49 protein-coding genes, 2 tRNA genes and 1 pseudogene (1 of these 52 running past the window's edge) are annotated in these 57,671 nt (G+C 71.1%); 33 read left to right on the top strand and 19 right to left on the bottom strand.

Annotation, left to right across the window (positions count from 1 at the left end; all coding sequences use genetic code 11):
• From IE99_RS0102740 to IE99_RS0102730, 3 genes are all read left to right on the top strand, one after another.
• A protein-coding gene (locus IE99_RS0102740) for a hypothetical protein (protein WP_051711880.1) crosses the window boundary here: on the top strand, positions 1-32 show its 3' portion. It extends 277 nt beyond the left edge of the window; only the last 32 of its 309 coding nucleotides appear in the window; its start codon lies off the left edge, out of view; it ends in the stop codon at positions 30-32.
• Between the two features lie 37 nt (positions 33-69).
• Positions 70-840, top strand: coding sequence for a deoxyribonuclease IV (locus IE99_RS0102735; RefSeq protein WP_030163330.1), 771 nt, complete (start codon positions 70-72; stop codon positions 838-840).
• Between the two features lie 175 nt (positions 841-1,015).
• Positions 1,016-1,399, top strand: coding sequence for a DUF4190 domain-containing protein (locus tag IE99_RS0102730; protein WP_030163329.1), 384 nt, complete (start codon positions 1,016-1,018; stop codon positions 1,397-1,399).
• Positions 1,400-1,460: 61 nt separating this feature from the next.
• Here IE99_RS0102730 and IE99_RS0102725 read toward each other — a convergent pair whose 3' ends face one another.
• From IE99_RS0102725 to IE99_RS0102710, 4 genes are all read right to left on the bottom strand, one after another.
• The gene (locus IE99_RS0102725; RefSeq protein WP_245623031.1) at positions 1,461-2,909 is read right to left on the bottom strand and encodes a glycosyltransferase family 87 protein; all 1,449 of its coding nucleotides are present in this window, start codon (positions 2,907-2,909) and stop codon (positions 1,461-1,463) included.
• A 92-nt stretch (positions 2,910-3,001) separates the two neighbouring features.
• Positions 3,002-5,422: a transglycosylase domain-containing protein gene (locus IE99_RS28750; protein ID WP_084219241.1), complete on the bottom strand. Its 2,421-nt coding sequence runs from the start codon at positions 5,420-5,422 to the stop codon at positions 3,002-3,004.
• 368 nt (positions 5,423-5,790) lie between these two features.
• Positions 5,791-8,214 (bottom strand): transglycosylase domain-containing protein, encoded by a 2,424-nt coding sequence (locus tag IE99_RS0102715; RefSeq protein ID WP_084219240.1) that lies wholly within the window; start codon positions 8,212-8,214, stop codon positions 5,791-5,793.
• Positions 8,215-9,422: 1,208 nt separating this feature from the next.
• Positions 9,423-9,815, bottom strand: a complete 393-nt coding sequence (locus tag IE99_RS0102710; RefSeq protein WP_030163320.1) for a DUF5318 family protein — start codon at positions 9,813-9,815, stop codon at positions 9,423-9,425.
• A 157-nt stretch (positions 9,816-9,972) separates the two neighbouring features.
• Here IE99_RS0102710 and IE99_RS0102705 point away from each other — a divergent pair, with 157 nt between their 5' ends.
• The 4 genes from IE99_RS0102705 (at position 9,973) to IE99_RS0102690 (ending at position 15,037) form a co-directional block, all read left to right on the top strand.
• Positions 9,973-10,593, top strand: a complete 621-nt coding sequence (locus IE99_RS0102705; RefSeq protein WP_030163317.1) for a PadR family transcriptional regulator — start codon at positions 9,973-9,975, stop codon at positions 10,591-10,593.
• A gap of 72 nt (positions 10,594-10,665) precedes the next feature.
• Entirely contained in the window at positions 10,666-11,745 is a 1,080-nt protein-coding gene (locus IE99_RS0102700) for an inositol-3-phosphate synthase (RefSeq protein ID WP_030163315.1), read from the top strand.
• A 207-nt stretch (positions 11,746-11,952) separates the two neighbouring features.
• Positions 11,953-13,728 (top strand): ABC transporter substrate-binding protein, encoded by a 1,776-nt coding sequence (locus tag IE99_RS0102695; RefSeq protein ID WP_051711981.1) that lies wholly within the window; start codon positions 11,953-11,955, stop codon positions 13,726-13,728.
• A gap of 28 nt (positions 13,729-13,756) precedes the next feature.
• The gene (locus IE99_RS0102690) at positions 13,757-15,037 is read left to right on the top strand and encodes an MFS transporter (protein WP_030163310.1); all 1,281 of its coding nucleotides are present in this window, start codon (positions 13,757-13,759) and stop codon (positions 15,035-15,037) included.
• On the opposite strand, the gene IE99_RS0102685 is transcribed toward IE99_RS0102690, so the two are convergent.
• Together IE99_RS0102685 and IE99_RS0102680 are read right to left on the bottom strand one after the other, a co-directional pair.
• The gene (locus tag IE99_RS0102685; RefSeq protein ID WP_245623030.1) at positions 15,000-16,313 is read right to left on the bottom strand and encodes an adenosylmethionine--8-amino-7-oxononanoate transaminase; all 1,314 of its coding nucleotides are present in this window, start codon (positions 16,311-16,313) and stop codon (positions 15,000-15,002) included. The two genes, IE99_RS0102690 and IE99_RS0102685, sit on opposite strands and share 38 nt — an antisense overlap.
• Positions 16,310-17,770 (bottom strand): CCA tRNA nucleotidyltransferase, encoded by a 1,461-nt coding sequence (locus tag IE99_RS0102680; RefSeq protein WP_030163300.1) that lies wholly within the window; start codon positions 17,768-17,770, stop codon positions 16,310-16,312. Before IE99_RS0102680 ends, IE99_RS0102685 begins: the two co-directional genes overlap by 4 nt.
• A gap of 423 nt (positions 17,771-18,193) precedes the next feature.
• Here IE99_RS0102680 and IE99_RS0102675 point away from each other — a divergent pair, with 423 nt between their 5' ends.
• The 6 genes from IE99_RS0102675 (at position 18,194) to IE99_RS0102650 (ending at position 26,372) form a co-directional block, all read left to right on the top strand.
• Complete coding sequence (locus tag IE99_RS0102675; protein WP_051711978.1) at positions 18,194-18,742, top strand: aminoacyl-tRNA deacylase; 549 nt, start codon at positions 18,194-18,196, stop codon at positions 18,740-18,742.
• A gap of 171 nt (positions 18,743-18,913) precedes the next feature.
• On the top strand, positions 18,914-21,154 hold the full coding sequence (locus IE99_RS0102670; RefSeq protein WP_051711874.1) for a DUF6049 family protein: 2,241 nt from the start codon (positions 18,914-18,916) through the stop codon (positions 21,152-21,154).
• Positions 21,155-21,308: 154 nt separating this feature from the next.
• On the top strand, positions 21,309-23,039 hold the full coding sequence (gene murJ, locus IE99_RS0102665) for a murein biosynthesis integral membrane protein MurJ (protein WP_030163294.1): 1,731 nt from the start codon (positions 21,309-21,311) through the stop codon (positions 23,037-23,039).
• A 219-nt stretch (positions 23,040-23,258) separates the two neighbouring features.
• A complete protein-coding gene (locus tag IE99_RS0102660; RefSeq protein ID WP_030163291.1) occupies positions 23,259-24,827 on the top strand; it encodes a protein kinase family protein in 1,569 nt (522 codons plus the stop codon).
• A gap of 181 nt (positions 24,828-25,008) precedes the next feature.
• The gene (gene sigM / locus IE99_RS0102655) at positions 25,009-25,629 is read left to right on the top strand and encodes an RNA polymerase sigma factor SigM (RefSeq protein ID WP_030163290.1); all 621 of its coding nucleotides are present in this window, start codon (positions 25,009-25,011) and stop codon (positions 25,627-25,629) included.
• A complete protein-coding gene (locus tag IE99_RS0102650; protein ID WP_030163287.1) occupies positions 25,629-26,372 on the top strand; it encodes an anti-sigma factor family protein in 744 nt (247 codons plus the stop codon). Before sigM ends, IE99_RS0102650 begins: the two co-directional genes overlap by 1 nt.
• Before the next feature lie 142 nt (positions 26,373-26,514).
• On the opposite strand, the gene IE99_RS0102645 is transcribed toward IE99_RS0102650, so the two are convergent.
• Complete coding sequence (locus IE99_RS0102645; RefSeq protein WP_030163285.1) at positions 26,515-27,087, bottom strand: dienelactone hydrolase family protein; 573 nt, start codon at positions 27,085-27,087, stop codon at positions 26,515-26,517.
• Between the two features lie 173 nt (positions 27,088-27,260).
• Between IE99_RS0102645 and trxB the strand changes: the two genes are divergently transcribed.
• Both trxB and trxA read left to right on the top strand, forming a co-directional pair.
• Positions 27,261-28,214, top strand: a complete 954-nt coding sequence (gene trxB / locus IE99_RS0102640; RefSeq protein ID WP_030163283.1) for a thioredoxin-disulfide reductase — start codon at positions 27,261-27,263, stop codon at positions 28,212-28,214.
• Positions 28,215-28,276: 62 nt separating this feature from the next.
• Positions 28,277-28,591 (top strand): thioredoxin, encoded by a 315-nt coding sequence (trxA, locus tag IE99_RS0102635; protein WP_030163279.1) that lies wholly within the window; start codon positions 28,277-28,279, stop codon positions 28,589-28,591.
• 84 nt (positions 28,592-28,675) lie between these two features.
• Here the strand turns inward: trxA and IE99_RS0102630 are convergent, their stop codons facing one another.
• Positions 28,676-29,293 (bottom strand): hypothetical protein, encoded by a 618-nt coding sequence (locus tag IE99_RS0102630; RefSeq protein ID WP_030163276.1) that lies wholly within the window; start codon positions 29,291-29,293, stop codon positions 28,676-28,678.
• 364 nt (positions 29,294-29,657) lie between these two features.
• Between IE99_RS0102630 and IE99_RS0102625 the strand changes: the two genes are divergently transcribed.
• Positions 29,658-30,890: an aminotransferase-like domain-containing protein gene (locus IE99_RS0102625; protein ID WP_084219279.1), complete on the top strand. Its 1,233-nt coding sequence runs from the start codon at positions 29,658-29,660 to the stop codon at positions 30,888-30,890.
• Positions 30,891-31,006: 116 nt separating this feature from the next.
• On the top strand, positions 31,007-31,948 hold the full coding sequence (locus IE99_RS0102620; protein ID WP_030163272.1) for a D-alanine--D-alanine ligase family protein: 942 nt from the start codon (positions 31,007-31,009) through the stop codon (positions 31,946-31,948).
• A gap of 463 nt (positions 31,949-32,411) precedes the next feature.
• On the opposite strand, the gene IE99_RS0102615 is transcribed toward IE99_RS0102620, so the two are convergent.
• The 3 genes from IE99_RS0102615 to rsmG all read right to left on the bottom strand — a co-directional run bounded on the left by IE99_RS0102615 (position 32,412) and on the right by rsmG (position 35,169).
• Complete coding sequence (locus tag IE99_RS0102615; RefSeq protein WP_030163270.1) at positions 32,412-33,344, bottom strand: ParB/RepB/Spo0J family partition protein; 933 nt, start codon at positions 33,342-33,344, stop codon at positions 32,412-32,414.
• Complete coding sequence (locus IE99_RS0102610; RefSeq protein ID WP_157609996.1) at positions 33,341-34,213, bottom strand: ParA family protein; 873 nt, start codon at positions 34,211-34,213, stop codon at positions 33,341-33,343. The genes IE99_RS0102615 and IE99_RS0102610 overlap by 4 nt, the downstream gene beginning before the upstream one ends.
• Positions 34,214-34,479: 266 nt before the next feature.
• Entirely contained in the window at positions 34,480-35,169 is a 690-nt protein-coding gene (gene rsmG / locus IE99_RS0102605) for a 16S rRNA (guanine(527)-N(7))-methyltransferase RsmG (protein ID WP_030163265.1), read from the bottom strand.
• Between the two features lie 170 nt (positions 35,170-35,339).
• On the opposite strand from rsmG, the gene IE99_RS31645 reads away from it, so the two are divergent.
• Positions 35,340-35,804: a DUF6458 family protein gene (locus tag IE99_RS31645; RefSeq protein ID WP_037558575.1), complete on the top strand. Its 465-nt coding sequence runs from the start codon at positions 35,340-35,342 to the stop codon at positions 35,802-35,804.
• A 171-nt stretch (positions 35,805-35,975) separates the two neighbouring features.
• Here the strand turns inward: IE99_RS31645 and IE99_RS0102595 are convergent, their stop codons facing one another.
• The 5 genes from IE99_RS0102595 to rpmH are packed head-to-tail and all read right to left on the bottom strand — an operon-like array spanning position 35,976 to position 38,392.
• Positions 35,976-36,461, bottom strand: a complete 486-nt coding sequence (locus IE99_RS0102595; RefSeq protein ID WP_030163263.1) for a Jag family protein — start codon at positions 36,459-36,461, stop codon at positions 35,976-35,978.
• 37 nt (positions 36,462-36,498) lie between these two features.
• Positions 36,499-37,476: a membrane protein insertase YidC gene (gene yidC, locus IE99_RS0102590; RefSeq protein WP_030163261.1), complete on the bottom strand. Its 978-nt coding sequence runs from the start codon at positions 37,474-37,476 to the stop codon at positions 36,499-36,501.
• The gene (gene yidD, locus IE99_RS0102585; RefSeq protein ID WP_030163258.1) at positions 37,469-37,819 is read right to left on the bottom strand and encodes a membrane protein insertion efficiency factor YidD; all 351 of its coding nucleotides are present in this window, start codon (positions 37,817-37,819) and stop codon (positions 37,469-37,471) included. Before yidD ends, yidC begins: the two co-directional genes overlap by 8 nt.
• The gene (gene rnpA / locus IE99_RS0102580) at positions 37,816-38,241 is read right to left on the bottom strand and encodes a ribonuclease P protein component (protein ID WP_030163255.1); all 426 of its coding nucleotides are present in this window, start codon (positions 38,239-38,241) and stop codon (positions 37,816-37,818) included. The genes yidD and rnpA overlap by 4 nt, the downstream gene beginning before the upstream one ends.
• A gap of 13 nt (positions 38,242-38,254) precedes the next feature.
• Positions 38,255-38,392 carry a 50S ribosomal protein L34 gene (rpmH, locus tag IE99_RS30915; RefSeq protein WP_021592695.1) on the bottom strand — a complete coding sequence of 46 codons (138 nt, stop codon included), beginning with the start codon at positions 38,390-38,392 and terminating at the stop codon, positions 38,255-38,257.
• A gap of 642 nt (positions 38,393-39,034) precedes the next feature.
• Between rpmH and dnaA the strand changes: the two genes are divergently transcribed.
• The 12 genes and pseudogenes from dnaA to IE99_RS0102520 all read left to right on the top strand — a co-directional run bounded on the left by dnaA (position 39,035) and on the right by IE99_RS0102520 (position 54,641).
• Entirely contained in the window at positions 39,035-41,110 is a 2,076-nt protein-coding gene (gene dnaA / locus IE99_RS0102575) for a chromosomal replication initiator protein DnaA (protein ID WP_030163252.1), read from the top strand.
• A gap of 646 nt (positions 41,111-41,756) precedes the next feature.
• Positions 41,757-42,884, top strand: a complete 1,128-nt coding sequence (gene dnaN, locus IE99_RS0102570; protein ID WP_030163251.1) for a DNA polymerase III subunit beta — start codon at positions 41,757-41,759, stop codon at positions 42,882-42,884.
• A 75-nt stretch (positions 42,885-42,959) separates the two neighbouring features.
• Positions 42,960-43,889, top strand: a pseudogene (gene gnd, locus IE99_RS0102565) (phosphogluconate dehydrogenase (NAD(+)-dependent, decarboxylating)); the annotation flags it as partial.
• A gap of 104 nt (positions 43,890-43,993) precedes the next feature.
• Positions 43,994-45,118 carry a DNA replication/repair protein RecF gene (gene recF, locus IE99_RS0102560; protein WP_030163243.1) on the top strand — a complete coding sequence of 375 codons (1,125 nt, stop codon included), beginning with the start codon at positions 43,994-43,996 and terminating at the stop codon, positions 45,116-45,118.
• 41 nt (positions 45,119-45,159) lie between these two features.
• Positions 45,160-45,690 (top strand): DciA family protein, encoded by a 531-nt coding sequence (locus tag IE99_RS0102555; RefSeq protein ID WP_030163242.1) that lies wholly within the window; start codon positions 45,160-45,162, stop codon positions 45,688-45,690.
• Positions 45,691-46,082: 392 nt separating this feature from the next.
• A complete protein-coding gene (gyrB, locus tag IE99_RS0102550) occupies positions 46,083-48,032 on the top strand; it encodes a DNA topoisomerase (ATP-hydrolyzing) subunit B (protein WP_084219237.1) in 1,950 nt (649 codons plus the stop codon).
• Between the two features lie 69 nt (positions 48,033-48,101).
• Positions 48,102-50,618, top strand: coding sequence for a DNA gyrase subunit A (gene gyrA, locus IE99_RS0102545; RefSeq protein WP_030163237.1), 2,517 nt, complete (start codon positions 48,102-48,104; stop codon positions 50,616-50,618).
• A 42-nt stretch (positions 50,619-50,660) separates the two neighbouring features.
• Complete coding sequence (locus tag IE99_RS32580; RefSeq protein ID WP_245623029.1) at positions 50,661-51,512, top strand: DUF3566 domain-containing protein; 852 nt, start codon at positions 50,661-50,663, stop codon at positions 51,510-51,512.
• Between the two features lie 90 nt (positions 51,513-51,602).
• Positions 51,603-51,679: transfer RNA gene (locus tag IE99_RS0102535), tRNA-Ile, on the top strand.
• Positions 51,680-52,481: 802 nt separating this feature from the next.
• Complete coding sequence (locus IE99_RS0102530; RefSeq protein WP_030163231.1) at positions 52,482-52,715, top strand: hypothetical protein; 234 nt, start codon at positions 52,482-52,484, stop codon at positions 52,713-52,715.
• A gap of 4 nt (positions 52,716-52,719) precedes the next feature.
• On the top strand, positions 52,720-53,559 hold the full coding sequence (locus IE99_RS0102525; RefSeq protein WP_030163228.1) for a helix-turn-helix transcriptional regulator: 840 nt from the start codon (positions 52,720-52,722) through the stop codon (positions 53,557-53,559).
• Positions 53,560-53,723: 164 nt separating this feature from the next.
• Entirely contained in the window at positions 53,724-54,641 is a 918-nt protein-coding gene (locus IE99_RS0102520; RefSeq protein WP_245623028.1) for a DMT family transporter, read from the top strand.
• A gap of 67 nt (positions 54,642-54,708) precedes the next feature.
• Here IE99_RS0102520 and IE99_RS0102515 read toward each other — a convergent pair whose 3' ends face one another.
• Entirely contained in the window at positions 54,709-55,500 is a 792-nt protein-coding gene (locus tag IE99_RS0102515) for an SDR family NAD(P)-dependent oxidoreductase (RefSeq protein ID WP_030163221.1), read from the bottom strand.
• Between the two features lie 13 nt (positions 55,501-55,513).
• On the bottom strand, positions 55,514-55,723 hold the full coding sequence (locus IE99_RS0102510) for a hypothetical protein (protein ID WP_030163217.1): 210 nt from the start codon (positions 55,721-55,723) through the stop codon (positions 55,514-55,516).
• Positions 55,724-55,944: 221 nt separating this feature from the next.
• Between IE99_RS0102510 and IE99_RS32575 the strand changes: the two genes are divergently transcribed.
• Together IE99_RS32575 and IE99_RS0102500 are read left to right on the top strand one after the other, a co-directional pair.
• The gene (locus tag IE99_RS32575; RefSeq protein WP_211238580.1) at positions 55,945-56,064 is read left to right on the top strand and encodes a DLW-39 family protein; all 120 of its coding nucleotides are present in this window, start codon (positions 55,945-55,947) and stop codon (positions 56,062-56,064) included.
• 297 nt (positions 56,065-56,361) lie between these two features.
• Positions 56,362-56,434: transfer RNA gene (locus IE99_RS0102500), tRNA-Ala, on the top strand.
• Between the two features lie 168 nt (positions 56,435-56,602).
• Here the strand turns inward: IE99_RS0102500 and IE99_RS0102495 are convergent.
• Entirely contained in the window at positions 56,603-57,145 is a 543-nt protein-coding gene (locus tag IE99_RS0102495) for a DinB family protein (protein WP_051711872.1), read from the bottom strand.
• Positions 57,146-57,216: 71 nt separating this feature from the next.
• Here IE99_RS0102495 and IE99_RS0102490 point away from each other — a divergent pair, with 71 nt between their 5' ends.
• Positions 57,217-57,576, top strand: a complete 360-nt coding sequence (locus IE99_RS0102490; protein ID WP_211258708.1) for a hypothetical protein — start codon at positions 57,217-57,219, stop codon at positions 57,574-57,576.
• Positions 57,577-57,671: the final 95 nt, after the last annotated feature.

Below are 57,671 nucleotides of genomic sequence, written 5' to 3'. Positions count from 1 at the left end.
TCGCGCTCCGGCACGGCGGTTTCAGCCTCTGAGCCGGTTTCGTCGGACGGCGCGGCTAACCTCGGTGCCATGCGCATCGGAGCCCACGTCGACCAGACCGATCCCCTCGACAGCGCGCGTGCCATCGGGGCCGACGTCGTCCAGTTCTTCCTGGGCGACCCCCAGGGCTGGAAGAAGCCCGTCCTGCCGAAGGGCGTCGAGGCTCTGGCGGGGTCGGGCGTGGACGTCTACATTCACGCGCCCTACACGATCAATGTCGCGACCTCCAACAACAGGATCCGGATCCCGAGCCGGAAGAACCTGACGCAGCAGCTGGAGGCGGCCGCGTCCATCGGCGCCAAGGCGCTGATCGTGCACGGCGGGCACGTGCTGAAGGACGACGACCCGGAGGCCGGGTTCGAGAACTGGCGCAAGGTGTTCGAGCGGGTCGAGTGCCCCATCCCCGTCCTCATCGAGAACACCGCCGGCGGCGGCAACGCGATGGCGCGCAAGTTCGACCGGATCGCCCGGCTCTGGGAGGTCCTCTCCACGGTGGAGGGGTTGGAGTCCAAGCTCGGTTTCTGCCTCGACACCTGCCATGCCCACGCGGCCGGCGAGGAGCTCATCGACGCCGTCGACCGGATCAAGGCCATAACCGGCCGCATCGATCTCGTCCACTGCAACGACAGCCGGGACGCGTTCGGGTCGGGCGCCGACCGGCACGCGAACCTCGGCAGCGGCACCATCGACCCCGAACTCATCCTGACCGTGGTCAGGGCGGCCGGAGCGCCGGTCGTGGTGGAGACGCCGGGCGCCGGGCAGGCCGACGACATCGCCTGGCTGCGCGCGAACCTGGACTGATCGGGCCCTCTTCACGGAGGCCGGGAACCGTCCCGGACGGACCGGCATCTAACCCGGCGAAGGAACCGGCATGACGACATCAGTCCGAAGGTCACCTCACACTGGCATAATCCGGAATCCAGCCTCAGCGCACGCGCGATCTCTCCGGCGGGCGCGCGAACCGATCGGGAACTTCATGGCATACGACCCTTACGGGTACGGGTCGCAGGACCCCTACGCCCAGTCCTCCTACCCGCAGCAGCAGCCCGCGGTCCAGCACCACTACTACGGGCCGTCCGCCGCCGCGGTCGCGCCGACCAACGGCATGGCGACGGCGTCGATGGTGCTCGGGCTCATCGGTTTCTTCGCGTGCGGTGTGACGTCCGTCTTGGCGATCATCTTCGGGCATGTCGCGCAGAGCCAGATCAAGCGGACCGGTGAGGGCGGGTCGGGCATGGCCGTGACCGGTCTCGTCCTCGGCTACATCGTCTCCGTCGGCTGGATCGTGTTCTGGATCTTCTACATCGGACTGTGGGCCGCGATCGTCGGCGGCGGAGCCGCCACCAGCAGCACCTACTGACCGCCGGGCCGCCCGCCACCCCCACGCCGCGCACGGCGTGGGGGTCTTCGTGCGTCCGGCCTCAGGTGACGGGGACGGCGGTGTGCCGGCGTCCCCTGAACCGGCGCAGCGACACCACGTCGCCGGCGCCGTCCAGGACACCGCCGGACGGGTCGTCCACGCCGTCCGAGCGCACCGGATCCCCGGACGGCCGCAGGATGTCCACGACGACCAGTGCCGCCAGCAGGAACACGGTGCAGAAGCGCGCCCCCAGCGCGAGGTGGTAGACGCCGTCCTGGATACCGGCGTCCGGGACGTCGAGCCGTGCGAGGGACGAGAGCGTCTCCGAGAGGTCCGCGCCTCCGTAGCCGCTGGACACCGACAGCAGGAACCACCAGATGCCGAAGAAGTAGACGATCTCCCCGACCTGCCAGACGACGAACGCGGGGAGCTTGGGCCGGGCCAGGACGGCCAGGGGCAGCAGCCAGAGGACGTACTGCGGCGACCACACCTTGTTCGGCAGCATGAATGCGACGAGGACGAGGAACATCAGCTGCGCCAGGCGCGGACGCCGCGGCGCGGTGAGCGCGAGGACGGCGATGCCCGCCGCGAGGACGAGGAACGTCCCGGTGCCGAGCATGTTGAGCTCGCTCGTGTCGTTCACGCCGTCCAGCCCGTGCTCGCGCAGGTAGAAGAAGACCGACCCCCAGTCCACCCCGCGCTCCTGGCTGAACCGGTAGAACTCCTTCCACCCTTCCCAGGCGAACAGCATCACGGGTCCGTTGACGAGCAGCCACGCGCCGGCCGTCCCGGCGAGCATCCGGCCCATCGCGCGCCACTGACCGGCGCGGACGCAGAGCAGCACGAGCGGCCCGAGGAACAGCAGCGGGTAGAACTTCGCGGCGATCGCGAGGCCGAGGAGCACGCCGGCGAGGAGGGGGAGCCGCTTCGACCAGGCGGCGAGGGCGAGCGCCGACAGCGCGACCGCCAGCATGTCCCAGTTGATGTAGGCGGTGAGGAGGAGCGCCGGGGACAGCGCGACCATCAGGCCGGTGCGCAGCGACCGGCGTCCCGCCGTGTACGCGGTCGCGAGGACGGCCGCGATCGCGAGGACGGCGAGCAGCACCACCGTGAGGTTGTAGAACGCCATGCCCCGCGCGTCCTGCTCGAACGGGCGGACGAGCCAGGCGGCCAGCTGCATGAAGCCGCCGCTCAGCACGGGGTACTCCACGTAGTGGATGTCCTCGCCGGCGAACGAGTCGAAGTACGGCACCTTGCCGTCGTTCAGTCCCCGCACGTAGTACAGCGGGTAGATGTCGGTGTAGCAGGCCCGGGTCGTCGTCCTGATGAAGTCGAACCCCGCGGACGCGCACGGGCGCTTCTGCATCCACCCGAGGAGGCACACCAGGGCGGTGACCCCCGTGAGCACCGGCACGAGGCGGATGAACCGGCCGTTCCCGCCCGGGTCCGGCCGGTCGCCGTCCGCCGCGGTCCCGCCGGGCATTCCGAGCCTTCCAGAAGACGACGCCATGGAGATCAGACTATTGGCCTCCGACGATCATGCGGTCGGTCCGGCGGACGGAAAGACCCGGGAGGCGGCGGCCCCCCGGGTCTTCCGGCCGGTCAGTAGCCCTGACCGATGTTCGTCTGCGGCTCGTTCGGCTCCTCCGGCGTCGTCCGGCAGGCCGGATAGGCCGGGTGCGTCCGGCACCACCACTTCGGCGGCGGGTCGCTCGGCGGGATGTTCGGGTTGCAGCCGACCGGCATGCCGAGCTGGTTGCACGGCTGGTCGGCCGGCGGCGACGGGCTCGGGCTCGTGGACGGGGACGGGCTCTGCGTCTGGCATCCCTGACCCGGCTGGTTGCCGTTCCCGTTCCCCGGGCCGTTGCCGTTGCCGTTGCCGGGCTGGCAGCTCGGGCTCGGCGTCACGGTCGGCGTCTCCGTCGGCTTGGGCGTCGGCGTCGGCGCCGCCCACGGCGCGATCTGGCCGACGTTGCCGGGCGGGCCGAACTGCGAGATCGGCTTGCCGTCGTGCGCGTACGTCATGAACGTCTTGAACAGGTCGGCGGGGACCGTACCACCGTAGATCTGGTTGTAGCCGCCGACACCGACCAGCGACAGCCGGTTGCGGTTCTTGTCCTCGCGCCACATCGCGACGGACGTCGAGTACTCCGGCGTGTAACCGACGAACCAGGCGGCCTTGTTCTCTTCGGTCGTACCCGTCTTGCCCGCGACCGGACGGACACCGAGGCTGGCCCGCGTACCGGTACCGGACGTGACGACGGCCCGCATGGCGGCCGTCGCGTCACGCGCGACCGCCTCGGAGAAGACCTCCTTGGGGGTGTCCCAAGGGAGCTTCTTCAGCGGCTTGCCCTCAGCGTTGGTGACGACGCTGCCGTCCTTCTTCGTCACCTTGGCGATGACGTGGGCCTGGCGGTACTTGCCCTCGGCGGCGAACGCCGAGTAGACGGAAGCCATCGTGGTCGGGCTGGTGTCGATGACGCCGAGGGGGAGCGAAGTGACCTGCTTGAGGCCGGACGTGCCCTCGGAGATCCCCAACTTCTTCGCCATCTCGATGACGTTCTTCAGCCCCACCTTCTGGCCGAGCTCGACGTACGCCGTGTTGATCGACATCGCCGTCATCTGCTTCAGGTTGTAGACGCCGTTCTCCGACCGGCTGTCATTGGTGAACGTCGCCCCGCCGATCGTCCGCTTGTAACTGCCGTCCATGGGCGTCCGCAGGCTGATGCCCTGGTCGAGCGCCGTGGCGAGGACGATCGGCTTGAAGGACGACCCGGGCTGCACCTTCGCGTCGAACGAGTCGTCGAACTGCTGCTTGCTGTACCCGGGTCCGCCGTAGGCCGCGGCGACGCCGCCGGTCTTCGGGTCGACCACGCTCAGCCCGAAGTGGATCTCCTTGCCCAGGTTGTACTTCTGCCGCATCTGCTTGACGGAGTAGGCGGTGTAGTCCTGAAGGTCCTTGCGGAACGTCGTCTGGATCTTCAGGCCACCGGTCTCGATCATCTGCTCGGTGATGCCGAGGGACTTCAGCTCGTCCATGACGCGGTCCTTGAGGTACCCCGTCTGGCTGTTGTCCTTGACGTCGCTCCAGGTCTTCTGCGTCGCCGGGAACTTCGCCGCCGCGCGCTGGCCCGAGTCGAGCCATTTCTCCTCGACCATGCCGTCGAGGACGTAGTTCCAGCGCTCGATCAGCGCCTTCTTCGGCGGGTTGCTGTCGTCGCCCTGCGTCACGAAGTAGGTGGGCCGCTGGATCATCGCGGCCAGCATCGCCGCCTCGGACAGGTTCAGCTTGTCGACGGTCTTGTGGAAGTAGGCGCGGGACGCGGCCTGTATCCCATACGACGAACGGCCGAAGTAGATGGTGTTCAGGTAGAGCTCGAGGATGACGTCCTTATCCACGTCGTTCCCCAGCCGGATGGAGATGAGGATCTCCTTGAACTTCCGGCTGACCGTTCGGTCCTGGCTGAGACCCTGGTAGTAGTTTCGGGCCATCTGCTGGGTGATGGTGGAGCCGCCCTGGACGTCTCCGCCGGTCATCGTCTTGAACAGTGCGCGGGCGATGCCCTTGGTGGAGATGCCGGAGTTCTCCTCGAAGTCCCGGTCCTCCGCTGCAAGCACGGCTTTCCGGACGAACAACGGAATCTGCGCCAGCTTGACTTCCTCGCGGTGCATGCCGATGCGGGCGAGGGGCTTCCCGTCCGCATAGGTGATGACCGACTCCTGCCGGAGGGCGTCCTGCTGCGCCTTCGTCGGCACCGGCGTGTTGGCGTACGCCACGACGACGAGCGTCACAAATCCGAGCAGCAGGACGGTGCAGACGGCGACAACGATCTTCCAGTTCGGGACGTACCGCCGCCAGCCGGTCTTCTCGGGCTCGTCGGAGCGCTTGCCGCGCCGCCCGCCGATACCGCCCGGACCACCGGGACCTCCCGGGCCGCCGGGGCCGCGTGAACCACCCGAGCCGCCCGGACCACCGGGCCCGCGCCCGCCCGGACCTGCGGGGCCGCCGGGGCCGGAGCGCATGGCACCGGGTGTACCGGGGGCACCGGCACGGCGCCGGCCGCCGGGCGCACCGGCGGGCGCGCCCGTGCGGGCGGGAACGCCGCGTCCGGTCGGCCGGCCGTTGCCGTTGCCGGGACGCGGGCCGCGTCCCGGCGTCGGGGGAGCCCCGCGCTGGGCACCGGCGGGCGCGCCGGAAGCACCGGGGCGGGACGGGCCTCGCCGGCCGGGACTGTCTCCGTAATCCGGTCCGTATCGGCTTGGGTTACTCACGCGACCTCATCAACTGGGGTACGGCTGTGCGTCGTCTGAGAGTACTGCGCGCCCGGAGGAGCCGGGGTCCGCTGGGAAATGACCCCGGTTCCTCCGGAACTGCGATACCGGACGCCCCGTCATTCCGGCGGCCTCGCCGCGAAGGACAGCGGACGTGCGCTCTCCATGTTCGGACGGTTCCGGGTCAGCCGGCATATCGGGTTGTCCCGGTGCAGGTTGCACCACCACCGCGGGGGCGGGAAGCTCGGCGGCTTGTTCGGGTCGCAGTTCGGGTTCGGGAGCGGCGACTGGCAGGCGGGCTTGTCGCCCTGGTCGCCGTCATCGCCATCGTCACCGTCGTCCTGGCAGCGCGGGTCGTACTCGCCGATCGGGGAGTCGCACCACGGCGGGCGCTTGTCCTTCTTCTTCTCCGGCGGCTTGGCCCACTGCTGGACGATGCCGCCCCAGACCGGCTGCGGGAACGGCTTCGCCTCCTCGCCTGCGGTCGCGTCCGCCATGTACGCCCGCCAGATGCGCGCGGGGATGGACCCGCCCTCGACCTCGCCGATGCCGGGCAGGACGAGCGACTTCTTTCTTCCGTCCGGTCCCTTGGCGTCGTTGTACATCGTCACCGCCGTGGAGTACTGCGGGACGTATCCCACGAACCACGTCGCGACGTTGCGGTCGGTGGTGCCCGTCTTGCCGGCCGCCTCCCGCCCGTCCGGGAGGCGGGCGGCGGTCGCGGTACCGGCGTTCACGACCTGCCTCATCGCGTACGTCGCGTCCGCCGCCACTCCGGGGGTGAAGACGCGGCGCTTCACGGGCTTCCACTTGTACTTCTGCGTCTTGTTGTCGCTCAGCCTGACGTAACGGATGACGTGCGGCTTGTGGTAGATCCCGCCGTTCGCGAACGGAACGTATCCGGCGGCCTGCTCGATCGGCCGGATGTCGTTCACGCCGAGCGCCAGCGTCGGGTACTTGTGCGGCTTCAGCAGGAAGGGCTCGATGCCCGCGTCCGTCTCGGTCTTGATGACCTCTTCGATGCCGACCTTGCCGATCAGCTGGATGAACGCGGTGTTCACCGAGTTCTGCGTCGCCCTGATGAGGTTGATCGCCGGGGCTTCCTTGTGCCCGTTCGGGACCCGGTACGCGCGGGGCGTGCCCGCCGACACGACGTTCCCGTTCCCGTCGAGCGGGATCATCGAGCGGCCCTCGACCAGGCTCTTCAGGCTGTAGTTCTGCTTCAGGGCCGTCGCCAGGACGTACGGCTTCATCGCCGATCCGCCCTGCGCCTGCCCCTGCCACACATTGTCGAACGCCTGGTCCAGGTAGTCGGGCCCGCCGTAGAACGCGACGACCTCACCGTTGGCCGTGTTGACCGACACCAGGCCCACGCGGATCTTCTTCTTCGCGAGCTTCTTCGGGTTGACCTGCGGCACGGTCTTTTCCGCGGCGCGCTTCGCCTGGGCCATCTTCTTGCGGTCGAACGTCGTGTAGACCCGCAGGCCCTGCGTCGTCAGCATCTTGCTGTCGATGCCCGCGCGGCGGAGTTCCTCCTTGGCGCGCATCAGCATGTAGCCGCGCTGACCGCCGTACAGTTCCGCGTTCTGGCCGGCGGACCGGATCTTCGGCAGCGCGGCCAGGGCCTTGTCCGCCTCGGCCTGGCTGAGCACCTTCATCTCGACCATGCCCTTGAGGGTGTACTCGTAGCGGGCCTTCAGCCAGGCCTGGTTCTCCTTCTCGCCGATGTCCCGGTTCGGGTTCTGGATGATGCCGCCGAGGACGGCCGCCTGGGCCGGGGTGAGCTTCCACACGTCCGTGCCGAAGTACTCCCGGGACGCCGCCTGGATGCCGTACGTGTCACGGCCGAAGTAGATGGTGTTCAGGTAGAGCTTGAGGATCTCGTCCTTGCTCTTCTCGTCCTCGAGCTTCAGGGAGATGAACAGCTCCTTGAACTTCCGGTTCACCGTCCGGTTGTTCGGGTCGGAGTAGTAGTTCTTGGCGAGCTGCTGCGTGATGGTGGACCCGCCGCCGGACCCGCCCGTCAGGTTCTTCCAGACGGCGCGCGTGGTGCCCTTGATGGAGAAACCGGGGTCGCTGCGGAAGCTCCGGTTCTCCGCCGCCAGCACCGCGTTCTGCACGTGCGCCGGGACCTTGCTCAGCTCGACGCTCTGCCGCTTCTTACCGATCCGCCCGATCTCGCTCTTGTCGGTGTAGTAGAAGATGGACGCCTGGTCCTCGACGCCGGCCACGGTCGGTTCCGCGGGCGTGGGCGTGTTGGAGTACGCGACCCAGATCAGGGTGACGAATCCGGCGAACGCCAGCCCGCACACCCCGGCCACGAGCTTCCAGGACGGCAGGAACCGCCGCCAGCCCTCGTTGCGGGAACGCAGATGGTCGACGAAGCCGCGCTTGCCGCCGCCCTTCCGCGGACGGCCAGGCCCACCGGGGCCACCCGGACCACCGGGACCACTGGGGCCACCGGGGCCACCGGGCCCAGGCCCGCCCAGACCGGGACCACCGGGGCCGACCGGCACGGCCGGCATGCCGAAGTTTCCGGGCATGCCCGCCCCCGCCGGACCTCCTGCGGGCGCTGGCGCTCCCCCGGGACCACCCGGTCCGGCCGCGTGCTTTCCGACGCGCACCGGCGGGCCGCCGGAGGGACCACCGAGACCGGGGCCGCTTGCCGCGCCCATCGGCGCGTTCAGCGGGTTGCCGGAGGGTACACCGCCACGCGGAGCGTTCGGCGGAGCGTTCAAGGGACTGCCGGACGGGACGCCGGCCCCGCTCGGCGGCGGGCCTCCTATCGGGCCGACGGGCAGGCCGTCGCCCGCGGTGCCGTTCAGCGGATCACCGATGCGCGGACTCGACCGCGGGCCTCCGCCCGCACCGATCGGCGGACCGTCGCCCGCGGGACCGCTCAAAGGGCTGCCGCCCGCCGGGTCGCTCAGCGGCGGCGGGTTCAAGGGGTTGCCGGACGGAGTGCCCGGCCCGCTCAACGGCGCGTTCAGAGCACCACCGCCGAAACCTGCGGACGGTCCAACGCCGAGGGGGTCGCTCAAGGGGGCGTTCAAAGGGTTGGCGGACGCGACACCGCTTCCCGAGGTTCCGCCCGGGGAAACACCAGGCGCGGGGTCGCTCAACGAGGCGGCTGGGCTCAAGGGGGCGGGGTCGCTCAAAGGGGCGGGGTCGCTCAAGGGGGCCGGAGGCGTCTCCGGTACATCACGTTTCTGCGGCTCCACGGGCAGCCCGCCGGAGGGGGTCGCGGACGCGGGCGTCCCGCCGGGGGGCGTCGAGGACGGCGGCGGCCCGAAGATGACAGCGGGACCGGCGGCCGACGGCGGCGGGGGCGGCGGGGCGATCGGTCCCGAGGCGGACACGGCCGACGACGGCGCCGCCTCGGCGGACGGCTCGGGCGGCAGGGCGCCCGCGGCCGTGTCGAAGGGCCCGACGAACGGCGGGGGGACAGGCGGCGCCGAAGCGCCGGTGCTCACATCACCGGTCTCGCCGAAGGCATCCGGAGCGGCGGGGTCGGCGGGCCGACCGGGGCGGGGGACCTGCTGCCCGCCCGGCCTCGGGGGCCCGGACTCCGCGTCCGGTCGGGGCTGGCTTGGATTACTCACGCGACCTCATCGACAGGGGACAAACGGGCGGTTGCCGAACTCGTGCGCCGTCCGAAGAGTACTGTGCGGGCTGGTGAGCGGGGGGCGCGCAGGGCGCGGCAAGGCTCGGATCTCGGCCGGCTGGACGTCCTGACCTGCGGCGCTGCGGATCATCCTCCTTGTCGGTCACCGCTCGGGGCGGTCTCCCCGTGGCCGAGAACGTAGGACTGCGCCAGGTGGTTCCATGCGCAACTTTGACACACTTCGACCACGTAGACCCGAAATTCGCCGTATTCGTGCTCCATGGCGGCCAGCTCGGCGGGGGCCTTCACCCGCCCGGCGTAGCGGCCCAGTTCGTCTCCGTACACATAGGTGACGTGGGTGAGCCGCACACGGTCGCAGACGGGGCAGGAGGCGTCGGTCGGCTCCCCGTGGTACTTCGCGGCGCGCAGCAGGTACGGGTGCGCGTCGCAGGCGTCGTCCCTGGCCAGTGAACCCGACCGCAGTTCCGTGAGGGCGGCGCGCTTCGCGAGCCCGTAGTCGACGACCAGCCTCCGTCCCATGGACGGTTCGTACCCCGCCGCGCACCGCCTCAAGGCCCCGGGCTTGCCATGGGACGCGTCGCTACGTATCTTGTCGATGTATCGAGCCGATACATTCACTCGATACATCGACCCGAGACATCGACCCGGATGTCGACAGCGCGGAAGAGGGAAGCGGATGGCGGCCAAGAAGGGCGCGGGCGTGCTGGAGCTCGCCGTGCTCGGGCTGCTGCACGAGTCCCCGATGCACGGCTACGAGCTGCGCAAGCGGCTCAACACCCTGCTGGGCATGTTCCGCGCGTTCTCGTACGGGTCGCTCTACCCCTGCCTCAAGCAGCTGCTCGGCAGCGGTCTGATCATCGAGGACCGCCCCGAGGAGCCGAACGGGGCGCTCGCGCTGCAGAGCCGCAGGTCGAAGATCGTCTACAAGCTCACCGCCGAGGGCAAGGAGCGGCTCCAGCAGCTGCTCACCGAGGCGGGTCCGGCGTCGTGGGAGGACGAGGGGTTCGGCGTGCACTTCGCCTTCTTCTCGCACACCCGCGCCGACGTGCGGCTGCGCATCCTCGAGGGCCGGCGCAGCCGGCTGGAGGAGCGGCTGGAGAGCGTGCGCGCCGCTCTGGCGCGCACCCGGGAACGGGTCGACTCCTACACGCTCGAACTGCAGAACCACGGGCTCGAGTCCGTCGAGCGCGAGGTCCGGTGGCTCAACGAGCTCATCGGGCGCGAGCGGGCGGAGCAGGAACGGCAAGCCAGAACTTCGCAAATCAATCAGGACATGCCTCGGGAGAAGGGCCGCTGAACCGCGGCCCGGCGCCCTCGGGGTCGGGTGAAGAAACACCACATGTTCCGCTAAGAGAGAAGGAGCAATCGGATGGGTTCGGTGCGCGTAGCCATCGTGGGTGTGGGCAACTGCGCCTCTTCGCTCGTCCAGGGTGTCGAGTTCTACAAGGACGCGGCCCCCGAGACGCGGGTCCCCGGCCTCATGCACGTCCAGTTCGGCGACTACCACGTCGGCGACGTGGAGTTCGTGGCGGCGTTCGACGTGGACGCCAAGAAGGTCGGGATGGACCTGTCCGAGGCCATCCACGCCAGCGAGAACAACACCATCAAGTTCGCCGACGTGCCCCCGACCGGCGTGACCGTCCAGCGCGGCCACACCCTGGACGGCCTGGGCGAGTACTACCTCGACATGGTCGAGGAGTCGGACGCCGAGCCGGTCGACGTGGTGCAGGCGCTGAAGGACGCCGAGGTGGACGTCCTCGTGTCCTACCTGCCGGTGGGCTCCGAGGAGGCCGACCGCTTCTACGCGCAGGCCTGCATCGACGCCAAGGTCGCGTTCGTGAACGCGCTGCCGGTGTTCATCGCCAGCGACCCCGAGTGGGCGCAGAAGTTCACGGACGCGGGCGTCCCGATCGTCGGCGACGACATCAAGTCCCAGGTCGGCGCGACCATCACGCACCGCGTCATGGCCAAGCTCTTCGAGGACCGCGGCGTCGAGCTGCTGCGCACGTACCAGCTCAACTTCGGCGGCAACATGGACTTCATGAACATGCTGGAGCGCAAGCGCCTCCAGTCCAAGAAGATCTCCAAGACGCAGTCGGTCACGTCGCAGATCCCGCACGAGATGGCGAAGGCCGACGTGCACATCGGCCCGTCCGACCACGTGCCGTGGCTGGACGACCGCAAGTGGGCCTACGTCCGCCTGGAGGGCAGGTCCTTCGGCGACACCCCGCTGAACCTGGAGTACAAGCTCGAGGTCTGGGACTCCCCGAACTCCGCGGGCGTCATCATCGACGCCGTCCGCGCCGCGAAGATCGCGAAGGACCGCGGCGTCGGCGGCCCGATCCTGTCGGCGAGCTCCTACTTCATGAAGTCGCCGCCGGAGCAGTACAACGACGACCAGGCGCGCGAGGCCGTCGAGGCCTTCATCCGCGGCGACGTCGAGCGCTGACCCCCGGCACACCGCCCCGCCGCCCGGTGAGAGGCTGATCACAAAGCGCCGCGACGGACGCCCCGACACGGAAGACTCCCGTGTCGGGGCGTCCGCGTTCTCCGGTCCCGCCGGAGAAAGCGCAGGGGAAAACGGCGATGTACCGGCACTTCGTCACTCTGCGGCCCTACTGTGACACCGAAGGTGAATACGCGGGTGGAGGGCGTGATGGCACGCGAGCTGATCAAGGTCTCGGCCGGGCTCACCGGGCTCGCCGTGCTCGCCGCCGCGCTGACCGGGTGCGCGGGCGGGGGCGCCGGGGCGCAGGGCCCGCCGCGTCCGGGCGGCACGCTGCGCGTGATCGGCTCGTCCGATGTCGAGCACCTCGACACCGCGTCGGTCTCCAGCGTCGGCTCCTACGGCCTGGTCCGGACGTTCGCCCGCACGCTGTTCGGCGTGCGCGCGTCCAACGCGTTCCCCGAGACCGTGCCCGTGCAGGCGGACGTGGCGGCGCGCGTCCCCAGCCGGGAGAACGGCGACATCGCCAAGGACGGCCGGACGTACACGGTGCGGCTGCGGACGGGCGTCCAGTGGAACACGAGCCCGCCGCGCCCCGTGACCGCGCACGACTTCGTGCGGGGGTTCGAACGGCTCTGCAACCCGGCGTCCCCGTCCGCGGGCAAGGGCTACTACATCTCGACCCTCAAGGGGATGGACGCGTTCTGCCGGGGCTTCTCCGCGGTCGACCGCGATGACCCGAAGGCGATGGCGGCCTACCAGCGCGAGCACGGGTTCGAGGGCGTCCGGGCCAGGGACGACCGGACGCTCGTGTTCACGCTGGAGAAGCCGGCCAGCGACTTCCTCAACCTGCTGTCGCTGCCGTTCACCGCGGCGGCGCCGGCGGAGTACGACCGGTACGTCCCCGACGGCCCGGAGTTCCGCCGCCGCACGATCTCCAACGGCCCGTACCAGATCACCGAGTACCGGCCCGGCATGTCGGTCGTCCTGGAGCACAACCGGGCATGGCGGCGGGAGAGCGACCCGCTGCGCGAGCGGCACGTCGAGAAGATCCAGATCACGTTCGGCCAGGACTCCCCGGAGACCGTCCAGCAGCAGCTGGAGCAGGGCACCGCCGACCTCGCGTGGGACCAGCCCGTCCCGACGGCCGCCATCCCCGGGCTGCGCCGCGACCCGCGCTTCGCGATCCGGGAGACCCCGAACAACAGCCCGTACCTGGTGTTCAACACCCGCAGCCCGAACAACGGCGGGGCGCTGGGCAAGCGGGAGGTCAGGCAGGCGCTGCAGTACGCCGTCGACCGCTCCGCCCTCATCAAGCTCGTCGGCGGGCCGTCCGTCGCGGAACCGCTGCACACGGTGATCCCGCCGGGCAACTCCGGGCACGCACCGCGCAACCCCTACCCGACCGCCGACGAGGCCGGTGACCCGGCCAAGTGCCGCCAGCTGCTCGCCAAGGCCGGCCATGCCCGCCTCACGCTGAAGTTCCCGTACCGGACGAACAGCGTCCACAGGCTCCTCGCGCAGTCGATCGCCGGGAACCTGGCCGCCTGTAACGTGAAGGCGATCCTCACGGCGGACGCGGGCGGCTCCTTCTACTCGGCGACGCTCACCGATCCCGCGAAGGCCCGCGAGGGCCAGTGGGACATCGCCGCCCCCGGCTGGACCCCCGACTGGTACGGCAACAACGGCCGGTCGATCATCCAGCCGCTGTTCGACGGCCGGACCTACGGCCCGAACTCCACCAACTACGGCGGCTATGACAATCCCGAGGTCAACGGCCTGATCGACGCGGCCCTGACCGCGTCCAGCCCGGACCGGGCCGCCGGCTTCTGGGCCATGGCCGACCAGAAGATCATGGACGACGCCGCGATCATCCCCCTGCTGGACCGCGACCAGCCCATCTTCCACTCGTCCCGCGTCCACAACGCCCTCTTCCTGCCCACGGCGGCGGGCTACGACTACACCCGCCTTTGGCTCAGCCCCTGAGCTCGGCGGGGCGCATAGAGTTCCCCGGGTGTGGGGTGAGTTGCGGGGGATCGTGCGGGGGCGTGACTTCCGCCGGCTCTATGGGACGCGGATCGCCTCCCAGCTCACCGACGGCGTCTTCCAGGTGGCACTCGCCGGTTACGTCTTCTTCTCTCCGGAGCGGCAGACCACGGCGGGCAAGGCGGCGGCCGCGTTCGCGGTGATGCTGCTGCCCTACTCGGTGCTGGGTCCGTTCGCCGGGGTGTTCATCGATCGGTGGCAGCGCCGGCAGATCCTCCTGTGGGCGCCCGTCCTGCGGGCGGTTCTGGTGCTGGGTGTCGCGGGGCTGGTCGCGGCCGGGCAGGACGGGGCCGTGTTCTTCTGCGGCGTCCTCGCCGTCCTCGGGGTGAACCGGTTCTTCCTGGCGGCGCTGTCGGCCGCGCTGCCCCATGTGGTGCGCGGCGAGCAACTCGTCACGGCGAACGCGTTCTCGGTCACGTCGGGGACGGTCGTCGCGTTCGTGGGCGCCGGGATCGGCTATCTGCTGCGGAGCGTCTTCGGGGCTGGGACGGACGGGACGGCGCTCATCCTCGTCACGGCGTCGGCGCTGTTCCTCGGCGCTGGGCTCGTCGCGACGTCGCTGCCCAGGGGGCTGCTGGGGCCGCCCGAGGTAGGCGGGGCCGGCCACGGGCTGGCGGAGGAGCTGCGGGACGTCCTCGGCGGCCTCGTTGACGGGGCGCGGCATCTCGCGGAGCGGCGGCCGGCCGCGTACGCGCTGGGCGTCATCGCGTTCCACCGCTTCCTCTACGGCGTCTTCCTCATCATGACGCTGCTGCTGTGCCGGAACGCGTTCGCCGCCGGCGCGGACGCGGGGCTCGCGAAGGCGGCCGTCATGCTGGGGTTGTCCGGGGCGGGGTTCTTCGCGGCGGCGCTCGTCACGCCGATGGCGGTGCGGCGCGTCGGCAAGGAGGCGTGGACGGCGGGGCTTCTGGGCACGGCGGCCGTGGCGGTGTGCGCCCTCGGCCTGCCGTTCGGCGAGGTGCCGTGGGCCGGCCTGTCGTTCGTGCTGGGCGTCGTGTCGCAGGGCGTGAAGCTATGCGTCGACACCACGCTGCAGGAGCGGATCGACGACGCGTTCCTCGGCCGGGTGTTCGCCGTGTACGACATGCTCTTCAACGCGATGTTCGCCGCGGCCGCCGCCGTCGCGGCCGCGGCGCTGCCGGCGGACGGGCGGTCGCCGGCCATGCTGGGCGCCGTCGCCGCCGCCTACGCGGCGGGCGCCCTGCTGTACGTCAGAGGGACTCGGCGATCGCCCACAGCGCGGACGTGATGTGGTCGATGTCGTCCTCCGTGCTGACGTACGGCGGCATCGTGTAGACCAGCTTTCCGAAGGGGCGGAGCCAGACGCCGCAGGCCATGGCGATGTCCTGGACGGCCTGGACGTCGACCGGTTCGCGCGCCTCCACGACGCCGATGGCGCCGAGGACGCGGACGTCCGCCACCCCGGGCAGCTCCTCCGCACCGGCGAGGCCGGTCGTGAGGTGCGCCTCGATCGTGTCCACCTCGTCCCGCCAGTCGCGGGAGAGGAGGAGGTCGATGGACGCGGACGCGACGGCGGCGGCCAGCGGGTTCGCCATGAAGGTCGGGCCGTGCATCAGCGTCCCGGCCTCGCCGGACGCGATGCCGTCCGCGACGCGGTCCGTGCAGAGAGTCGCCGCCATCGTGAGGTATCCGCCGGTCAGGGCCTTGCCCAGGCACATGATGTCGGGCGTGACCTCGGCGTGGTCGCAGCCCCACAGCTCACCCGTCCGGCCGAAGCCGGTGGCGATCTCGTCCAGGATGAGCAGGATGCCGTGCTCGTCGGCGATGTCGCGGAGCGCCCGCAGGTACTCGGGCGCGTAGAAGCGCATGCCGCCGGCGCCCTGGACGATCGGCTCGACGATGATCCCGGCGAGTTCGTGGGCGTGCGCGGCGGCGAGGTTCGCGAGGTCGTCCAGGTAGGCGGGGTCGGGGTCGGCGGTATGGCCGAGCGGCGGCGGCGGCGCGAACACGTGCTTCGCGAGGACGTCCGAGAACAGGTGGTGCATGCCGTTCACTGGGTCGCAGACGGCCATGTCGCCGAACGTGTCGCCGTGGTAGCCGCCCCGGACGGTCAGCAGCCGGTGCCGCTCGGGACGTCCGCGCGACCGCCAGTACTGGAGCGCCATCTTGATCGCGACCTCGACCGCGACGGAGCCGGAGTCGGCGAAGAAGACCTTGGTGAGCGGCTCGGGCGTCAGCGCGACGAGGCGCTCGGCGAGGTGGACGGCGGCGGGGTGGGTGAGCCCGCCGAACATGACGTGCGCCATCTTGCCGAGCTGGCGGGTGGCGGCGGCGTTCAGCTCCGGAACGTCGTAGCCGTGGATCGCCGCCCACCAGGACGACATGCCGTCGATCAGCTCGGTGCCGTCGGCGAGGGTGAGCCGCGTCCCGGCGGCCGAGACGACGGGGTGGACGGGCGTCGCGGCCGGCATCGCCGCGTACGGGTGCCAGATGTGCTCGCGGTCGAACGCGAGGAGGCGCTCGGCCTCGCGCGGGCTCATCCGCCCCAGCTGGAGCCCGATCACGCCCCGATCCCCTCCTCGGCGGCCCACCGGCGCAGCTCGTCGGCCGCGGCCTCCTTGCCGATGAGGCCGCGGTCGAGGCGCACCTCCAGCAGGAACCTGTACGCCTTGCCGACGAGCGGCCCCGGCGCGATGCCGAGGATCTCCTGGATCTCGTTGCCGTCGATCTCGGGGCGGATCGCGGCGAGCTCCTCTTCCTCGGCGAGCCGGTCGATCCGCGTCTCGAGGTCGTCGTAGGTGCGGCGGAGCCGGTCGGCCTTCCGCTTGTTGCGGGTGGTGCAGTCGGCGCGCGTCAGCTTGTGGAGGCGGGTCAGCAGCGGCCCCGCGTCCCGGACGTACCGCCGGACGGCGGAGTCCGTCCATTCGCCGGTGCCGTAGCCATGGAACCGGAGGTGCAGCTCCACCAGCCGCGACACCTCGTTGACGGTGTCCTTGGGGTAGCGCAGGGCGGTCAGCCGCTTGCGCGTCATCTTCGCGCCGACGACCTCGTGGTGGTGGAACGAGACGCGGCCGCCCGCCTCGAACCGCCGGGTCTTCGGCTTGCCGATGTCGTGCAGGAGCGCGGCCAGCCGAAGCACGAGGTCGGGGCCGTCCTCCTCCTGGGCGATGGCCTGCTCCAGGACGATCAGCGAGTGCTCGTAGACGTCCTTGTGGCGGTGGTGCTCGTCGATCTCCAGGCGGAGCTTCGGCAGCTCGGGCAGGACGTGTTCGGCGAGGCCGGTGTCGACGAGGAGCGCGAGGCCCTGCCGCGGGTACGCGCCGCAGAGCAGCTTGCTCAGCTCGTCCCGGACCCGTTCCGCGGACACGATCTCGATGCGCTCCGCCATGTCCTTCATCGCCTGGACGACGTCGGGCGCGACGGTGAAGCCGAGCTGGGACGCGAACCGGGCCGCGCGCAGCATCCGCAGCGGGTCGTCGCTGAAGGAGTCCTCGGGACGTCCCGGCGTGCGCAGGACCTGCCGCTGCAGATCGGTGAGGCCGCCGAAGGGGTCGACGAACTCGTACCCGGGGAGGCGGGCCGCCATGGCGTTCACGGCGAAGTCGCGCCGGCGGAGGTCCTCCACGAGGGAGGTCCCGTAGGAGACCTCGGGCTTGCGCGACCTCGGGTCGTACGACTCGCTGCGGTAGGTGGTGATCTCCAGTTCGGCGCCGTCCTTGTGGAGGCCGACGGTGCCGAACTCGATGCCGATCGTCCAGATGTTGTCCGCCCAGCCCTTGACGAGCTCCAGGATCTTCTCGGGCGGGGCGTCGGTGGTGAGGTCGACGTCCTTGGTCTCGCGGCGGAGCAGCGCGTCCCGGACGGGGCCGCCGACGAGGGCGAGCTCGTATCCGGCCGCCGCGAACCGCTCGCCGAGCCCGTCCGCGACGGGGGCGATCCGCCGCAGCAGCTCGGCGATGGCCGTGGCCCGCGGGCCGGAGAGCTCCGCGCTCGGCGCGCCGGTGGGCGAGGTGTCGGCCATGGGGCCACCTTCCGGGCCGATGTCGCCGGAATGAGGGGTCACGTTCTGCTTCGGCACGGCCATCGAGCGTATTTCCTTGATCGGCGGGCTGACAAAGGGGATTTTCCGCGCAAAGGAGCCGTCCGAGGCAGGACTTTGGACACTTCACATGGCGCGATACCCGGGTTACCTTCTGGACACCCCCGATCGGGCCGATGCGGCCGCCGGTGAGCTTCCGGTGGTGACAACGGTAGCGGGAGACGGCGGGACCGCGGTCGCCCCCCGGGGCCGAGAGTGCCTGCGGCGGATCGAGGGTTAGTCCGGTCAGGTGGGGTATATGGGGTGTTCCCCCGCGAAGTGGGAGGTGCGCAGCACGGAACACCACGGGGTGAACAGAACCAGTTCGGGGGTGTGCGGGGCCAGCCCCGCCGGATGGAGCCGATCATGAAGGACGCTCTCGCCATCCATCGCGCGCTGCTCGAATGGGAGACCGTGCACGAGATCGTGCGGTTGCCCATCGGGCTCTCCCACGCGGACGAGCTGCCGAAGGCGCTCGGCCTGCCGGCGGACCGCTGCCTGGTGACCCGCGTGTACGACTGCGACGATATGAGACCCGGGCACCGCTTCCTGACCGGGGTGATCGTCCCCGCGGGCGCCCGGCCCGACCCGGCCGCGATCCGGCGTGCCGTCGGCGCGCGGAGCCTCTTCCCGGCCCGCCCGGACGTGATCAACTCGGCCACCGAGTACGCCGCCGACCTCGTCTGCCCGCTCCTCCTGCCGGACACCATGCCGCTCCTCATCGACCACCGGCTCGTGGAGGGGCTCCAGGCCGACGAGGTCGTCTACACGCCCACGGGGGAGGCGTCCACGGCCCTCGGCATCCGCGGCCAGAGCCTCTACTCGCTCTGCCAGGCGAAACCCGTCGACCTCGGCTCGTTCACCACGGACCCGGCCGTCCGCACCGACTCCCCGGCCCTCCACCGGGCTCGGTGATCTTCCCGTCGGACCGGACCAATCCGGACGGCGGGCGGGCGGAACGGTCTGGCGTGCCCGACGTCGGGGCTACCATCGGGGCCGTGGTGCGGGACTACGACGCCCGCCGTCCCGAGGCGGCCCGAGCAGCGGGCGGCCGGCGGGCGGACGCGGCGGGGTGAGGGACACGGCGTGAGAACGGTCAAACGCGCGGCCGCGCTGGCCGCCGTGCTGCCCTGCCTGCTGGGCGCGGCCCTGCCCCTCCCACCGCAGGGGCGAGCCGCCGCGTCCCCGCCCGCCCTCACGGCCGCGACCCGCAAGCGCCCCCCGGTCACCGTGGCGCTGACGAAGCTGACGCCGAAGACCGTCCGCGCCGACTCCGAGATCCAGATCGGCGGCAGCGCGCACAACCGGTCGGGGCGGCGGATCGACGGGGTGACCATCCGGCTCCGCTACCGGAGCGTCCCGGTCACCAGCCGCGGCCAGATCGAGCAGCTCGCCAAGGCCGCGAACCCGTCCGCCCTGCCGAACGCCCTGCCGCCGCAGCCGCTGCAGGTCACGGCGGCGGGAGCCCGCCAGAACTGGACGATCGGCACCACGGCGAAGGCGCTCGGGCTGCGCACGTTCGGCGTCTACCCGGTCGGCGTCGAGGTCCTGAACTCCGCCCAGCAGGTCGTGGGCGGAGTCACCACGTTCCTGACGTTCGTCCCCAAGGGCCAGAAACCGAACCGCGTCACCATCGGCTGGGTCCTGCCCCTCATCGACCGCCAGCACCGCGCGAACGACCAGACGTTCCTGGACGACCGGCTCGAGAAGGACCTGGCCGCCGGCGGACGGCTCCACGACCTCGTCACCGCCGCGTCCACCACCGCCGCCCCCGTCACGTGGGGCATCGACCCCGCCCTGCTGGACGACGTCCGGTACATGGCGTCCCGCAACTACGTCGTGCGGCCGCCCGGCTCGGAGAAGTCCGTTCAGAAGGCCAAGAGCACCGCCGCCGCGGCGTGGCTGGAGGCGCTGAAGAAGGCGTCCGCGAACGATCCGTACTTCACGCTCCCGTACGCCGACCCCGACGTCGTCGCCCTGGTCCGGGCCGCGCAGCCCAAGCCCGCCCGCGACCTCGCGATCGCCTTCGACCGGCGGAACACCGGGGTCGCGACGGAGGTCCTCGGGCGCGCCGCGAACTCGCGCATCGCCTGGCCGCCGTCCGGCGCCGCCGGGCAGGGCACGCTCGACCAGCTCGCCGGGCACGCCCTGAAGGACGGTGGCGCCTTCCTGATGAGCAGCTCCCAGTTCGAGGACCCGGCCGTCGGCCTGCCGAACGCCACGACCGCGCTCCCGACCCTGACGCAGGGCACCGAGAGGGCGCTGCTGTACGACGAGACGCTGAACGAGGTCGTCAGCGGCGGCTCCGCGGCGCCCGGCGGAGCGCTGCTGACCGAGCAGCGGTTCCTCGCCGAGACCGCGATGATCGCGGCGGAGGCGCCGAACGTCCGGCGCACCGTCGTCATCGCGCCGGACCGGCACTGGAACCCGGCGGGCGGGGTCGCCAAGAACCTCCTCGCGTTCACCTCCGGGGCGCCCTGGCTGGACGCGGCGTCGCTCGGCAAGATCGAGGCCGAGCGGCCCCAGGCCCGGACGTTCCGCGGGTACAAGGACGACTACGAGGTGTACGAGCTCGGCGCGGGCCATCTGGAGCAGGTCCGCGGCATCGCCCGGCGCGCCGCCACGTTCCGCGCCGTGATGACGGATCCGATCAACATCTCCTACGAGCGCGCCGTGCTGCGGGTCCAGTCGGCGGCCTGGCGCGGGCGCGCGGGCCCCGCCAAGCGCGCGCGGGTCGAGCTCGCGGAGGCGCTCGCCCAGGAGATGGGCCTGGTCCGCATCGTCACCACGAAGAACAGGCGCGTCAACATGGCGGGCAGCTCCGGCCGGCTGCCGGTGACGATCGAGAACACGCTGCCCGGCCAGTCCGTGCGCGTCCGCCTGACCGCGACGTCCGAGAACAGCGCCAAGCTGCGGCTCGGGGAGCTCGACGCCGACGAGCAGACGATCGAGCTGAGCCCGGGGGAGCGCGTCCAGCGGTGGATCCCCGCCGAGGCCGCCGGAAACGGGAACTTCGGCGTCCATCTGGGACTCGAAATACCCGGGTCGGGCGGCCGGGAGTTCGGCGAGGGCGCCGACATCACCGTCCGCACCACCGGGTACGGACGGCTCGCGCTGCTCATCACGGGCGGCGGACTTGCCGTACTCTTCGTGGGCGTCGGAGTGCGGGCCCTCAGAGCGAGGCGCCGCCGGAAAGCGGAGGCAGCCGGTGACGGATCGGGATCGGCACCCGGAGAACCAGGCCCACCCCTGGCCGGGCCCCGTGGACCCTTCGAGGACTCCAGGGCCACCGCCCCCGATTCCGCCGGGACGGGCACCCCGGGCTGAACCGCCCCAGGCCGGACCGCAGCGTCCGCCCTACCCCCGCGGCCCCCAGCCGCAAGACCCCCGGTCCCACGGCCAGCAGTCCCACGGCCAGCAGCCCCCCTACGGCCGGCCGGCGTCCTACGGGCAGCAGAACCCGCCCCAGGGTCCGCCGCACATGCGGCAGCCCGCGGCCGAGACGGCCGTCGACATCCCCATCCCCGGCTCCGCCGGCGCGGCCGACACGGTGGTGGACGCTCTGCCCGAACAGGGCGGGAAGGGCGGGGGCGCGTCCGGCCTGCTCCGGTCCGGTGCGCTCATGGCCGTCGGGACCCTGGCGTCTCGCATCACCGGATTCCTGCGCACCGCGATGCTCGTCGCGGCGCTCGGCGTCGGCGCGCTCGGCGACGTCTACAACACCGCGAACGTCGTCCCGTTCATCGTGTACGACCTGCTGCTCGGCGGCGTGCTGACGGCGGTCGTCGTCCCGATGATCGTGCGGGCGCGGGAGAGCGACCCGCAGTACGGCGCCCGCTACGAGCAGCGGCTGTTCACGCTCGCCGTGCTCGGCCTCGCCCTCATCACCGCGGCGGCGATGGCGCTCGGCCCGGTGTTCATCTCGATCTACGCCGACGCGTGGCGGGACGAGCAGCGCGACCTCGCGGTCCTGCTCACCCGGCTGTTCGCGGTGCAGATCTTCTTCCTCGGCGTGAGCGCGTTCTCCGGGGCGATCCTCAACACCCGCAAGCGGTTCGCGGCGCCGATGTGGGCGCCCGTCCTGAACAACATCGTCATCTGCTGCACCGCCGCGGCGTTCCTGCTCGTCGCGAGCGGCACCGTCACCCCCGAATCGATCACGGACGGGGAGATCGCGCTGCTGGCGGGCGGCACCATCGGCGGCATGGCGCTGCAGACCCTCGCGCTGTGGCCGTCCCTGCGCGGGTCCGGCTTCCGCTGGCGGCCCCGGCTGGACTTCCGCAAGGGCGAGCTCGGCACGATCGGCCGGATGGGCGCCTGGACGCTCGCCTACGTCCTGATCACTCAGATCGGGTTCGCCGTGACGACGCGCCTCGCGAACTCGGCGGGCAAGCTCGGCCGAGAGGCCGGCCTCGGCGACGTCGGCTACTCCCCCTACACCAACGCCTACCAGCTGTTCCAGCTGCCCTACGCGATCATCGGCGTGTCCGTGATCACGGCGCTGCTGCCCCGGATGAGCGAGCACGCGGCGGCCGGGCGGATGCGGGAGGTCCGCGACGACTTCTCCAGCGGCCTGCGGCTCTGCTCGGTGATCATCTTGCCGGCGGCGGCGCTGATGGCGGCGCTCGCCGACGAGATCACCATCGTGCTGTTCGCGCACGGCCAGACCTCGGTGGCGGACGCGCTGGTCATCGCCGACGTGCTCCGGATGTTCGCGATCGCGCTCGTGCCGTTCGCCGCCTACCAGCTGATGCTGCGCGTCTTCTACTCGATGCAGGACACCCGCACGCCCGCGTTCGTCAGCGTCGCGGTCGTCGCGACCGGGATCGCGATGACGGTCACCGCCTACCACGTGCTCCCCACCGATAAGATCATCGTGGGGATCGCGGGCGGCTTCGCGCTGGCCCAGACGGTCGGCGCCCTGGTCGGCTGGGCGATCCTGCGGCGCCGGCTCGGCGGGATGGACGGGCGCCGCGTCGCCCTCACCTACCTGAAACTGATCGTCGCGCTCTGGCCGCTGCTCGGTTTCGCGTACGCGACGCACATGATCGTCGACGCCACGCTCGGCCGGGGGATGCTCCCGGGGATGGTGGCGCTCGCCGTCGGCAGCGCCGGGGGTGGCATCCTGTACCTGGTCTTCACCCGCCTGCTGAGGGTCGGCGAGGTCCAGACAATGATCTCCACGGTGACACGGCGCTTGCCGGGACGGTGAAATTCCCGACTTGACGGTCACCGCCCTGGCCGTTGGGGTAAAGGGAGGCAAAGTACTCGGGACGCGCCGCCATAAGGGGGCCGCCCCGACGAGTAACCACTACCATGTGGGGGACTACGGCTTGCGGGCTGACACCCTGGAGAACGCAAAGAGGAGGGTCGGAGGCGTAAGCTGCCGCGCCACGAACATGGGATCTGACCACCTGCGCAGGACGTTGCCGTGAGCACGTCAGTGATCGAGCCCGGCACCCGTCTCGCCGGCCGCTACCGGCTCGAGGAGCGCATCAGCGACATCGGCGGCTCCTCCCTGTGGAGGGCCATCGACGAGATCCTGGCGCGGGCCGTCGCGGTCCGCACCTTCGCCCCCGAGTTCCCGCGCATCGGCGAGGCCGTGACGTCCGCCCGCGCCGCCAGCCGCCTCACCGACCCGCGCCTCACGCAGGTCTTCGACGCCGACGACACCGGCGAGAGCGCCTACATCGTCAGCGAATGGGTCGCCGGCGAGACCCTCGAGCACATGCTCGCCAAGGCGCCCCTGGAGCCCGGCCGCGCCACCACGCTGCTGTGCGAGGCGTCCGAGGCGATCGCCGCCGCGCACGCCGCCGGGCTCGCGCACCTCTGCCTCACCCCCCGCGACCTCGTCTGGACGACCGGCGGCACCGTCAAGATCCTCGGCGTCGCGATCGAGGCGGTCCTGTGCGACCGCGAGTCCGACGACCCCGCCGGCGACGACGTCGCGGGGCTCGGCGCGCTGCTGTACGCCGCGCTGACCGCGCACTGGCCCGGCCCGCAGGAGGGTTCCGGCCTGCCGCCCGCGCCCGAGTCCGACGGCGTCCCGCAGGCGCCCCGGCAGGTGCAGGCGGGCATCTCGCAGTCCGTGGACGCGATCGTGTGCCGCAGCCTCGGCATCACGGGACGTCCGAGCGGCCCCGACAGCACCGTGGCCGACCCCATCGCGACGCCCGCCGACCTGGCGAAGGCGCTGCGCGGCGTGCCCCGCACCCCGCTGCCGCTGTTCGCCGGCCTCGGCACCCCGCCGCCGCCACCGCCACCGCCGTCCCGTACCGCTCCCGACCCGGCGCCCGCCGCGTCCACCGCGCGGACGCACCAGCCGCCGCCCTCCCACGTGCCGCCGCCCCGGACGCAGCCGCGCGGCATGCACGCCGCGCCCTCGCACCCCGGCCGGCCCCGCGGCCCGGTCAACCGCGCCCTTCTCGGCGTCGCGGCCGCCGCGGCGACCGTCGTCATCGGCCTCGGCGCCTGGGCGCTGACGGACGGCTCGGCGAAGAACGGCGGCGACGACGGACGCGCCGACCCGGGCCGGTCGTCGGCCGCACCCCAGAAGACCGCGACGAAGCTCGCGGCCCGCAAGGCGACTGCGGTCGAACAGCGGTGGATGGGCGGCTCGGACACGTCGATCGGCGACAACGTCGGCGCCGTCATCGACGGCTCGCCGAAGGCCGTCTGGCATTCCCAGAGCTATTCGGACAGGAAGTTCGGCAACTTCCTGCGGGGCCTGGGCGTGCTGATCGACATGGGCAGGCCGGTCACCGTGTCGAAGGTCCAGGTCGCGATGCCCGACAGCGGCGCGACGATCGAGCTGCGGGTCGGCGGCAAGGCGACGCACGACCTGCCGCAGGTCGCTCAGGCGACGAGCGAAGCCGGCGAGTTCACTCTCAAGCCCGCCTCGACCGCCAAGGGACGCTACGTCGTCGTCTGGTTCACGGAGCTGCCGTCCTCACCGCGGGCTCAGCTCGGTGAGGTCACGGTCTACGGGACGGCCGGCTGAGCCAGGGCACCGTTCCCGAACGGTGATGCCGCGCGCGTCTCGCGGCTGTGACGTGGGGGACCACGACTAGGTATCGTGCCTGTGAGCAGAATGTCCCCTCCCCTCAGGAATCCGTGGTGGCTACCCCAGCAGGCGCGACCGGACGCACCCGTCCGGCACCGAGACGAGACGGCGGCCGGTCATGACGTCGGTCAGTACGCGCCGCGTGGACGAGGTGCCCGACAAGGAGCTCCTCGCCCGGCACGCCGAGGGGGACCCGCACGCGTTCGCCGAGCTCGTCCACCGGCACCGCGACCGGATGTGGGCCGTCGCGCTCCGCACCCTGGGCGACCCGGAGGAGGCGTCGGACGCGCTGCAGGACGCGTGCCTGTCCGCCTTTCGCGCCGCCGGACGCTTCCGCGGCGACGCCGCCGTCACGACATGGCTGCACCGCATCGTCGTGAACGCCTGCCTGGACCGGATCCGCCGCAAGAACGTCCGTCCGGCGACGCCCATGGGCGACAACGCGACGTTCGACGCCGTCGCGCCGAAGATGCCCGACCCGACCGACGCGCACGGCGTGTCGCTCGACGTCCGGACCGCGCTCGGCGCGCTCCCCTACGAGCAGCGCGCCGCGCTCGTCCTCGTCGACATGATGGGCTACTCGGTCGAGGACGCCGCCCGCGTCCTGGAGGTCCCGCCCGGAACGATCAAGAGCCGGTGCGCGCGGGGCCGCGCCCGCCTGGCCCCGCTTCTCGTCCACCACCGGAACCGACGCGACCCCCGGAACGTCGGAGGTGTGGAAGGAGGTGGCACGCCTTGATGAACCCCGCGCATCTCGACTATGACGTCCTCGCCGACCTGGCGGAGGGCCTGCTCGAAGACGACCGAGCCGCCTCCGTCAGCGCGCACCTCGACGCCTGCGCCGAATGCCGTGACCGGTCCGCCGACCTGGCCGACGTGTCCCGGATCCTGGCGGAGGCCCCCGTACCGCCCATGCCCGCCGAGCTGGCCCAGCGCATCGACACCGCCATCGCGGCGGAGTCGCTGAACAACGCCACCGTGGTGAGCCTGGAGCAGCGGCGCGGCAGGCGGCAGTGGCGGATCCTGTCGGCCGCCGCGGCGGCGGTCATCGTGCTCGGCGGCGGAGGAACGATCGCGAAGGTCACCCTGGACGGCGCGAACGGCCACCGGGAGCTCCCCGCGTCCGCACCCGCCCAGGACCGCCCGGCCGCGCCCTCTTTCGCGGCGAAGAGCGCCTACACCGTCATCAGCAGCGGCACCGACTACCGCGCCGGGACGCTCCCCGCGCAGGTCGGCGAAGGGTTGAAGGGCACCCTGCCGTCGAAGACCCGCCCCGCCCCGCCGGACGCGCGCCTCGCCGGCTGCGTCACCACCGTCACCGGAGGGCGGCAGCCGGAGCTGGTCGACCAGGCCAGGTACGAGGGCCGGGACGCGACGGTGATCGCCGTCCGCGGCGACACGGCGGACCGCGTGACGGTCTGGATCGTCGGCCCCGACTGCACCGCGTCGGACCCGCACCTCATCAGTCGGCTCACGCTCTGACCGCCGAGGCCATGGACGACGTCCATGGCCTCGCTCATGCCGCCGCCCCGGGCCGCGCGACTATCCGCACTCCACCATGCGCCGAACGTCGCGCGTGTCCCGGCGGCGTCGCCTCGGGCGTCGTGTTCCGGGTGGGTGAGGGTCAGAGGGTGGCGAGGAAGTCGAGGGCCACCGTCCAGGCGCGTTCGGCGGCGTCCGGGTCGTGGTCGGGAAGGTCCGGGTCGGTGAACAGGTGGCCGGCGCCGCGGTAGCGGAAGACCTCGACGTCCGCGCCGGCCTTGCGCATGCGCAGGTACCAGGCGTTGAGCCAGTCGACCGGCTCGTAGGTGTCGGGGTCCGCGACGTGGAGCTGGACGGGGATGTCGGTGGACGCGTCGTCCGCCATGTCGGACGTTCCGTGCATCAGCAGCAGGCCGCGGGCACCGTCGTCGGCCAGCGCGAGGTTCTGGGCGAGGGAGCCGCCGAGGGAGAAGCCCGCGTAGACGAGGCCCTCGTCCCCGGTCAGGGGCGCGGCGGCCGTGACGGCGCGGCGCAGCAGCTCGTCCCTGCCGATCTCCTCCTTGATCGCGAGCCCCTCCTCGGGAGTGTCGGCGACCCGGCCGTCGTACAGGTCCGGGACGTGGACGTCGTGGCCCGCGTCGCGGAGCCGCCCGGCCGCCTCGTGCACGGCGGGACGCAGCCCGTACATGGAGTGGAACAGCAGAATGCGAGCCATGGGGACACCCTAAGGGGAGCGCGGGTGACGGCCGTGGCCTGGCGGGAATCACCGGGCTCTAGGATCGGTTGTCGCGACTGTATGCCCCGGGCGGCCTAGGGACCGCGCAGCGGGCGCGGGCGAGGCGCAGGCGGAGACCGGCGCCGCAGGGCAACGAGGAGAGGCGCAGAACAGTGGGCGACGTCCGTAACGTCATCATCATCGGCTCGGGTCCGGCGGGGTACACGGCCGCGATCTACGCGGCGCGCGGCGACCTGAAGCCGCTGCTGTTCGAGGGGTCGGTGACCGCGGGCGGCGCGCTGATGAACACGACCGACGTGGAGAACTTCCCCGGGTTCCCGGACGGCATCATGGGCCCCGACCTCATGGACAACCTGCGCAAGCAGGCCGAGCGGTTCGGCGCCGAGCTCATCACCGACGACGTCACCGAGGTCGACCTGGCCGCCGACCCGAAGGTCGTCAGGGTCGGCGACGACACCTACCTCGCCCGCGCCGTGATCATCGCCACCGGGTCCGGGTACCGGGAGCTCGGGCTGGAGAACGAGAAGCGGCTGTCCGGACGCGGTGTGTCGTGGTGCGCGACGTGCGACGGCTTCTTCTTCCGCGAGCAGGACATCGCGATCGTGGGCGGCGGCGACACGGCGATGGAGGAGGCGATGTTCCTCACCAAGTTCGCCCGCTCGGTGACCGTGGTGCACCGCCGCGGCGAGCTGCGCGCGTCCAAGATCATGCAGGACCGGGCGTTCGCCAACGAGAAGATCAGGTTCGTCTGGGACAGCGAGGTCGTGGAGATCCACGGGGACGACCGCGTCACCGGCGTCCAGCTACGCAACGTCGTGTCCGGCGAGGAGAGCGCCCTGCCCGTGACGGGCCTGTTCATCGCGATCGGCCACGACCCGCGCAGCGAGCTGTTCACCGGCCAGCTCGACACCGACGCAGACGGCTACCTCCAGGTCGAGGCCCCCACCACCAAGACGAAGCTCCCCGGCGTGTTCGCCTGCGGTGACGTGGTCGACCACATCTACCGTCAAGCCATCACCGCCGCGGGCAGCGGATGCTCCGCGGCCATCGACGCCGAGCGCTGGCTGCAGGACCAGGGGGCGGCCGAGACGGCGGCGCAGGCCTGACCCGACGGCTGCCGACCGGCGGAACGACCCGTTTCCGCCCGGCACAGAACAAAGGAGACACCATGAAAGCCGTGACCGACGCCGACTTCGACTCCGAGGTCCTGGGGAACGACAAGCCCGTTCTCGTCGACTTCTGGGCCGAGTGGTGCGGCCCGTGCCGGATGGTGGCGCCGATCCTGGAGGAGATCTCCCAGGCGCACGGCGACAAGATCGAGATCGTCAAGCTGAACATCGACGAGAACCCGCAGGTGGCCGCCAAGTACGGGATCATGCAGATCCCGACGATGAACGTCTACCGGGGCGGCGAGGTCGTCAAGCAGATCATGGGCGCCAAGCCGAAGGCCGCCCTGCTGCGCGAGCTCAACGAGTTCATCTGATCTCCGCCTGACCACGAGGCCCGCGTCCCGCCGTCGAGGCGGCGCGGGCCTCATCCGTTCACGGGGCACGGGGCTGAGGCCGTCTCAGACGGGACGGAGCGCGCCCTCCGGGGTCATGGAGCCGAGAAGTCGCTCCAGGGCGACCTCGACGTCCTCACGCCAGGACAGGGCCGACTTCAGTTCCAGCCGCAGCCGCGGGTACCGGTGGTGCGGTCGGACGGTCTTGAACCCCACCGACAGCAGGTAGTCGGCCGGCACCATGCAGCCGCCCTCCTCGCCCTTCAGGTCGCCGAACGCCTCGATCGCCTTCACCGTGCGGCGGGTGAGGTCCTTCGCGACGCCCTGCACCAGCATCCGGCCGAGGCCGCCGCCCATGAACTCCGGCAGGATGTGCGCGGTCATCAGCAGCACCGCGTCCGCGCTCACCGGGCTCGTCGGGAACGCGACCGACCTCGGCACGTACAGCGGCGGCGCGTACAGGACGAACCCGGCCGGGACGTCGTCCACGTAGACGAGCTTCCCGCAGCTCCCCCATTCGAGGAGCGTGGACGAGATCCACGCCTCCTTCTCCAGCGCGGCTCCGCCGCTCGCCTGCACCCGGTCGCGGCTGACGGGGTCGAGCTCCCAGAACACGCAGCCGCGGCAGCGGTGCGGCAGATCGCCGAGATTGTCCAACGTGATGTTGACCAGACGACGCGACACCGGGCCGGCACCCCCTGTTGCGATCCTCGCTCGCTGCGCGAAGCGCGGCGGCTCCACGGGCGCGGGCGACTCTCCGCGAAGATCCCGGCAACCATCCGGGACTCACGGGCATCGTATCGGACGGGGGGAGCGGCGTTCCGGCTCGCGCCCCGGAGGACGGGACGGCACGGCGTCCGATTCCCCGCCCGGCGGGCGGATTCTGCCGTGCGGCCTCGGATTCCGCGCCGCCGACCTCGGGGTCCGCCGTACCGTCCCCGCGCGGATGCCGTAGCGTTCGATGATCCAGCCCACCCGGAGGTGCCTCGTGGAACAGCACACGCGTACAGATGCCTACACCGATCACTACGCGGCCCGCGCCGCCGGCATGGTGCCGTCGGAGATCAGGGCACTGTTCGCGATGGTCGCCCGTCCCGAGATCGTCTCCCTGGCGGGCGGCGCGCCGTACGTGTCCGCGCTCCCCCTCGACGCCGTCGGCGGCATGATCGGGTCGCTCGTGGCCGGGAGGGGCGCGGAGGTCCTCCAGTACGGCTCGGCGCAGGGCGACGAGCGGCTCCGCGAGCACATCTGCGAGGTGATGGCGCTGGAGGGCGTCCAGGGGTCCGCGGACGACGTCGTCGTCACCGTCGGCGCCCAGCAGGCTCTCGACCTCATCACGAAGATCTTCGTGGACCCGGGCGACGTCGTCCTGGCGGAGGCCCCCTCCTATGTGGGGGCGCTCGGCACGTTCGCCTCCTACCAGGCCGATGTGGTCCATGTCCCGCTGGACGAGGGCGGGCTCATCCCATCGGCACTGAGGGAGTCCCTGGCGCGGCTTCGCCGCGAGGGGCGCCGCGTCAAATTCCTCTACACCGTCCCCAACTTCCAGAACCCGGCCGGCGTCACCCTCACCGCCGCCCGGCGCGCCCAGATCCTCGAGATCTGCGCCGAGCACGACGTGCTCATCGTGGAGGACAACCCCTACGGTCTTCTCCGCTTCGAGGGCGAGCCCATGCGCGCGCTCCGCGCCGACGACGCGGAGCGCGTCATCTACCTCGGGTCGTTCTCGAAGACGATCGCGTCCGGCCTCCGCGTCGGATGGGTGCTCGCGCCGCACGCGATCCGGGCGAAGCTCGTCCTGGCCGCCGAGTCGGCGATCCTGTGCCCGTCGAACTTCTCGCAGCTGGCCGTCCGCGAGTACCTGGCGACGCAGCCATGGCGCGAGCAGATCAAGGACTTCCGCGAGCTCTACCGCGAGCGCCGCGACGCGATGCTGGACGCGCTCGGCCAGTTCATGCCGGACGGCTGCACCTGGACGCGCCCGGACGGCGGCTTCTTCGTGTGGCTCACCCTCCCCGAGGGGCTCGACTCCAAGGCGATGGCCCCGCGCGCGATCGCCGACCGCGTCGCCTACGTTCCGGGAACGGGCTTCTACGCCGACGGCACCGGGCACCGGCACATGCGGCTCTCCTACTGCTTCCCCGAGCCGCACCGGATCCGCGAGGGCGTCCGCCGGCTCGCGGCGGTGGTGGAGAAGGAGATCCGGCTGCGGGACACTTTTGGCGGGGCCGCCCGAATCGGCTCCACCGGCGTCCACACGCCGGGTCCGGACGTCGTCTGACGTTCCACGTGAAACATCCACGACGACGTTTCACGTGAAACCGCGGCGTGGATGTTTCACGTGAAACGCGCCGGCCCCGCCGTCAGGGGCCGGCGCATCGTCATGAAGGGCAGCTTGTGGAACTCGGGCATGTGGTCGTCCTCGCCGGGGGACTGTCGTACGAACGCGAGGTCTCGCTCCGGTCCGGCCGCCGCGTCGCCGACGCGCTGCGCGCCCGCGACGTCCCCGTCGAACTGCGCGACGCGGACGCCACCCTCCTCGACACGCTGGCGGACGACCCGCCGGACGTCGTCTTCCCCGTCCTGCACGGCGCCGCCGGCGAGGACGGGTCGCTCCGCGACATCCTCGAACTCGTCGGCGTCCCCTATGTCGGCGCGCGCCCGGACGCGTGCCGTGTCGCATGGGACAAGCCGACCGCGAAGGCCGTCGTGCGGCGCGCCGGGCTGCGCACCCCCGAGTCCGTCGCGCTGCCGAAGGAGATCTTCCACGACCTGGGCGCAGCGTCCGTCCTGGACCGGATCCTCGGCCGGCTCGGCCTGCCGCTCTTCGTCAAGCCGACCCGGGGCGGCTCCGCGCTCGGCGCGTCGGTCGTCCGGGAGGCGGCCGACCTGTCCGCCGCGATGGTCGGCTGCTTCGCCTACGGCGACACCGCCCTCATCGAGCGGCACGTGACCGGCACGGAGATCGCGGTCAGCGTGATCGAGCGGGACGGCGTCCCCGAGGCGCTCCCCGCCGTCGAGATCATCGCGCCGGCCCAGTTGTACGACTACACCGCGCGCTACGACGCGGGCGACACCGAGTTCGTGACGCCCGCCCGCCTGTCGCCGGACGCCGCCGAGCGCGCGACGGACGCCGCCGTCACCGCCCACCGCGCCCTGGGCCTGCGCGACATCTCCCGCACCGACCTCATCGTCGACGCGTCCGGCGAGGTCTACTTCCTGGAGGTCAACGTGGCCCCGGGCATGACGGAGACCAGCCTGCTCCCCCGGGCCGTGAGCGCCGCGAACCTGGATCTGGGCGCCGTCTGCCAGGACCTCCTCGAATCCCGCGCCGGCTGACCACCCGCTGTTTCACGTGAAACATCCCCGTGGCGCGAGCCGCGGGCCGCGCGGAGGGTCGGCTGTCCCGTGTTCCGCGCGCCGTCCGCGACGGAGGCCGGTTCCCTGCATCCGGATTCGGAGTGCGTGAGGGCGGGCGATCCGTCTGAGCGCCTGGGGTTCCGCCGGCCCCGGTGCGGCCGCGTCGGTCGCGGGACGTCAGCGGCGTCCAGAGAAGGAAGAGCGCCGGGAACACAGGCTTCGGGCCGCTGGGACGGGTGATCCGCCTGGGCATCTCGGGGTTCCGGCGGGTCCCGGGACGGCCGCGACCGTCGAGGGACCTGAGGAGCGTCCGCAGAGGGAAAGCGCCCGCGGGGCCCTGTGGATCGAGGTCGACCATGAAGACCTGGGCCCGTGCATCGCCATGGACGCGGCGAGGTTCACCGAACTGGTGCTGGTTCCGGGGGGCGGGGCGAGTGAGGGGTCAGTCGTCCGGAGCCATGGACTTCATGATGCGGTCGAGGTCTTCGAGCGAGCCGAACTCCACGACGATCTTGCCCTTGTTGCGGCCCATGTCGACGCGGACCTTGGTCTCGTAGCGGTCGGAGAGCCGGTCGGCGAGGTCCTGGAGGGCGGGGGAGGGCGGCTGCCTGCGGCGGCCGGGGCGCGCCGCCTTGGGCTCGTCCGTCTCGCGGAGCGCGATCATCTCTTCCAGCGCCCGCACGGACAGGCCCTCCTGGACGATCCGCTGCGCCAGGTGCTCCTGCGCCTCGACGCTGTCGAGCGACAGCAGCGCCCGCGCGTGGCCCGCGGACAACACGCCGGCCGCGACCCGGCGCTGGACGGCCGGGGGCAGGTTCAGCAGCCGCAGCGTGTTGGTGATGTGCGGGCGGGACCGGCCGATGCGGGTGGCGAGCTGCTCGTGGGTGGCCCCGAAGTCCTCCAGCAGCTGCTTGTAGGCCGCCGCCTCTTCGAGAGGGTTGAGCTGCTGGCGGTGCAGGTTCTCCATGAGCGCGTCACGGAGGAGGACGTCGTCGCCGGTGTCGCGCACGATCGCGGGGATGACGTCCAGCCCCGCCATCTGGGACGCGCGCCAGCGGCGCTCCCCCATGATGAGCTCGTAGTCGTGCTCGCCCGCCGGCGCCTTCCGGACGACGACCGGCTGGAGCAGCCCCACGATGCCGATCGACTCGGCGAGCTCCTCCAGGGCCTGCTCGTCGAAGTGCTCGCGCGGCTGGCGCGGGTTGACCGTGATGGACTTGATCGGCAGTTCGGCGAAGTGGGCGCCGGCGACCGGCACCATCCCGCCCGCGCCGTTCGCGGGGGCCGGCTCCTCGTCAGGCGCCGCGGGCGCCACCGGAGCCGTGGGAATCAGCGCGCCGAGGCCCTTGCCCAGGCCGCGTCGCGGCTGGCTCACTTGGCAGCCCCTTGGTACGCCATCTCGGCGGCGGCGGCGTCATAGGCGAGCGCGCCGCTGGAACCGGGGTCGTACGTCATGACGGACTGGCCGTAGCTCGGCGCTTCGGACACCCGCACGCTGCGGGGGATGACCGTGTTGAGGACGACGTCCCCGAAGTGGGCCCGGACGTCCTCGGCGACCTGCGCCGCGAGTCGGGTGCGGGCGTCGTACATCGTGAGCAGGATCGTCGTCACGTTCAGCTTCGGGTTGAGGTGGGCCTTCACGAGGTCCACGGTGCGGATGAGCTGCCCGAGACCCTCCAGCGCGTAGTACTCGCACTGGATCGGAATGAGAAGTTCGTCCCCGCCGACGAGGGCGTTGACCGTCAGGAGCCCGAGGGAGGGCGGGCAGTCGATCAGGACGTAGTCGAACCGGTCGGTGTCGTAGGCGTCGAGCGCCCGGCGCAGCCGGGACTCGCGCGCGACCTTGGAGACGAGCTCGATCTCGGCTCCGGCGAGGTTCAGCGTCGCCGGGGCGCAGTACAGGTTCGGGATCTCCGGAGCGGCCACGACGATCTCCGCCATCGCCAGGTCCTCGATGAGCACGTCGTAGATGGACGGGACGTCCGCGTGGTGGTCGATCCCGAGCGCGGTGGACGCGTTGCCCTGCGGGTCGAGGTCGACCACGAGGACCTGGGCCCCGTGCATCGCCAGGGACGCGGCGAGGTTCACCGAACTGGTGGTCTTGCCCACGCCGCCCTTCTGGTTGGCGATGGTGATGATCCGGCAGTGGTCCGGACGCGGCCATTCCTTCTGCCCGCGCCCCCCGGCCGGCTTGGTCGCGATGGTTTCACGTGAAACCTCGGCGTCCTTGAGCACCTCACGCACGAGTTCCGACTCCCCCTGAGCAGGCCCGTTGCGCGGACCGGACGGCGCCGCAGCGCCACCGTTCGTCGGAACATATCCGACGTTCTCCGCGGTACCGGACGTCGTGTTACCCCACATGGCATGTCCGGAGGGCGCGGCCCCCGCCTCCGGTCCCGTCGCCCCGGCGCCGGGACCGGCCTGCGCGGCCTCGTCCCCGGCCGGGCCGGACGGCTGAACGTGGGGGGTTTCCTCGGCGCGGTCAGGCCGGCCCGGCCCCGGTCCCGTGCTCATGACGACCTCTTCCTCGACCCTTTAGCGCGCCGGGGCGCGCGTTGCTGTCGCCCGACCGCGTCCCGGGAGGTCGTCTCCCGGCCTGCGACCACACGGACAAGCGTTGTCGGCGGCTCGACCATACCGCGCCCGACTTGCAGCAGTTCGGTCTCCCGGACGCCGAACCGCTCCAGAACGGGGCGCGCCTCGTCCAGTTCGCCGGCCGCCCGTTCGCCCTTGAGCGCCAGCAGTTCGCCGCCGGAGCGCAGCAGGGGGAGCGCCCATCCGGCGAGCCGTTCGAGGGGGGCGACGGCCCGCGCGGTCACCACGTCCACGGCGAACTCGTCGGCGACGTCCTCCGCGCGTGCCCGCCGGACGGTGACGTTGCCGAGGCCGAGCATCGCGACGCACTCGTCCAGGAAGGTGGTGCGCCGCAGCAGCGGTTCGATGAGGGTGACCTCGAGGTCGGGACGGACGATCGCGAGCACGATGCCGGGCAGCCCGGCGCCCGAGCCGATGTCGACGACGCGCGCGGCCGCCGGGACCGCCTCGGACACCACGGCGCAGTTGAGGAGGTGGCGTTCCCAGAGCCGGTCGGCCTCGCGCGGCCCGATCAGCCCGCGCTCGACCCCCGCCCCGGCGAGGAACGCCGCGTACCGTTCCGCGACCGGAAGCGCCTCACCGAATACCTCCTGTGCAGTCCCCACCGAACGAATCGTTCCACAAAAACCTTCGGCGGCGCACACACGCAACGTCCCAGCGCAGACGCGGTCGGGGCGGCGCGGCGCGCGATTGACCGCGCGCCGGACGCATATTCGCCGTCCGCCGGGTAGAGGAGGAACCAGAGCCGCCCCCAGCCTGGAAGGAGCTCCGACACATGGGTATCGGAGTCAGTCTCGCGTTCATCGCCCTGGGCGCGATCCTCGCATTCGCCATCCGCGTCGATCTGAGCGGCGTGGACATCCACATGGTCGGCTGGATCCTGATCCTCGTGGGGCTGATCAGCATGGCCTTCACGCTCAAGTACACGCGTCCGCGCCGCCGGGCCGGACGGATCGCCGGGGCGGACCCCGCCTACGGCGACGAGCCCGGCACGATCGTCCGCGAGGAGCACGTCATCGCCGACCCGCCGCTGCCCGGCCGCCCCGCCGAGCGGGTGGAGCGCACGATCGAGCACCCGGCCGACGAGGGCATCCCCCACGGGCACCGCTCGCAGGACCCGGCCTACGCCCAGGACCCCGCGATCGCCCAGGACCCGGCGGTGCAGAACAACCAGCCGACGGTCGTCTCGGACACGCCCGGCCCTTCGACCGCCGAGCGGCTCCGGCGCCGGCGCCGCTAGCAGACCAGCTCGGTGTGGCCTTGGGCGGCGGTACACACCGAGTTCCGCGGGGGTCCCGCGCCGGTCAGGGCGCGGGACCCCCGTTCCTTCGTGCCGTCCGCCATCAGGTCGCCGTACCACGGGCGAAGCGAACGGCCCCGGCGGGACGCCGGGGCCGTTCGTCATGTCGGGTCAGGACGGGTAGACCACCACATAGCGTTCGGGCTCCTCGCCCTCGGACTCGCTGCGGAGACCGGCGGCCGCGACCGCGTCGTGCACGATCTTGCGCTCGAACGGCGTCATCGGCGCGAGCGGCTTCGGCGAGCCGCCCTGCTCGACCTCCTGCGCGACATCCGTGCCGAGCTTGGTCAGCTCGGCGCGGCGGCGCTCGCGGTAGCCGCCGATGTCGAGCATGAGGCGGGTGCGGTTGCCGGTCTGGCGGTGCACCGCCAGCCGGGTCAGCTCCTGCAGCGCCTCCAGGACCTCGCCGCGCTTGCCGACCAGCTCGTCCAGAGCGCCGCCGACGACGGCGACCATCGCGCGTTCGCCCTCGACGTCCATGTCGATGTCGCCGTCGTAGTCACCGATGTCCAGCAGGCCCTCGATGTAGTCGGCGGCGATCTCGCCTTCCTGCTCGAGCGCCTGGACGTCGACCTCGGTGGTGTCGGTCTGGCTCAACGGGGTCTCCTTCTCCGGCACGGGCTCGGTGTCCAAACTAGCGCTTCTGGCTGCCGCTGCGCTTGCTGCGCGGCTTGCGGGTCGGCTGGTTCCGGACGACCTTGGGCTTGGTGTCCTCCGGCTCCGGATCGGACGCGGCGTCCTTCTCCAGCCTCGTCTTCGTGCCGGCCGGCGCCTGGCCGTTCTTCCCGCCGCTCCTGCCGCCGCCCGGCTTGCCCCCGCCCTTGGCGGCGGCGCCGTTCGCGTCGTCCGAGCCGATCGGGGGGTACTTCTTGAAGATGTAGTGCTGCTGGGCGAGCGTCCACGTGTTGGACGTCACCCAGTACATGAGGACACCGAGCGGGAAGCCGAGACCGAACAGGCCGAAGAGCGGGGCGAGGAAGACCATCATCTTCTGCGCCTGCATCATCGGGTTGCTGTCGTCGGTGACGGGCTGCCGCTTCATGCTGGCCCGGACGGTGAAGAACGTCGTGCAGGAGCTGATGATCACCGCGATGCCCGTGACGGCGATCGCGCTCCAGCTCTTCGGGTCGGCGCCGAACGCGTTGAGGAACGTGTCCGGAATGTGGGCGCCGAAGATGTTCGCCTTCTGCGCGCTCTGCGCGAGTTCGGGGGTGACAGCGAAGACGCCCTCACCCGGCTCGGCGTCCGAGATGTTCTTCAGCACCTGGAAGAGGCCGATGAAGACCGGCATCTGCACCAGGATCGGCAGGCAGCCCGCGAGCGGGTTGGCGCCGTTCTCCTGGTAGAGCTTCATGACCTCCTGGTTGAGGCGCTGCTTGTCGTTCTTGTACTTCTTCCGCAGCGCCTGGACCTTGGGGTTCAGCTCCTGCATCTTGCGCGAGGCGTGGATCTGCTTCACGAAGAGCGGGACCAGGACCAGGCGCAGCAGGACGGTCAGCGTGATGATCGAACCGCCCCAGGCCCATCCACTGTCCTCGGGGACGACGGTGCTCAGCGCGGTGTGGATCCACACGATGAGCTGAGCGACGATCTCGTACAGCCAGTCAAGCACCGGGCAGCTCCTTGGGCTCTGCTAGGGCGGGGCCGCTCTCCGCGCGGCCCGGGTTCGGGAAGGCCGGCTTCCGCGGCGGTACCGGGTCGTGACCCCCGGGGTGGAAGGGATGGCACCGGCCGATCCGGCGCACCGTCAGCCAGCCGCCGCGCGCCGCTCCGTGCGTCCGGAGGGCCTCCAGGCCGTATGCGCTGCAGGTGGGCTGGAAGCGGCACTGCTGCCCGAGCAGGGGACTCAAGAAGCGGCGGTAGGCGCGGATGAGCAGGATGAGCACCGCTGCGACGGGGCCCGGCGTTCCCGCCGGGTGCCCCGCGGGAGGCGGGCTCCCTGGCCGACTCGTCATCTCCGCCCCTTGGACGCGGGCCGCAGCAGCCGGTCGAGCGCCGACTCCAGATCCGCGGCCAGTTCGTCAGGACGCGCCTTCCCCGCGGCGGGGTTGGCGCGCACTACGAGCAGGCTACCCGCTGGCAACCGGTCGAGGTGCGCCCGCACGAGGTGCCGGAGCCGGCGCCGCACGGAGTTGCGGACGACGGCGTTGCCGACGGGGCGGGCCACGATGAAGCCGACGAGCGGCGGGGCGTCCGCCCCGGGCGCCGGAGTCCCCGCCTCGGCCTGCGCGCCGGTCCGGGGGGCCGGGTCGGCGCGGGCGGCCTCGCCGGGGCGGAGCAGGTGCAGGACGACAGCTGGCCGTCCGGCGCGGCGACCGCGCCGGACGGCCAGCGTGAACTCGTCCCGCCGCCGCATCCGGTTCCCGGACGGCAGCATGGTCGGGTACGGGTCAGACCGCGATGCGAGCGCGGCCCTTGCCGCGACGCGAGGAGAGGATCGCGCGGCCCGCGCGCGTGCGCATCCGCAACCGGAAGCCGTGCTTCTTGTGCCGACGCCGGTTGTTCGGCTGGAAAGTACGCTTGCTCACTTCAGGCTCCAGGGCTGCGGTCGGGTTCGATTCAAGGCTTCGATAGCTCGCATCAAGGGCCGCGTCTGGTCCCCCGCAGCGGGGGCCCACCTGTTGCTTCCCAGGAGGGGCGGCGGCGGGCACGCGTCATCTCCGTCGATGCGACTCGACCTCAGCACGTTACGGGCTGGCCGGGCATGGGGTCAAACGGAGCCGGCTTCCGGACGCCCTGTGGAGAACCCGAGGAGGGCTGTCCGGAGGGATGCGCGGGGCGGGCGGGGAACCTGCGGGATCGTGTTGCGGGCGGGTGGCGATGCGTCTAAGGTCGTCCGGGCGGGCCGACCTTCCGCGTAGTCGCCGACCGGCGCCCGACGTCCCGATCCCCCTGTTCCGGCAACACCTCCGTACGACTCCCGTGGCGCATCGGCGCACGGTGCACATCCCCCACATCTCGTCTTGCCGCGCCTGTTCTCCACAGCCCCTGTGGGGTTTTACACAGGCCGCCGCATGCTCATGCACAGCATGTGGACAACTCTGTGGACAACTCGTGAGAGAGTAAGTGTCCCGCGTCGCGGCGGTGCCCGTTGAGGCGGTCCGTCTCCCGTGGGAGAGCCGGGCAGTCAGGTACTCCGTGCCGCGGAGTCGTGGGAGGGGACCTTGCGCATGGACGGTCAGGACCTCGGTTCGGTCTGGGCCCGCACCCTCGCGGCACTCGCCGAGAGCGATCTGGCCCCGAGCTACCGCGCCTGGCTCCCGATGGTCCGTCCGCTGGCCCTCGTCGAGGGCACCGCGCTGCTGGCCGCGCCGAACGAGTTCGCCAAGGACGCGCTCGAGACGCGCCTGCGCAACCTCATCACCCAGGCCCTCTCCAACGAGCTCGGCCGGGAGATCCGCGTCGCGGTCACCGTCCAGCCCGAACCTCCCGCGACCGGTGTCCCGTCCGGAACCGGCGGGCGCCCGGCCGGCACGGAACCGCTGTCCGCCCCGATCCCCGGCAACGGCCCCGGTCTGCACGATGCTCCTTCTTTCGGGGAACGGCCGCAGCAGGACGACCGCGGTTACCAGGAACAGCCCTCCGACCGTTCCTACCCGGAGCGCCCCTACACAGAGCCCGGCTACCGGCCCACGCAGGGCGGCTCGCATGGTCCAGGCCAGTCCGGCGGGTACCCGCCTCAGGACGACGACCGCTGGTCCCACCGCGACGGTGAGCGCAGCGGCGGCTACCCCACCGGCCCTCGTCAGTCCGGCTTCGGAGCGGGTCCCGGCGGGCGCGGAGCGCACTCCCCTTTTGAGGGACGCGGCGTCCAGGGCTACCCGGGGCGCGGGCGTCCGGGGGAGGGATACGGCGGCCCTTCCGAGAGCTACAACGGACCGGAGGGCTACGGCGGGTCCGAGGGATTCGGCGAGGGCTTCGGCGGCGACATGCCGGGCCGCCCGTCGGCGCCTTCCCATCTGAACGATCGCACGCTCGGCCCGCCCCGCCCGTCCGGCCGAGGGGAGGCCCCGGGCAGGGACGGGCAGGGCGAACCCCCGCTCGGCCTCGCGGACGACTCGTACACGAACGGCGAGTCGCCCTTCTCCGGCTCGGAGCCGTCGTCCTACACGGGGCCTGAGCCGTCCGGCGGCGTGCCGGGCGTTCACGGCGCACCTGCGGGCTCCGGTGCCTCCGGTGGGGGGTCCCAGGGGGGTACGAGTTCTGAGCACGCCCGGCTGAACCCGAAGTACACCTTCGAGACGTTCGTCATCGGGTCGTCCAACCGCTTCGCCCACGCCGCCGCGGTGGCGGTCGCCGAGCAGCCGGCCAAGGCGTACAACCCGCTGTTCATCTACGGCGACTCCGGCCTGGGCAAGACCCACCTGCTGCACGCGATCGGGCACTACGCCCAGAGCCTCTTCAACGGCGCCCGCGTCCGGTACGTGAGCTCCGAGGAGTTCACGAACGACTTCATCAACTCGATCCGCGACGGTAAGGCGGACGGGTTCCGCCGCCGCTACCGCGACGTCGACATCCTCCTCGTGGACGACATCCAGTTCCTCGAGGGCAAGGAGCAGACGCAGGAGGAGTTCTTCCACACGTTCAACACCCTCCACAACGCCAACAAGCAGATCGTGATCTCCAGCGACCGTCCGCCGAAGGAGATCGTGACGCTGGAGGACCGGCTGCGGAACCGGTTCGAGTGGGGGCTGACGACGGACGTGCAGCCGCCCGAACTGGAGACGCGGATCGCGATCTTGCAGAAGAAGGCCCGGCAGGAGGGCCTCGCCGCGCCGCCGGACGTCCTGGAGTTCATCGCGTCGCAGATCGCGACGAACATCCGGGAACTGGAGGGCGCGCTGATCCGGGTGACGGCGTTCGCGAGTCTGAACCGCCAGTCGGTGGACATGAACCTCGCGGAGATCGTCCTCAAGGACCTCATCCCCAACGACTCCGGCCCGGACATCACCGCCACGATGATCATGGCGCAGACCGTCGAGTACTTCGGGACCACGATCGAAGACCTCTGCGGACCGTCGCGTTCGCGGATGCTCGTCACGGCCCGGCAGATCGCGATGTACCTGTGCAGGGAGCTGACGGATCTGTCGCTTCCCAAGATCGGGGCGCAGTTCGGCGGCCGCGACCACACGACCGTGATGCACGCCGAACGCAAGATCAGGTCGCTGATGGCGGAGCGCCGCGCGATATACAACCAGGTCACAGAGCTCACCGGACGTATCAAGCACCAGGCGCGCAAGCACTGAACGGCCGCGCCGGCCGTTGGTGATCCGTTTCGCCGCTCGGGAGAATCGCCGGAATTGAGACTTGTCCAGTTTCCATTGGAACGATGTAAAAGGCAGCGGAACGCGCGCCGAAACGATTGTTCGTCCACATGGGCTGTGGATGAACCAGTGGAAAAGCTGCGGATAACCTGGGGAGTACCTGTGGACAGGTTGTGGATCGGCTGGGGACGGCCGATCGCCCCCCTGGGGACGAGTCCGTGGATAACCTGTGGACGACCTGGGGACGAGCTGTGGACGGAGCCGCCGATCATCGACGCCGGCGCCCGCCCGCCGCACACACCCGGCGGACACGGGGAAAACCCGTGGATAACCCGTGGAAAACCTGGGGACGAGGTGGGGATGAGCTGTGGGGATGTTTTCGTCATCCCCAGGCGGCGCCGCGTCGTCCACCGCCCATGCACAGGCCCGGTGGATAAGATTTGCCGTCTCACCTGCACGGATACCGGTTGTCCACCGTATCCACAGCCCCTATTACTGGTACTGCACTACTTCTCTACCCAGGAAAAGTTCCGACTCAAGTTAGGGCCTGGGGACAACCTGCCCCGAGCGCCCCGACCGAGCCGGCCCGACCGAACCCTTGTCCGACACCTGCAGGAGGCGGGTCCCCTTGAAGTTCCGCATCGACAGAGACGCCCTGGCCGACGCCGTGGCCTGGACCGCTCGCACGCTCCCCGTCCGGCCTCCGGTGCCGGTGCTCGCGGGCATGCACATCGAGGCGAGTGACCGGCTGAAGCTGTCGGCGTTCGACTACGAGGTCTCCGCCCAGGTCTCCACCGACATCGATGTGGAGGAACCGGGGACGGCGCTCGTCTCCGGCCGCCTCCTCGCTGAGATCTCGCGCAGCCTTCCTCCACACCCTGTGGAGGTGACGACCGACGGGGCGAAGGTCATGCTCCGGTGCGGCAGCGCGAAGTTCACACTCCTGACGATGCCTGTGGAGGACTACCCCACGCTGCCGGAGATGCCGCCCGCCGCGGGCGCCGTCGGCAGTGACGAGTTCGCCGCCGCCGTCGCGCAGGTCGCGATCGCCGCGGGCAAGGACGACACGATCCCCATGCTCACGGGCGTGCGTGTGGAGATCGAGGGCGAGACCGTCACGCTCGCGTCCACCGACCGGTACCGCCTCGCCGTCCGCGAGCTGCACTGGAAGCCGGAGCGCCCGGACTTCTCCGCGGTCGCGCTCGTCCCGGCGAAGACCCTCGCCGACACCGCCAAGTCGCTGACGGCCGGCGCGGAGGTGTCGATCGCGCTCGGCGGCGCGGGCGGCACCGGCGAGGGCATGATCGGTTTCGAGGGCGGCGGCCGCCGCACGACGTCCCGCCTCCTGGACGGCGACTTCGTGAAGTACCGGTCGCTGCTGCCGAGCGAGTACGCCGGCCTGGCCGAGATCCAGACGGCGCCGTTCATCGAGGCCGTCAAGCGCGTGTCGCTGGTCGCCGAGCGGAACACCCCCGTCCGGCTCTCGTTCAGCCAGGGCGAGGTCGTCCTGGAGGCCGGGACCGGGGACGAGGCCCAGGCCGTCGAGGCGCTGGAGGCCACGCTGGAGGGCGAGGACATCGACATCGCGTTCAACCCCGCGTTCCTCCTGGACGGGCTCTCGGCGATCGGCTCGGACGTCGCGCGGCTGTCCTTCACGACGGCGACGAAGCCCGCGGTCCTCACCGGCAAGCCCCCGCAGGACGGCGAGAACCCCCACTACCGCTACCTGATCATGCCGGTGCGGTTGTCTGGGTAAGGATCGTTTTCAGGGCATACCAGGGGGACGAACCCAGCACGGGGGGGACGTCCCTCGCGCACGGCGACGCACAGGGGAGTGAAGATGGAGCTTGGGATCATCGGCCTGGGCAGGATGGGCGGCAACATGGCCGAGCGGCTGCGCCGCGGCGGCCACACCGTCATCGGCTACGACCGCGACCCGTCCCTCAGCGATGTGGGTTCGCTGCAAGAGCTGGTGGACCGGCTCAGCCCGCCGCGCGCCGTGTGGGTGATGGTGCCGGCGGGGAAGCCCACCCAGGACACCATCAACAGCCTGGGGGAGGTCCTCGAGCGGGGCGACCTGGTTGTGGACGGCGGTAATTCACACTATGTGGACGACCAGCGGCACGGCGAGGAGCTGGCCGCCCACGGCATCGGCTTCGTCGACTGCGGGGTGAGCGGCGGCGTCTGGGGCCTGGAGAACGGCTACGCCCTCATGGTCGGCGGGGACGAGGCCGACGTGAAGCGCCTCATGCCGATCTTCGAGACGCTGAAGCCGGAGGGCGAGTTCGGATTCGTCCACTCCGGCAAGGTCGGCGCCGGGCACTTCGTCAAGATGGTCCACAACGGCATCGAGTACGCGATGATGCAGGCGTTCGGGGAGGGCTACGAGCTCATCGAGGCCAGCGACATCGTGACGAACGTCCCGGAGACGTTCCGGAGCTGGCAGGAGGGCACGGTCATCCGGTCGTGGCTCCTGGACCTGATGAACCGCGCGCTGGCCGACGATCCGGAGCTCGACGAGATCCGCGGCTACGCGAACGACTCCGGTGAGGGGCGCTGGACCGTCCAGGCGGCCGTGGACCACGCCGTCCCCCTCCCGGCCATCACCGCGTCCCTGTTCGCCCGCTTCGCGTCACGGCAGGACGACTCGCCCGCCATGAAGGTCGTCGCCGCGCTCCGCAACCAGTTCGGGGGCCATGCGGTGGAATCCGCGAAGGGCGCGGACTCCCCCGGCGCCGATGTGGAGCCGCCGGCGGTGTGACGACGCCCCGCCGTTCGGCCGGTCCGCCGCCGGCCGGGCGGCGGCGCCGCGGCGCCGGGTTCCGGGCGGTGCCGGCAGTCGGTGGGAGGCTCTACGCTCCTGCTGTGCATGTCGCCCACCTCTCCCTGCAGGACTTCCGCTCCTACGCGACCGCCGAGGTCGCGCTGGAGCCGGGCGTCACCGCCTTCGTGGGGCCGAACGGGCAGGGCAAGACGAACCTGGTGGAGGCCGTCGGGTACGTCGCCTCGCACGGCAGCCACCGGGCCGCGACGGACGCGCCGCTCGTCCGGCAGGGCGCGCCGCGGGCGATCGTGCGGGCCGGGATCGTCAAGGACGGCCGGAAGGCACTGATCGAGCTCGAGATCAACCCGGGCAGGGCGAACCGGGCGAGGCTGAACCGGTCCCCCGTCCCCAGGCCGCGCGAGATCCTGGGGATGCTCAGGTCGGTCCTGTTCGCCCCCGAGGACCTCACGCTCGTCAAGGGCGATCCGGGGGAGCGGCGGCGCTTTCTGGACGAGCTGCTCACCGCGCGGGCCCCGCGCTTCGCGGGGGTGCGGTCCGACTACGAGCGGATCCTGAAGCAGCGCAACGCTCTCCTGAAGTCGGCCGCCGCCCACCGGCGCTCCCCCGGTCCGGAGGTCCTCGCCACCCTGGACGTGTGGGACTCCCATCTGGCCCGCAGCGGGGCCGAGCTCCTGGCGGCGCGGCTCGAACTCGTGGCCGCGCTCCGTCCTCTCGTGGCGCAGGCGTACGCGGCCCTTGCCCCGGCCGGCGGCGCGGCGGATCTGGCGTACAAGAGCTCCCTGGGGGACATCGGGTTGTCCACAGACCGTGGACAACTCGCCGACCAACTCCTCAAGGGCGTGGCCGACTCCCGCAGACAGGAGCTCGAACGCGGCGTCAGCCTGGTCGGCCCCCATCGGGACGAACTCGTCCTGAGCCTGGGGGAGATGCCCGCGCGCGGATACGCCAGCCACGGCGAATCCTGGTCGTTCGCCCTGGCCCTGCGGCTCGCGGCGTTCGACCTGCTGCGCGCGGACGGCGACGACCCCGTCCTGATCCTGGACGACGTGTTCGCCGAGCTGGACGCGGGCCGTCGCAGCCGCCTCGCCGAGCGGGTCGCGCCGGCGGAGCAGGTTCTCATCACCGCCGCCGTGCCGGCCGACGTCCCGGACGAGCTGACGGGCTGCTCGTTCAGCGTCGCGGACGGGCAGGTCGTCCGGGATTGATCGGCGGATCCACAGCAAGGCCACAGGGAGGAGCGACCCGCATGAGCGATGATCCACAGGGTGTGGACGGCTCCCCCGCGCCCGGCGAGGTTCCGCCGCCCTCCGGCAAGACGGGTATCGAGCTCGCGCGCGAGGCCCTGGCCCAGGCGAAGGCGGACGCGGTCAAGCGGGGGACCGTCCCGGGCCGGAGCGGCAGGCGGCAGAACGGCGCCCGCGGCCCTCGGGTGCGCGAACCCGGACGCGGCGGCGACCCCCAGCGGTTCGGTACGGCGATCCGCGATCTCCTGGCGACACGCGGCTGGGAGCAGCGCGCGGCGGTCGGCGGCGTCTTCGGCAACTGGCCGGGGATCGTCGGCGCCGAGCTGGCCGAGCACACCCGCCCGGAGCGGTTCGAGGACGGCGAGCTGACCGTCGCCGCCGACTCCACCACGTGGGCGACGCAGCTGCGCCTGCTGTCGTCGACGCTGGTCCGTCGGCTGAACGAGGAGCTCGGGCACGGCACGGTCACCCGCGTGAAGGTCGTCGGCCCGGCGTCCGGGCCCCGCCGCACGGGCGCCTGGCGCGTCCGCTGACGGCGGCCGCGGGGCCCTCCGGCGGCGGGCCGGCGGGGGTCGTCGCTCGCTGTGACGGATTGTCGGTGCCGGGTGAGAACATCCGTTCGGGATGCGATGCGACGAGATCAGCGGCGAGCGTGCCGTAGGCCAGAGAACCCCCCTGGGGCCATGGGGGGATGCGGCTCCAGGGCCATCGGGCCGCCACACGCGCGCACAGCGCTCGCCAGTGCCACTTTTCGCTTCGCGAACCGGTAGAATGAAATCGGGTTCAGGATGCTGCGCCGCCGTGGGTCGCCCAGGGCTCTGTGAACACGGAAAGAGCACTATGGGCGTCCCTCATGTGTGTTACGGGGCACACCGCGCTCCCTCGGGCGCGGAGCGGACGGCCATCCCCGGCAGGAGGATCTCCTTTGGCGTACGACGCTAGTTCGATCACTGTCCTTGAAGGGCTCGAGGCCGTACGCAAGCGCCCGGGCATGTACATCGGATCGACCGGTGAGCGCGGCCTCCACCACCTGGTCTACGAGATCGTCGACAACTCGGTGGACGAGGCGCTGGCGGGGTACGCCGACGAGATCGTCGTCACGTTGCGGGCCGACGGCGGTGTGAGCGTCGTCGACAACGGCCGCGGCATCCCGGTCGGCGAGCACCCGGTGGAGAAGCGCCCTGCCATCGAGCTGGTCCTCACCACGCTGCACGCGGGCGGCAAGTTCGACGGCAAGTCCTACGCGGTGTCCGGCGGCCTGCACGGCGTCGGCTCCGCGGTCGTGAACGCGCTGTCCACGCGGCTCGAGGCCGAGGTCAGGACGGACGGCCACTTCTGGTACCAGTCGTACACGTGGCAGGGCCCGGAGACGGAGCTGCGGCAGGGCGAGCCGACCGACGAGACCGGCACTCGCATCACGTTCTGGCCGGACGCCGCCATCTTCGAGACCCTCGAGTGGAACTTCGAGACGCTCTCCAGGCGCATGCAGGAGATGGCGTTCCTCAACCGGGGCCTGTCCATCACGCTCCAGGACGAGCGCCCCGACCATGTCGACGGCGACGGCGACGGCGAGCCCCGCCTGGTCAAGTACCACTACGAGGGCGGCATCGAGGACTTCGTCCGGTACATCAACGCCCGCAAGGACGCCGCGCACGAGTCGGTGGTGTACTTCAGCGACGACACCGAGGGCATGTCCGTCGAGATCGCGATGCAGTGGAACTCGTCGTACGCCGAGTCCGTCCACACGTTCGCCAACACGATCAACACGGCGGAGGGCGGCACCCACGAGGAGGGGTTCCGCGCGTCGCTCACGACGATCGTCAACCGGTACGCGCGTGACAAGGGCCTGCTCCGCGACAAGGACGACAACCTCACCGGCGAGGACGTCCGCGAGGGCCTCACCGCCATCATCTCCATCAAGCTGGCCGACCCGCAGTTCGAGGGCCAGACGAAGACCAAGCTCGGCAACACCGAGGCGAAGTCGTTCGTCCAGAAGGCCTGCAACGAGCACCTTCGCGACTGGTTCGAGGAGAACCCGGGCGAGGCCAAGGAGATCATCAGCAAGGCGTCGCAGGCGGCGCGGGCGCGGGTGGCGGCGCGGCAGGCGCGCGACCTGACCCGCCGCAAGAGCCTGCTGGAGTCGACGTCGCTGCCCGGCAAGCTGTCGGACTGCCAGTCCACCGACCCGTCCAAGTCCGAGCTCTACATCGTCGAGGGCGACTCGGCGGGCGGTTCGGCGAAGGGCGGGCGGAACCCGCACTTCCAGGCGATCCTCCCGATTCGCGGCAAGATCCTCAATGTGGAGAAGGCCCGGATCGACCGGATCCTCAAGAACAACGAGGTCCAGGCGATCATCACGGCGCTGGGCACCGGCGTGCACGACGAGTTCGACATCGCCAAGCTCCGCTATCACAAGATCATCCTGATGTCGGACGCGGACATCGACGGCCACCACATCAACACGCTGCTGCTCACGCTGCTGTTCCGGTTCATGAAGCCGCTGATCGAGGCGGGGCACGTCTACCTGTCCCAGCCCCCGCTCTACAAGATCAAGTGGGATGCCCGGGGCGCCGACTCCGACTACGCCTACTCCGACGCCGAGCGCGACGCGCTCATCGAGGCCGGGATCGCCGCCGGCAAGCGCGACCCCCGCCCCCGCGACCAGGTGCAGCGCTTCAAGGGCCTCGGCGAGATGAACGCCAACGAGCTGTGGGACACCACGATGGACCCCGACAACCGCGTCCTGCTCCAGGTCCAGCTGGACGACGCCGCCCAGGCCGACGAGCTGTTCAGCGTGCTCATGGGCGAGGAGGTCGAACCCCGCCGGGAGTTCATCCAGCGCAACGCCAAGGACGTGCGCTTCCTCGACATCTGAGGCACCGCCCCGGGCCGCCGCCCGGGGCCGCCGTGCTTCCTTCCCCACTGAGCAGAAGAGGTCTTGAGAGTGACGGACGTGACCACAGCGGGCGGGCATCCGGGCGAGCGCATCGAGCCCGTCGACATCCAGGTCGAGATGCAGAAGAGCTACCTCGACTACGCGATGTCGGTCATCGTGTCGCGGGCGCTGCCCGACGTCCGCGACGGGCTCAAGCCGGTGCACCGGCGGGTCATGTACGCGATGTACGACGGCGGCTACCGGCCCGACCGCGGCTACTTCAAGTGCGCCCGCGTCGTCGGCGACGTCATGGGCAACTACCACCCGCACGGCGACTCGCCCATCTACGACGCGCTCGTCCGGCTCGCCCAGCCGTGGGCGATGCGGTACCCCCTGGTCGACGGCAACGGCAACTTCGGCTCGCGCGGCAACGACCCCGCCGCCGCCATGCGGTACACCGAGTGCCGCATGGCGCCCCTGTCGATGGAGCTGCTGCGCGACATCGACAAGGAGACCGTCGACTTCTCCCCGAACTACGACGGACGCTCCCAGGAGCCGGACGTCCTGCCGTCCCGGTACCCGAACCTGCTGGTGAACGGGTCCGCCGGCATCGCGGTCGGCATGGCGACCAACATCCCGCCGCACAACCTGCGCGAGGTCGCCGACGGCGTCCGGTGGTTCCTCGACAACTACGGCGCGTCCGACGAGGAGCTCCTCGAGGCCCTCATCGAGCGCATCAAGGGCCCCGACTTCCCGACCGCCGGCCTGATCGTGGGCCGCAAGGGCATCGAGGACGCCTACCGCACCGGCCGCGGCTCCATCACGATGCGGGCCGTCGTCGAGGTCGAGGAGATCCAGGGCCGCGCCTGCCTCGTCGTCACCGAACTCCCCTACCAGGTCAACCCGGACAACCTCGCCGAGAAGATCGCCGAGCTGGTCAAGGTCGGGAAGCTCGACGGCATCGCCGACGTCCGCGACGAGACGTCCGGGCGCACAGGGCAGCGCCTGGTCATCGTGCTGAAGCGGGACGCCGTCGCGAAGGTCGTCCTCAACAACCTCTACAAGCACACGCAGCTGCAGGAGACGTTCGGCGCGAACATGCTCGCGCTCGTGGACGGCGTGCCGCGGACGCTCCGCGTCGACCAGTTCGTCCGGCACTGGGTGACGCACCAGATCGACGTCATCGTCCGGCGCACCCGGTTCCTGCTCCGCAAGGCGGAGGAGCGCGCCCACATCCTGCGCGCGCTGCTCAAGGCCCTCGACCGGATCGACGAGGTGATCGCGCTCATCCGCCGGTCCCCGTCCGCGCAGCGGGCGCAGCAGGGCCTCATGGGCCTTCTGGAGATCGACGAGATCCAGGCGCAGGCGATCCTCGACATGCAGCTGCGCAAGCTCGCCGCCCTGGAGCGCCAGCAGATCACGGACGAGTACGACAAGCTGATGGCGGAGATCGCCGACTACAACGACATCCTGGCCTCGCCCGAGCGGCAGCGCCGGATCGTCGGCGACGAACTCGCCCCCATCGTCGACAAGTTCGGCGACGAGCGCCGCACCCAGATCGTGCCGTTCGACGGCGACGTCTCCTACGAGGACCTCATCGCCGAAGAGGACGTGGTCGTCACCATCACCCGCGGCGGCTACGCCAAGCGCACCAAGACCGACCTGTACCGCGCGCAGCGGCGCGGCGGCAAGGGCATCCGCGGCGCGCAGCTGAAGCAGGACGACATCGTCGACCAGTTCTTCGTCACCACGACGCACCACTGGATCCTGTTCTTCACCAACAAGGGCCGCGTCTACCGCGCCAAGGCCTACGAACTCCCGGACACCAGCCGCGACTCGCGCGGCCAGCACGTCGCGAACCTCCTCGCGTTCCAGCCCGACGAGCACATCGCGCAGGTGATGGACCTTCGCGACTACCAGGTCGCCCCCTACCTCGTCCTCGCGACGAAGCACGGCCGCGTCAAGAAGACGTCCCTCACCGACTTCGACTCGCCCCGCACCGGCGGCATCATCGCCATCAACCTCGTGGACGACGACGAGGTCATCGCGGCGCGGCTGGTCTCGTCCGAGGACAACCTCCTCATGGTGTCCACCGGCGCCCAGGCGATCCGCTTCCGCGCGGATGACGAATCCCTCCGCCCCATGGGCCGCGCCACGTCCGGCGTGATCGGCATGCGGTTCGCGGAGCCCGACCAGGTGGTCCTCAACATGCTGGTGGTGCAGGACGCCGGGGACGACGTCCTGGTCGCCACCGAGGGCGGCTACGCCAAGCGGACCCCTGTCGACCAGTATCCGCTGCAGGGTCGTGGGGGTAAGGGGGTCCTCACCGCTAAGATCGTGGAGACCCGCGGCAAGTTGGTAGGGGCACTGATGGTCGGCCCGGACGACGAGGTGTTCGCGATGACGTCCAACGGGGGTGTCATCCGTACCGCCGCAGCCGAGATCAAGCAGTCCGGCAGGCAGACCATGGGCGTCCGCCTGATGAATCTCGCGGACGGGGACAGCGTGGTCGCCATCGCGAGGAACGTAGAGTCCATCGAGGACTCAGACGACGACGCCGACGTCGAAGGGGGCGAGGGTGAGTGACGCTCCCGACCTCGTCACGATGCGGCTAGGCCAGGAGGACACGTGAGCACCGAGCCCGGCAAGACCGAGGGCGGGTCCGGGAAGGGCGCGCAGGAGTCCGGCGGCGCGCCGGCCACGAAGGTGGCCGACGCGCCGGACAAGGCGGGCCGTGACGAGGCCGACGAGACCAGGGTCGACCTGGTGGAGCTCGGCGAGAAGGCGGATTCCGCCGCCGAGGACGCCCCGGACACCGCCGCCGACGAGGCGTCCGAACCGGAGCCCGAGGCCGAGCCTGAGAAGGCGGACAAGCCCGGGAAGCCGGCCAAGGACGCCGCGGACGGCCCGGACTGGGCGAAGCCGGCCGAGCCCGCCTCGTCCGTCTCCAGGGACCGTACGGAAACGCCGGTCGTCCACAAGGAGGCGACGGGCAACTCGTCGTCGTCCAGCGGCGGGTTCACCGGGACGGTCCTGAACGACCGCCCGGCCGCCCAGCCGGATTTGAAGCCCGCCACGACGAAGCCGTCCGGCGACGCGAAGCCGGCCAGGAGGGCCCAGCTGCAGCTGGCCCGGCTCGAGCCGTGGTCGGTGATGAAGTTCAGCTTCGTCATGTCGGTCGTCTGCTTCGTCGTGCTCATCGTCGCCGTCACCGTCCTGTACGGGATCCTGTCGGCGCTCGGCGTGTTCGACGCGATCAGCGGCACGATCAACAGCGCCACCAAGATCCAGGGCGAGTCGGGCGGGGGCGTCGAGGCCGACAACTGGTTCTCGTTCTTCCGCGTCTTCGGCTACACGGTCCTCGTGGGCGCCCTGAACGTCCTTCTCATCACCGCCCTCTCCACGGTCGGCTCCGTGATCTACAACCTCGCCGCGGACCTCGTCGGCGGCGTGGAGGTCACCTTGAAGGAGGCCGAGTAGCGCGGGCCGTCCGCCGCCGCCCAATCGATTCGCGGTTGCCACGTCAGATGGGGTAATCTCTCGTTGCGCCGCCGGGGCGGCGGCAAGTGCGGGCCTATAGCTCAGTCGGTTAGAGCGCATCCCTGATAAGGATGAGGCCGGAGGTTCAAGTCCTCCTAGGCCCACCAGCATGAAGGAACCCTCACCGGTCACCGGTGGGGGTTCTTCTGTTCCCCGCTGGAGCCGGTTCCGGCCGCGCTGTGTACCCGCGCGGCGGCCCTTCAGTGGACGAGCACCTGTGCATGGAGTTATCCACAGGTGTGGGTAACGGACGGCTGATGCCGCTGACCAGGCCGTGGAAACAGGACCCATCCGTTCTCCACATCCTGTGGATAACCAGTGGGCCGCGTTGGCCTGCGGTAATACCGCCGCCCCGCCCCGGTGATCATAGGGCGGCTCTGGATCGCATCCGGGCGAGCCTCTTGATCACCATGCGGAGCGCCACCTCCGTGATGAGTCGAGGTGTCCCCGTCAGGCTGGGGACGAAGCTGGGGATTGTCGGTGGGTAACTTCATCCACCGACAAGGTCACCCTGTGGAGCGGGGTTACCCACAGACTGTGCACAAAGAGCTCTGGGCGAGCCATTGAGGCAAGGTCGGCGCTGGTCATCAGCCTATCCACAGCACACCCGCCGATGAAACGATCTGTGAGTAACCTGGGGACAGACGGTGGACAACCGCAATCCCCAGAACCGCGTTCCTGTGCACGAAAGTTATCCACAGGCTGTGGATTCAACAGTGCGGCTCTGTGGACGGAGGCCGTCATCGAGCCCAAGGCCCTCCGCTCCAGCGATCCGGGCACCACGACGCCGTCCCGCTGCGCGGCTTCCACGCATCGACGCCGCGCGGCCCTACGATGGCTGCGCCGGACGCCGCGACCCGCCCCCGACCTGCGAACACCAGTTCGAATGCGTGCTAGGCTCCCGGACTCATGGGGCACCTTCTGAACGAACCGGTGCGCGCCGAGCACGACCCGGCGGGGCGGCTCACCGCGTACGAGTGGCGGGGTTCGCGCTACGCCGTCGACGAGGTCCTCAAGACGTACGGGTCGTCCCAGAACAGACGGGTATACCGCGTTCGTGTCGCCGGCGCGGAGGGCATGGTCATCGCCGAGCTCGGCCGTGACGACGACCGGTGGCGGCTCCGCCATATCTTCCCCGCCTGACGGCGTGCGCGGCGGCGAACGGGTCGTCTGGACGCGCGTCGACGGCGTGCAGGGCGGGCCGCTCGACCTGCTGAGCGCCCGCTTCGACAGCCGGCACTACGCACCGCACGTCCACGACGAGTACGCCATCGGGGTGACCGTCCGCGGCACGGAGACGATGCGCTACCGCGGCGAGCGGGTCTACTCCGGCGCCGGAAGCGTCGTCGTGGTCGAGCCGGGCGAGACCCACACCGGCGGCCCCGCCGACCCGCAGGGGTTCGAGTACCTGTGCTTCTACCCGGGCGCCGACCTCCTCGGCTCGGTGGACGGCCGCGAGCCGTACTTCCGTGACGCGATCATCGACGACCGGCCGCTCGGCGACGCGCTGCGCCTCGCCCACCACGCCCTCCGCCAGGGCGCCGACCCCCTGGAAGGCGAGAGCCGCCTCCTGATGACGCTCGGCGCCCTCGTCCGGAGGCACGGCGGCACCCGTCCGGACGCACCGCGCCACGGGACGCACGCGCGCCGCATCGCCCAGGCCGCCTCCGAGCGGCTCGCGGACCGGATGAGCGATCCGCCCACGCTGGCCGAACTGGCCGCCGACCTCGACCTGTCGCGCTACCAGCTGCTCCGCGCGTTCCGCGACGCGGTCGGGATGCCGCCGTACGCGTGGCTGGCCCAGCATCGGGTGTCGCGGGCGCGCGCGCTCCTCGACGCGGGGCACCGCCCGGCCGAGACCGCGGCCCTCGTCGGCTTCGCCGACCAGGCCCACCTGACCCGCTGGTTCCGCCGCGTCCTGGGCGTGACCCCCGGCGCCTACCGCACCAGCGTCCACCCCACCGATCCCCCCGTCCCCACCTTCTGAGCGTCGGCCGCTCCCCGGTGGACGGTGTGGCGGTGGGCGAGGGCGTCCGGCGCTGTTCCGGGGCATTGTGCGCAATTGCGTTCAAGACGGCCGTGGGTGCCGTTCCGCAGGCTGGAATCCGGGGGCGCGGCCGTCGAGCGGCCGGTCCGATCGGACGGGAGGTCATGGTGAGTCGCCGAGGCTGGGTGCTGTTCGCGCTGATGAGCGTGCTGTGGGGGATCCCCTACCTGTTGATCAAGGTGGCCGTGGACGGCGTCTCGGTGCCCGTCCTCGTGTTCGCGCGGACCGCCATCGGCGCGGCCGTCCTGCTGCCGCTCGCCTGGCGCGCGGGCGGGTTCGGCACGGCGGTCCGGCGGCACTGGCCGGCGCTGCTCGTGTTCGCCGTCGTGGAGATCCTCGGCCCGTGGGCGCTCCTCTCGGACGCCGAGCGCAGGCTGACGAGCTCGATGACGGGCCTGCTGGTCGCGGCCGTCCCGATCATCGCGGTGGTGCTCGGCATGCTGGTGGGGGACGCCGAGCGGCTCGGACCGGTGCGCTGGGCAGGGCTGTTCATCGGTCTGGTCGGCGTCGGGGTCCTCGCCGCGCCGCATCTCGGCGGAGGCAGCGCGTGGGCGATCGGCGAGGTCATGCTGGTCGCGCTCGGCTACGCGATCGCACCGATGATCGCCATGCGGCGGCTGGGGGAGGTGCCGACCCTCCAGCTCACCGCGGCCTGCCTGGCCTTCGCCGCGCTCGCCTACACGGCGCCGGCGGCCCTGACGTGGCCGAGTTCGCCGCCGGACGGCCGCGTCCTCGTGGCGTTGGCGGCCCTCGGCGTCGTGTGCACGGCGATCGCGTTCATCGTGTTCTTCGAGCTCATCCGCGAGGTCGGGACGTCCCGGGGCATGGTGTTCACCTACGTGAACCCGGCCGTGGCGGTCGCCGCAGGAGTGGTGTTCCTCGACGAGCCCCTGAACGGGACGATCCTGGCATCGTTCGCGCTGATCCTCGGTGGCTCCGTCCTGGCGACGGCCCACCGCGCACCGGACGCCGGGGATGGGGTCGCCGAGGTCCCCTCCGTCGCGTCCGGCGGGCCCCGCTGAGCGGACGCAGGCCCGCGCGGAGAGCGATGGGCTGCCGCGTTGGCCGTCACCGCACCAGGTCGCGGGGTCAGCGCTTCTCGCGCTGGCCCTCCGCGAGTCCAGCGGAGATCTCGGCTCCGCCCGCCCGGCGCTGGACGGCCGCCGAGAGGGCGGGCGCGACGCCGCCGAGGCGGGCGCCCAGCCGAAGGCCCAGCGGCGCGACGTCGATCTCGGCGATGTTCCGCTCGATGGCCCGGACGGTGGCGCGGGCGACGTCGGCGGGCGAGCGGGTGCCGACGCCGCGGGGCAGGATGACGCCGGCGTCCGCGAACATGCCCGCGTCCCGGATGAAGCCGGGGAAGACGGTGGACACGCCGATGCCGTGCGGGCCGAGGTCTTCGCGGAGGGCGAGCGCGAAGCCGCGCATGCCGAACTTGGTCGCGTTGTAGAGGGACGCCTGGCCGGACGCGGTCTTGCCGGCGAGCGAGGAGATGAAGACGAGGTGTCCGCGGCCACGTTCGGCCATCCGCTCGGCGGCGATCTTCGCCATCACGATCGGCGCCCGCAGATTGACGTCCAGCGCACGGTCGATGTCCTCGACCGAATAGTCGGACAGCAGGCCGGAGGCCGGAAGTGCGGCGTTCGCCACGAGGACGTCGATGTCGCCCGCCTCGTCCAGCAGTGCCTCGGTGCGGTCGCGATCGGCGAGATCCGCGGCGATGGCGCGGCCGCCGAGGCGTTCGGCGAGCGGCCGCAGGACGTCGGCGCGGCGGCCGGTCAGCACGAGGTGCCCGCCTCGGGCGGCCAGGGCCTCGGCGAGCGCTCGGCCGATGCCGCCGGTCGCCCCGGTGAGCAGGATGTTCGCTCCGCGTAGCTCCATGCCGGAGATCAGATCACATCCCGGCGCGCCACAACAGAAGGATGATCGACGACAGCACCAGCCCCGCGGCCCCGAGCGGCACCGCGCCCCGTGCGATCGCCGCCGCGCACACCACCGCGATCACCCCGGCGACCAGGACCATTCCGCGGCCGCCGGACGCCTCTTCCTCCGGCGCGCCCGACCGCAGTTCGCGCTCCCACCGTCCGAAGTCGTCCTCGGCCATCGGCACTCCCGGAAGGTCCGTCCCCCGGATTATGCGGCCGTGCCCCGGGCCGGTGAGGTGGCGGCGGCGTGACAGCGTCGGCACCTTCGATTGGACGGAGGGTCCGATAACGGCGAGTGGGTGCGGACCGCCCGGGATCGGTTGCTAGGCTCGGAGAGCCCAGGGAGCCGTAGATCCGCTTCCCTGGACGCTTCATAAGACTGAGGTGAAGGGGTCCCACCGTGAAGAAGCTTCTCATCCTCGCCGTCGTCGCCCTCGGTGGCTTCGCCGTCTGGCGCCGCCTCCAGCAGGACCGCGCCGAGCTCGACCTCTGGACCGAGGCCACGTCCTCCGACAGCTGAGGCACGACGAGAGGCCCCGGCGTGAGCGAGGCACCGCCTGCCTCGATCCCGCCGGGTCCACGACCTCGCCGAGCGATCGGCGGAGGTTGCACGGCATTCCGCGGCACACCGCCACCCGGCGCATGAAACGCGCCGGGCTCTGAGCGCGCCCTCGTCCAGCGGGCCATCTCCCCGGCCGGACGAAAGGGCTCAACGATCGTGCGCCGGAAAACCCGAAGGTCCGTCCCGGATCCACGGTGTACGATCGACACCGATCGTGGCGCACGGGTGTAGGCCCAGGTAGACGGCCGAGATCGAGGGGCCTTAGCTCAGTTGGTAGAGCACCGGCTTTGCAAGCCGGGTGTCAGGGGTTCGAATCCCCTAGGCTCCACCCACTCGAAAGCCCAGGTCCAGACCGAAGTCCCGGTCTGGGGTCTCGCCCTTCGCGTGCCACGTGCGCTTCACGTGAGCATGAGAGCGAAGCATCCGTCGCCTCCGCCGTCTCCTCGAAGACGGCTCGTGCCCGTAGCGTGCCCGGTCACAGGGCGAACAGCAGGAGTCAGCCGGTCGGCGGGCGGTGCGGATACAGATCCCGCAGGACGCCCAGTTCCGCCGCGTGGTGCGCGAACTCGTCCAGGACGTGCAATACCGTGCCGAGCACGGGATGGTCGGCGTAGGCGAAGAAGGCCGGGCCGGACGGCTCCGGCCACCGCTCGTCCGGCATCGCGCCGAGTGGTTCGCGCCAATGGACCCGGTAGGCGTTCTCCAGGAATTCCACTCCGCCCGCCGCCGTGCCGAAGAAGTCGACGTCGTCGAGAGTGATGTTGCGTCCGTGGAACAGACGTGTCCCGAAGTCGGTGAACGTCAGTCCGAGATGACCCATCCGCCAGGCGATGGTGGCGACAGGCACGGGATCGGGCGTGGGGCCTCCGCCGCCCTCCCCGTCGATGTGCCATCTGCCCGTTGAATCGGGCCGCAGCGTCCAGCCGTTCGGGGCGGGTTTCCAGAAATACTCGTCATCGGTGAGGCCGTTGAGCCGGTCACGGGTGCGCGTCCATACATCGTCGAAGACCGTGGTGATCGAGTCTCGAATGGCGGTCATGGGACGAGCCTTTCTTCCGGGTCCTCATCATGCCGCGGATCCTGGATCCGTCATGGGGTTATCCTCAAGTCATGTGCACGTACGCGGAGGTCACGTACAAAGTCCACTACGTCTGCGTCCCGTGCCGGCAGAGCTTCAAGTACGCCTGGGACGGCGCCGAGCATCTCTGCACGCGTTGCCGTGCCCCGATGGTGTTCGCCGGCCATGACTTCGCCGCTCCCCGCAAGACCGATGACAGCGGATGGACAGCCGTCGAAGCCGTTCTCGGAGCGGGCCTGAAATATGAGGGATTCCAGACGTGCGGCTGTGGCCGGGAGCCGAAGTACCGGCCGCGCACCAGCGCGGAGGTCCGCGTCCGGCGGCGGGTGGCGGCGCGCGCGGGGCTCGGAGAAGCGGACGCCCTCGCGCTACGCGATCCCGGTGACGCCTAGATCGTTGATGGGAAATTGCTGGATCGGGTGCGGGCACGGCGAAGGGCGCCCATGGTCGGTGTGTGAAAACTGACTTGGACGCCCTTCTGACCGCA

The organism is Spirillospora albida (genome assembly GCF_000718255.1).
GTDB lineage: Bacteria > Actinomycetota > Actinomycetes > Streptosporangiales > Streptosporangiaceae > Spirillospora > Spirillospora albida.
The sequence above is the reverse complement of the archived record's forward strand: the minus strand, read 5'-3'. Positions and strand labels throughout refer to the sequence as shown.

What these genes read in the sequence shown, in the direction of transcription:
- trxA (WP_030163279.1), top strand. Translation starts at nt 28,277, where the DNA reads ATGAAAGCCGTGACCGACGCCGACTTCGACTCCGAGGTCCTGGGGAAC.
- sigM (WP_030163290.1), top strand. Translation starts at nt 25,009, where the DNA reads ATGACGTCGGTCAGTACGCGCCGCGTGGACGAGGTGCCCGACAAGGAG.
- IE99_RS0102530 (WP_030163231.1), top strand. Translation starts at nt 52,482, where the DNA reads ATGGGGCACCTTCTGAACGAACCGGTGCGCGCCGAGCACGACCCGGCG.
- IE99_RS0102510 (WP_030163217.1), bottom strand. Translation starts at nt 55,723, where the DNA reads ATGGCCGAGGACGACTTCGGACGGTGGGAGCGCGAACTGCGGTCGGGC.
- IE99_RS0102730 (WP_030163329.1), top strand. Translation starts at nt 1,016, where the DNA reads ATGGCATACGACCCTTACGGGTACGGGTCGCAGGACCCCTACGCCCAG.
- IE99_RS0102495 (WP_051711872.1), bottom strand. Translation starts at nt 57,145, where the DNA reads ATGACCGCCATTCGAGACTCGATCACCACGGTCTTCGACGATGTATGG.
- IE99_RS0102555 (WP_030163242.1), top strand. Translation starts at nt 45,160, where the DNA reads ATGAGCGATGATCCACAGGGTGTGGACGGCTCCCCCGCGCCCGGCGAG.
- IE99_RS31645 (WP_037558575.1), top strand. Translation starts at nt 35,340, where the DNA reads ATGGGTATCGGAGTCAGTCTCGCGTTCATCGCCCTGGGCGCGATCCTC.
- IE99_RS0102735 (WP_030163330.1), top strand. Translation starts at nt 70, where the DNA reads ATGCGCATCGGAGCCCACGTCGACCAGACCGATCCCCTCGACAGCGCG.
- IE99_RS0102695 (WP_051711981.1), top strand. Translation starts at nt 11,953, where the DNA reads ATGGCACGCGAGCTGATCAAGGTCTCGGCCGGGCTCACCGGGCTCGCC.
- rnpA (WP_030163255.1), bottom strand. Translation starts at nt 38,241, where the DNA reads ATGCTGCCGTCCGGGAACCGGATGCGGCGGCGGGACGAGTTCACGCTG.
- IE99_RS0102515 (WP_030163221.1), bottom strand. Translation starts at nt 55,500, where the DNA reads ATGGAGCTACGCGGAGCGAACATCCTGCTCACCGGGGCGACCGGCGGC.
- IE99_RS0102650 (WP_030163287.1), top strand. Translation starts at nt 25,629, where the DNA reads ATGAACCCCGCGCATCTCGACTATGACGTCCTCGCCGACCTGGCGGAG.
- IE99_RS28750 (WP_084219241.1), bottom strand. Translation starts at nt 5,422, where the DNA reads ATGCGCTCCGGCCCCGGCGGCCCCGCAGGTCCGGGCGGGCGCGGGCCC.
- dnaA (WP_030163252.1), top strand. Translation starts at nt 39,035, where the DNA reads ATGGACGGTCAGGACCTCGGTTCGGTCTGGGCCCGCACCCTCGCGGCA.
- IE99_RS0102715 (WP_084219240.1), bottom strand. Translation starts at nt 8,214, where the DNA reads ATGCCCGGAAACTTCGGCATGCCGGCCGTGCCGGTCGGCCCCGGTGGT.
- IE99_RS0102680 (WP_030163300.1), bottom strand. Translation starts at nt 17,770, where the DNA reads ATGGCCGACACCTCGCCCACCGGCGCGCCGAGCGCGGAGCTCTCCGGC.
- IE99_RS0102625 (WP_084219279.1), top strand. Translation starts at nt 29,658, where the DNA reads ATGGTGCCGTCGGAGATCAGGGCACTGTTCGCGATGGTCGCCCGTCCC.
- yidD (WP_030163258.1), bottom strand. Translation starts at nt 37,819, where the DNA reads ATGACGAGTCGGCCAGGGAGCCCGCCTCCCGCGGGGCACCCGGCGGGA.
- IE99_RS0102520 (WP_245623028.1), top strand. Translation starts at nt 53,724, where the DNA reads ATGGTGAGTCGCCGAGGCTGGGTGCTGTTCGCGCTGATGAGCGTGCTG.
- IE99_RS0102490 (WP_211258708.1), top strand. Translation starts at nt 57,217, where the DNA reads ATGTGCACGTACGCGGAGGTCACGTACAAAGTCCACTACGTCTGCGTC.
- IE99_RS0102645 (WP_030163285.1), bottom strand. Translation starts at nt 27,087, where the DNA reads ATGGCTCGCATTCTGCTGTTCCACTCCATGTACGGGCTGCGTCCCGCC.
- IE99_RS0102675 (WP_051711978.1), top strand. Translation starts at nt 18,194, where the DNA reads ATGAAGGACGCTCTCGCCATCCATCGCGCGCTGCTCGAATGGGAGACC.
- IE99_RS0102705 (WP_030163317.1), top strand. Translation starts at nt 9,973, where the DNA reads ATGGCGGCCAAGAAGGGCGCGGGCGTGCTGGAGCTCGCCGTGCTCGGG.
- IE99_RS0102725 (WP_245623031.1), bottom strand. Translation starts at nt 2,909, where the DNA reads ATGGCGTCGTCTTCTGGAAGGCTCGGAATGCCCGGCGGGACCGCGGCG.
- IE99_RS0102700 (WP_030163315.1), top strand. Translation starts at nt 10,666, where the DNA reads ATGGGTTCGGTGCGCGTAGCCATCGTGGGTGTGGGCAACTGCGCCTCT.
- murJ (WP_030163294.1), top strand. Translation starts at nt 21,309, where the DNA reads ATGCGGCAGCCCGCGGCCGAGACGGCCGTCGACATCCCCATCCCCGGC.
- IE99_RS0102710 (WP_030163320.1), bottom strand. Translation starts at nt 9,815, where the DNA reads ATGGGACGGAGGCTGGTCGTCGACTACGGGCTCGCGAAGCGCGCCGCC.